Source organism: Solwaraspora sp. WMMB762, from assembly GCF_049179115.1.
Lineage (GTDB): Bacteria > Actinomycetota > Actinomycetes > Mycobacteriales > Micromonosporaceae > Micromonospora_E.
In genome coordinates this window covers 3,342,095-3,399,765 of record NZ_JBMHMD010000001.1, presented here as the reverse complement: position 1 = coordinate 3,399,765, position 57,671 = coordinate 3,342,095, and the positions used below count along the sequence as shown (strand labels likewise).

At 67.1% G+C, this 57,671-nt stretch carries 45 protein-coding genes, 1 tRNA gene and 2 pseudogenes (2 of these 48 running past the window's edge); 26 read left to right on the top strand and 22 right to left on the bottom strand.

The features are described 5' to 3' along the window. The 4 genes in view from ACN27J_RS15005 to ACN27J_RS14990 are tightly spaced (at most 49 nt apart) and all read right to left on the bottom strand, a layout consistent with a single transcriptional unit that may run on beyond the window. On the bottom strand, nt 1-451 hold the start of the coding sequence (locus ACN27J_RS15005) for a hypothetical protein (RefSeq protein WP_421366884.1). The gene continues 458 nt to the left of window position 1, outside the view; the window shows 451 of its 909 coding nt (coding positions 1-451); the start codon lies at nt 449-451; the stop codon falls past the left edge of the window. Between the two features lie 49 nt (nt 452-500). After that, entirely contained in the window at nt 501-2,495 is a 1,995-nt protein-coding gene (locus ACN27J_RS15000; protein ID WP_421366883.1) for a dynamin family protein, read from the bottom strand. Beyond that, entirely contained in the window at nt 2,492-4,255 is a 1,764-nt protein-coding gene (locus ACN27J_RS14995; protein ID WP_421366882.1) for a dynamin family protein, read from the bottom strand. The genes ACN27J_RS15000 and ACN27J_RS14995 overlap by 4 nt, the downstream gene beginning before the upstream one ends. Next, on the bottom strand, nt 4,255-6,132 hold the full coding sequence (locus tag ACN27J_RS14990; RefSeq protein ID WP_421366880.1) for a dynamin family protein: 1,878 nt from the start codon (nt 6,130-6,132) through the stop codon (nt 4,255-4,257). The genes ACN27J_RS14995 and ACN27J_RS14990 overlap by 1 nt, the downstream gene beginning before the upstream one ends. Before the next feature lie 505 nt (nt 6,133-6,637). On the opposite strand from ACN27J_RS14990, the gene ACN27J_RS14985 reads away from it, so the two are divergent. From ACN27J_RS14985 to ACN27J_RS14945, 9 genes are all read left to right on the top strand, one after another. Then, on the top strand, nt 6,638-7,267 hold the full coding sequence (locus ACN27J_RS14985; RefSeq protein WP_421366878.1) for a Crp/Fnr family transcriptional regulator: 630 nt from the start codon (nt 6,638-6,640) through the stop codon (nt 7,265-7,267). A gap of 141 nt (nt 7,268-7,408) precedes the next feature. Next, a tRNA-Gln gene (locus ACN27J_RS14980) sits at nt 7,409-7,480 on the top strand. A gap of 90 nt (nt 7,481-7,570) precedes the next feature. Further along, on the top strand, nt 7,571-9,121 hold the full coding sequence (gene glmU, locus ACN27J_RS14975) for a bifunctional UDP-N-acetylglucosamine diphosphorylase/glucosamine-1-phosphate N-acetyltransferase GlmU (RefSeq protein ID WP_421366876.1): 1,551 nt from the start codon (nt 7,571-7,573) through the stop codon (nt 9,119-9,121). Nucleotides 9,122-9,185: 64 nt separating this feature from the next. Beyond that, nucleotides 9,186-10,166, top strand: coding sequence for a ribose-phosphate diphosphokinase (locus ACN27J_RS14970; protein WP_278171466.1), 981 nt, complete (start codon nt 9,186-9,188; stop codon nt 10,164-10,166). A gap of 358 nt (nt 10,167-10,524) precedes the next feature. Beyond that, complete coding sequence (locus tag ACN27J_RS14965; RefSeq protein ID WP_421366874.1) at nt 10,525-11,151, top strand: 50S ribosomal protein L25/general stress protein Ctc; 627 nt, start codon at nt 10,525-10,527, stop codon at nt 11,149-11,151. A gap of 75 nt (nt 11,152-11,226) precedes the next feature. Further along, nucleotides 11,227-11,814: an aminoacyl-tRNA hydrolase gene (gene pth, locus ACN27J_RS14960; protein WP_421366872.1), complete on the top strand. Its 588-nt coding sequence runs from the start codon at nt 11,227-11,229 to the stop codon at nt 11,812-11,814. 114 nt (nt 11,815-11,928) lie between these two features. Further along, nucleotides 11,929-12,774 carry a 3'(2'),5'-bisphosphate nucleotidase CysQ gene (locus tag ACN27J_RS14955; protein WP_421366870.1) on the top strand — a complete coding sequence of 282 codons (846 nt, stop codon included), beginning with the start codon at nt 11,929-11,931 and terminating at the stop codon, nt 12,772-12,774. 84 nt (nt 12,775-12,858) lie between these two features. Next, nucleotides 12,859-13,770, top strand: a complete 912-nt coding sequence (cysD, locus tag ACN27J_RS14950; protein WP_421366868.1) for a sulfate adenylyltransferase subunit CysD — start codon at nt 12,859-12,861, stop codon at nt 13,768-13,770. Next, nucleotides 13,770-15,059, top strand: a complete 1,290-nt coding sequence (locus ACN27J_RS14945; RefSeq protein ID WP_421366866.1) for a sulfate adenylyltransferase subunit 1 — start codon at nt 13,770-13,772, stop codon at nt 15,057-15,059. Before cysD ends, ACN27J_RS14945 begins: the two co-directional genes overlap by 1 nt. A 57-nt stretch (nt 15,060-15,116) precedes the next feature. Here the strand turns inward: ACN27J_RS14945 and ACN27J_RS14940 are convergent, their stop codons facing one another. Both ACN27J_RS14940 and ACN27J_RS14935 read right to left on the bottom strand, forming a co-directional pair. Next, nucleotides 15,117-15,686 (bottom strand): hypothetical protein, encoded by a 570-nt coding sequence (locus ACN27J_RS14940; RefSeq protein WP_421366864.1) that lies wholly within the window; start codon nt 15,684-15,686, stop codon nt 15,117-15,119. Nucleotides 15,687-15,709: 23 nt separating this feature from the next. Then, the gene (locus ACN27J_RS14935) at nt 15,710-17,005 is read right to left on the bottom strand and encodes a galactokinase (protein ID WP_421366863.1); all 1,296 of its coding nucleotides are present in this window, start codon (nt 17,003-17,005) and stop codon (nt 15,710-15,712) included. Nucleotides 17,006-17,174: 169 nt separating this feature from the next. Here ACN27J_RS14935 and trpS point away from each other — a divergent pair, with 169 nt between their 5' ends. The 4 genes and pseudogenes from trpS (at nt 17,175) to ACN27J_RS14915 (ending at nt 20,222) form a co-directional block, all read left to right on the top strand. Further along, a complete protein-coding gene (gene trpS / locus ACN27J_RS14930; RefSeq protein WP_421366861.1) occupies nt 17,175-18,200 on the top strand; it encodes a tryptophan--tRNA ligase in 1,026 nt (341 codons plus the stop codon). Between the two features lie 2 nt (nt 18,201-18,202). Continuing rightward, on the top strand, nt 18,203-18,751 hold the full coding sequence (locus ACN27J_RS14925; RefSeq protein WP_421366859.1) for a 2'-5' RNA ligase family protein: 549 nt from the start codon (nt 18,203-18,205) through the stop codon (nt 18,749-18,751). A gap of 70 nt (nt 18,752-18,821) precedes the next feature. Continuing rightward, nucleotides 18,822-19,730, top strand: a pseudogene (locus tag ACN27J_RS14920) (YihY/virulence factor BrkB family protein); the annotation flags it as partial. A gap of 72 nt (nt 19,731-19,802) precedes the next feature. Next, entirely contained in the window at nt 19,803-20,222 is a 420-nt protein-coding gene (locus ACN27J_RS14915) for a hypothetical protein (protein ID WP_278174630.1), read from the top strand. A gap of 60 nt (nt 20,223-20,282) precedes the next feature. Here ACN27J_RS14915 and ACN27J_RS14910 read toward each other — a convergent pair whose 3' ends face one another. From ACN27J_RS14910 to ACN27J_RS14900, 3 genes are all read right to left on the bottom strand, one after another. Next, nucleotides 20,283-22,544 carry a S8 family serine peptidase gene (locus ACN27J_RS14910; protein ID WP_421366858.1) on the bottom strand — a complete coding sequence of 754 codons (2,262 nt, stop codon included), beginning with the start codon at nt 22,542-22,544 and terminating at the stop codon, nt 20,283-20,285. A gap of 323 nt (nt 22,545-22,867) precedes the next feature. After that, nucleotides 22,868-24,547 carry a glycoside hydrolase family 13 protein gene (locus ACN27J_RS14905; RefSeq protein WP_421372241.1) on the bottom strand — a complete coding sequence of 560 codons (1,680 nt, stop codon included), beginning with the start codon at nt 24,545-24,547 and terminating at the stop codon, nt 22,868-22,870. Between the two features lie 95 nt (nt 24,548-24,642). Next, nucleotides 24,643-25,698, bottom strand: a complete 1,056-nt coding sequence (locus tag ACN27J_RS14900) for a LacI family DNA-binding transcriptional regulator (protein WP_421366856.1) — start codon at nt 25,696-25,698, stop codon at nt 24,643-24,645. Between the two features lie 153 nt (nt 25,699-25,851). Here ACN27J_RS14900 and ACN27J_RS14895 point away from each other — a divergent pair, with 153 nt between their 5' ends. The 5 genes from ACN27J_RS14895 (at nt 25,852) to ACN27J_RS14875 (ending at nt 33,122) form a co-directional block, all read left to right on the top strand. Further along, nucleotides 25,852-27,108 carry a sugar ABC transporter substrate-binding protein gene (locus tag ACN27J_RS14895; protein WP_421366854.1) on the top strand — a complete coding sequence of 419 codons (1,257 nt, stop codon included), beginning with the start codon at nt 25,852-25,854 and terminating at the stop codon, nt 27,106-27,108. After that, nucleotides 27,108-28,697 carry an ABC transporter permease subunit gene (locus tag ACN27J_RS14890; RefSeq protein WP_421366853.1) on the top strand — a complete coding sequence of 530 codons (1,590 nt, stop codon included), beginning with the start codon at nt 27,108-27,110 and terminating at the stop codon, nt 28,695-28,697. The genes ACN27J_RS14895 and ACN27J_RS14890 overlap by 1 nt, the downstream gene beginning before the upstream one ends. Then, nucleotides 28,694-29,554 (top strand): sugar ABC transporter permease, encoded by an 861-nt coding sequence (locus ACN27J_RS14885; protein ID WP_421366852.1) that lies wholly within the window; start codon nt 28,694-28,696, stop codon nt 29,552-29,554. The genes ACN27J_RS14890 and ACN27J_RS14885 overlap by 4 nt, the downstream gene beginning before the upstream one ends. Nucleotides 29,555-29,557: 3 nt before the next feature. After that, the gene (locus ACN27J_RS14880) at nt 29,558-31,426 is read left to right on the top strand and encodes a glycoside hydrolase family 13 protein (RefSeq protein WP_421366851.1); all 1,869 of its coding nucleotides are present in this window, start codon (nt 29,558-29,560) and stop codon (nt 31,424-31,426) included. A gap of 511 nt (nt 31,427-31,937) precedes the next feature. Next, entirely contained in the window at nt 31,938-33,122 is a 1,185-nt protein-coding gene (locus ACN27J_RS14875) for a helix-turn-helix domain-containing protein (protein WP_421366850.1), read from the top strand. Nucleotides 33,123-33,562: 440 nt separating this feature from the next. Here ACN27J_RS14875 and ACN27J_RS14870 read toward each other — a convergent pair whose 3' ends face one another. From ACN27J_RS14870 to ACN27J_RS14860, 3 genes are all read right to left on the bottom strand, one after another. Continuing rightward, a complete protein-coding gene (locus ACN27J_RS14870) occupies nt 33,563-35,110 on the bottom strand; it encodes a hypothetical protein (protein ID WP_421366848.1) in 1,548 nt (515 codons plus the stop codon). A 1,220-nt stretch (nt 35,111-36,330) separates the two neighbouring features. Then, nucleotides 36,331-37,248, bottom strand: coding sequence for an aminoglycoside phosphotransferase family protein (locus ACN27J_RS14865; RefSeq protein WP_421366846.1), 918 nt, complete (start codon nt 37,246-37,248; stop codon nt 36,331-36,333). After that, nucleotides 37,248-38,603 (bottom strand): hypothetical protein, encoded by a 1,356-nt coding sequence (locus ACN27J_RS14860; protein WP_421372238.1) that lies wholly within the window; start codon nt 38,601-38,603, stop codon nt 37,248-37,250. The genes ACN27J_RS14865 and ACN27J_RS14860 overlap by 1 nt, the downstream gene beginning before the upstream one ends. Nucleotides 38,604-38,985: 382 nt before the next feature. Here ACN27J_RS14860 and ACN27J_RS14855 point away from each other — a divergent pair. Further along, nucleotides 38,986-39,171 (top strand): annotated as a pseudogene (locus tag ACN27J_RS14855) (alpha-amylase family glycosyl hydrolase); the annotation flags it as partial. 208 nt (nt 39,172-39,379) lie between these two features. Here ACN27J_RS14855 and ACN27J_RS14850 read toward each other — a convergent pair. Genes ACN27J_RS14850 through ACN27J_RS14840 form a run of 3 tightly spaced genes read right to left on the bottom strand, consistent with a single transcriptional unit; the run spans nt 39,380 to nt 43,234 of the window. Next, a complete protein-coding gene (locus ACN27J_RS14850) occupies nt 39,380-40,414 on the bottom strand; it encodes a hypothetical protein (RefSeq protein ID WP_421366845.1) in 1,035 nt (344 codons plus the stop codon). Between the two features lie 26 nt (nt 40,415-40,440). Continuing rightward, nucleotides 40,441-41,238, bottom strand: coding sequence for a hypothetical protein (locus tag ACN27J_RS14845; protein WP_421366844.1), 798 nt, complete (start codon nt 41,236-41,238; stop codon nt 40,441-40,443). Nucleotide 41,239: 1 nt separating this feature from the next. After that, nucleotides 41,240-43,234 (bottom strand): AAA family ATPase, encoded by a 1,995-nt coding sequence (locus tag ACN27J_RS14840; protein ID WP_421366843.1) that lies wholly within the window; start codon nt 43,232-43,234, stop codon nt 41,240-41,242. 508 nt (nt 43,235-43,742) lie between these two features. Between ACN27J_RS14840 and ACN27J_RS14835 the strand changes: the two genes are divergently transcribed. Then, nucleotides 43,743-45,086, top strand: a complete 1,344-nt coding sequence (locus ACN27J_RS14835) for a hypothetical protein (protein WP_421366842.1) — start codon at nt 43,743-43,745, stop codon at nt 45,084-45,086. A 412-nt stretch (nt 45,087-45,498) separates the two neighbouring features. Here the strand turns inward: ACN27J_RS14835 and ACN27J_RS14830 are convergent, their stop codons facing one another. From ACN27J_RS14830 to ACN27J_RS14820, 3 genes are all read right to left on the bottom strand, one after another. Continuing rightward, nucleotides 45,499-46,374 (bottom strand): phosphotransferase enzyme family protein, encoded by an 876-nt coding sequence (locus ACN27J_RS14830; RefSeq protein WP_421366841.1) that lies wholly within the window; start codon nt 46,372-46,374, stop codon nt 45,499-45,501. Then, nucleotides 46,371-46,889, bottom strand: a complete 519-nt coding sequence (locus ACN27J_RS14825; RefSeq protein WP_421366840.1) for a hypothetical protein — start codon at nt 46,887-46,889, stop codon at nt 46,371-46,373. Before ACN27J_RS14825 ends, ACN27J_RS14830 begins: the two co-directional genes overlap by 4 nt. Nucleotides 46,890-47,229: 340 nt before the next feature. Next, nucleotides 47,230-47,487 carry a hypothetical protein gene (locus ACN27J_RS14820; protein WP_421366839.1) on the bottom strand — a complete coding sequence of 86 codons (258 nt, stop codon included), beginning with the start codon at nt 47,485-47,487 and terminating at the stop codon, nt 47,230-47,232. A gap of 176 nt (nt 47,488-47,663) precedes the next feature. Between ACN27J_RS14820 and ACN27J_RS14815 the strand changes: the two genes are divergently transcribed. Beyond that, nucleotides 47,664-48,275, top strand: a complete 612-nt coding sequence (locus tag ACN27J_RS14815) for a DNA-binding response regulator (RefSeq protein ID WP_421366838.1) — start codon at nt 47,664-47,666, stop codon at nt 48,273-48,275. Here the strand turns inward: ACN27J_RS14815 and ACN27J_RS14810 are convergent, their stop codons facing one another. From ACN27J_RS14810 to ACN27J_RS14795, 4 genes are all read right to left on the bottom strand, one after another. Continuing rightward, nucleotides 48,276-51,893 carry a hypothetical protein gene (locus ACN27J_RS14810; protein ID WP_421366837.1) on the bottom strand — a complete coding sequence of 1,206 codons (3,618 nt, stop codon included), beginning with the start codon at nt 51,891-51,893 and terminating at the stop codon, nt 48,276-48,278. Then, nucleotides 51,890-52,786 (bottom strand): S-4TM family putative pore-forming effector, encoded by an 897-nt coding sequence (locus ACN27J_RS14805; RefSeq protein ID WP_421366836.1) that lies wholly within the window; start codon nt 52,784-52,786, stop codon nt 51,890-51,892. Before ACN27J_RS14805 ends, ACN27J_RS14810 begins: the two co-directional genes overlap by 4 nt. Before the next feature lie 104 nt (nt 52,787-52,890). Beyond that, nucleotides 52,891-53,439, bottom strand: a complete 549-nt coding sequence (locus ACN27J_RS14800; protein ID WP_421366834.1) for a 2'-5' RNA ligase family protein — start codon at nt 53,437-53,439, stop codon at nt 52,891-52,893. Nucleotides 53,440-53,579: 140 nt separating this feature from the next. Then, the gene (locus ACN27J_RS14795) at nt 53,580-54,911 is read right to left on the bottom strand and encodes a hypothetical protein (protein WP_421366833.1); all 1,332 of its coding nucleotides are present in this window, start codon (nt 54,909-54,911) and stop codon (nt 53,580-53,582) included. Between the two features lie 938 nt (nt 54,912-55,849). Here ACN27J_RS14795 and ACN27J_RS14790 point away from each other — a divergent pair. From ACN27J_RS14790 to ACN27J_RS14770, 5 genes are all read left to right on the top strand, one after another. Then, nucleotides 55,850-56,263, top strand: coding sequence for a DivIVA domain-containing protein (locus ACN27J_RS14790; protein WP_421366832.1), 414 nt, complete (start codon nt 55,850-55,852; stop codon nt 56,261-56,263). 34 nt (nt 56,264-56,297) lie between these two features. Further along, on the top strand, nt 56,298-56,555 hold the full coding sequence (locus ACN27J_RS14785; RefSeq protein ID WP_421366830.1) for a hypothetical protein: 258 nt from the start codon (nt 56,298-56,300) through the stop codon (nt 56,553-56,555). Further along, nucleotides 56,519-56,809, top strand: a complete 291-nt coding sequence (locus ACN27J_RS14780) for a flavin reductase (RefSeq protein ID WP_421366829.1) — start codon at nt 56,519-56,521, stop codon at nt 56,807-56,809. The genes ACN27J_RS14785 and ACN27J_RS14780 overlap by 37 nt, the downstream gene beginning before the upstream one ends. Continuing rightward, entirely contained in the window at nt 56,806-57,534 is a 729-nt protein-coding gene (locus ACN27J_RS14775; RefSeq protein WP_421366828.1) for a GOLPH3/VPS74 family protein, read from the top strand. Before ACN27J_RS14780 ends, ACN27J_RS14775 begins: the two co-directional genes overlap by 4 nt. A gap of 69 nt (nt 57,535-57,603) precedes the next feature. Beyond that, nucleotides 57,604-57,671 carry the 5' portion of a hypothetical protein gene (locus tag ACN27J_RS14770; protein ID WP_421366827.1) on the top strand. 781 nt of this gene lie beyond the right edge of the window, so only the first 68 of its 849 coding nucleotides appear in the window; the start codon lies at nt 57,604-57,606; its stop codon lies off the right edge, out of view.

Below are 57,671 nucleotides of genomic sequence, written 5' to 3'. Positions count from 1 at the left end.
ACAGGTCGTCCGGCACCGCCAACGCCAGATCCACCTGGCTCCGCTCGGCCAGTGCGGCCCGTACCTGAGCGGAGTTGATCAGACGGGCGGCGGCGACCACCGCCTGCCCCACCCAGCCATTGGACGAGTCCGCCACCACACCCTGGCAGATGGCGGTCCGTAACCTGATCCGGCCGAACATGCCCGGGTCACGATTGTTCTCGTACAGGGCGTGGCGCAGGCCGAGGATCAGAGTCGGCACCACCCGCGCCTCGTCGATACCGGGACGAAGTACGAGAATCTGGCCGTCCCCGCTGCGCTGGCGGGCCACTCCGGTCAGCCCGGCCCGCCGGCAGGCGTAGTCGATCATTCTGATGAGCCGGCCCTGGCCCTCCTCCTGCTCAGGGTTCGTCCGCCCGGTGTACAACTCGATGTCGGTGGCCACGCATATCCGGCGGACGTACTTCGCCATGTCGATCGGATCCTTTCGTCAGATGCGGCCCGGGACCCGGAGGTCCTGGTCACGGTCGGGTCGCGAAATCGGTGATGATTTCGATCACGTCGTCCTCGACGACCTTGAGCGTTTCCAGGTGCATGCTGAGCTTTAGCTTCGTCCCGGCAGTGTGCTGCTCGCCCTTGTCCCGCTCCTGCAGAGCCCGGTACGCCTCGTCGCGGACCTCGCGCAGCCGGGTACCCAGGCTTTCGTCGACGGCGGCCCGTACCACGGCCAACTGGGCCGCCACCTCGGCGGCCAGCGCGTCGGCCTGTTCTGCGGCGGTTTCCCTGATCTTCTCCGCCACTTTGGCCGTTATCATCTCGGTGAGCTTCTGATCGGCCCTCTTGGTCTTGATCAAGTTGGTGGCCAGCCCACTGCCCAGCAGAATGGCGAGAAACGCCAACGGCCCGGCACCGAGCATGAGCAGTCCCACCCCAAGCGCGATCTGTGGCAGCGCTGAGCGCAGCATTTCCCGGAAGCCGAAACGACCACCGATGACCGCTGCGCCGGGACTGATGACCCAGCCGATCGCCGTGGACAACACTCTCTCCAGCCCGGATGGTTGCTTGCCCGGGTCGGTGTCGACGCGGGCCTGCGGCGCGAAGCTGAGCTTGAGTGCGTCGACCTGGTCGGAGAAGCGACGCAGATTGTCGTCGACGTCCCGGTCCAGCGCCTCGGCCCGCTCGGTGAGGAGGGTAACCAGCTCGTTCTGCTGCCAGTGGGCGAAGTGCTCCTGCATCCGGGCGTCCAGCCGCTCCGACACCTCCTTGGCTGCTGCCTCCACCTGCTGCGGCAAGTCCCAAGGCCGCCAGCTGATCCGGTGCTGCCGGTCGATCTCGATGGCCCATTGCGAACACAGGTCGGCTGCCTCACGCAACCGCTGCCGTGCCTTGACGCGGACATCGTCGGTGGCCGCCGCGAGATGCTGCTCCACCAGCTTGATGATCAACTGTCGTTGCTGCTCCAACTGCCGCAGCGGCTCCTGGGCCCGCTCGTACGCCGCGCGGAGCTCCTCGACGTCGCGGTCGAGCATGATCAGCTGCCGGTGGATGCTCTCCCGAAGCTGGCTGGTGATGCCCTGCAGGTGCCGTGCCGGCGGCACCACCTTGAGCTTTGCCCGCTGGCTGCCGAGAAAGTGCGTCAGCTGCTGCTCGAACTGTGGTATCCCCGAGGCCGCGACCGCAGCGTGGTCGCCAGAGCGACGCCCGTACAGACCCGCGTGGGAGTCGACGAAGAACACCCGGTCGTCGCCGGCGTGCCACTGGGTGCCCAACAGCCGGCGTACCCGCTGTCGGACCTTGTCCTGCTCCTCCGGATCGAGAACTTGGTTGATCTTGTTGCATACGAAGAAGGTGTCCTCGTGGCCGAGTGCCCGCACATGCAAGTTGAGAAACTCGCGTTCACTCGCTGCCAGTGCCCGGGTCGCGTCCAGGATGAACACGACGGCGTCGGCCCGGGCCAGGTAACCGTGGGTCACTCGACTGCGCTGCGCATCCTCGTTGAGACCGGGCGAGTCGACCACCAGTACGCCGTTGCGTAGCAGCGGTAGCGGCCAGCTGATCTCCGCCAATCCCCAGGGGTTGGCCTTGTCCGGATTGGCCTCGTCAACGGTGACGTGCAGTTCCAGGTCGGCGACGGCAATGTCGACCGGATCGGCCGCGAGACCGGTCCGTGCGTCGCCGTCGATCCTGAACAGTCTGGCGTGCGGCTGTTCCCCCCAGCGCAGCACACTGAGCACGGCGGTGGTGGGGACGGCGTACGCGGGAAGGACGCGGTCGCCCAACATCGCGTTGATCGTGGTGCTTTTGCCCGTGTTGAACTCGCCGGCGATCAGAATGACGAAGTCGTCGTTGTCGATCTTTTCGCGCAGCTTGTCGAGGGCTTCGGCGGACGCCTGATTGTCGAGACCAGCCGCGACGCTCCTGGTCCGGCTGGTCAGCTCGGCCAGCCGGGTGCGGATCCCGACCACTTGGCCGATTCCCTCGGGCGTCGGGGTGTCGGTGGTCGGCGTCGATGTCATTTGTTTCCTCCCTGTGCGGCGGTTCCGGTGAGCTGGTCTGGTCTTGTCGCCGCCGTGACGGCGTTGGCGAGGCGGGTGGCCCGTTCGGCTACGAGTGACCAGTCGGGGCCGTCATCGTCGTCGTGCTGCACCGTCTCGAGCGCTGACAGACGCTCGGCGTACCAACTGCGGCGGACTTCGACGGTGGTCTCGACCAGATGGTCGTAGAGCTGTCGCAGGCGGGTGTCGACACTGTCCGCGAACTCCTGCACCACCCGGTCGACCAGGGTGCCGAGCCGCGCCTCGACGACCTGGCGTTGCTCCTCCACGTCCATCCGGAGCTTGATCTCGGTCAGCAGGGTGCCGGCGATGGAGGCGCCGATCATTGCTATCGGTCCGAGTCCGGGCACCAACAGCGCGCCAGCGAGGGCCACGGTCGACGGCCCGACCCGGTACGCGAGCTTGCGGAGCCGTAGCGGCGGCAGGTTGATCGGCTGAGCGGCGACGGGAGAAGCGGACGTCGTGGCGTAATCGACGACGAGCTCGATTTGATGGCCACCGAACCGGTGCAGGATCTCTGTCTCGAACCATCGCAGGTCCGAGATGACCTCACCCCGTACCCGGTTGTCCTGCTCGCCCGCGGTGATGGTGAGCTCGCGGTGCAGCCGTCGTGGCATGTCGCGATCCCACCAGATTCGCGGGTCACTGGCCCGACGCAGCTCGTGGCGCAATGTGTCGCTCAGGTGCGTCCGCCCGTCGTCGAGCTCGGCCCGGAACCGAGCGAGGACCGCCGCATGGCGGCGGCGGAGCTCCAGGCGGTACTCGTCGAACAACATCGACTCTTTGTCTAGATCGGACCGCGCCTGCGCCAGCCCGGCCCGGCGACGTTCGACGTCCAGTTTTCTGAGGCGGGCGGCCTCACCGGCGGTGTCGGCCAGCGTGTGCAGCACCCGGCCCAACTGGACGGCCGCGTGCGCCGCGCGGGCCCGGCGGCGATGCCCCGGTGCCGCAGCCGTGACCAGCCACTCCCGCACAGCCGCCGCCGGATCAGGGCTGCCGGGAGTGGCGAGGCACGCGACGTCGATGTTCGACGAGACGGCGGCGGTCTTGGTCCGGATCCGGTGCAGGACGCGGTCGTGCTCCTGCGGATCGACCAGGTCGAGCTTGCTGACCGCGATGAGGACGTGCGGTGCTCCGCCCGCTACCACCTGGTCGGTCAGCATCGCCATCTCGTCCAGGCTCAGCGGCGCGTTCGCGGCCACCACCATGATCACTGCGTCGGCCTCGGCGACGGTCCGCCGGACCAGGTCGGTAGGGCCGCTGCGGCGGTCGTTCCCACCCGGTGTGTCGACCAGCTCCATCTCGAGGCTGTCCAGCAGCGGATGCTCGATCGTCATCCGCACCGGCGGATCCAGCAGGTCGGTCGTCCGGAGCCGGCCCAGCGCGTCGGAGTCCAGTGCGAAGCGCTGGTACCCGTCCCTGCCCGGCACGCAGATGCTCTCCGGAGTGCCCGCACAGACCACCACCGTCTGCGCCAGGCTCGTCGCGACCGGCAGCAGCGGACGCCCGAGAACCTCGTTGACAAGGGTCGTCTTGCCTCGACCGAATTCACCTACCACTACGGCCCGGAATCCACCACGGGCCAACTGGAGACGGATCTCACCGACCCGCTCCTGCGGTCCGACCAGGTCGCTCTGCGTGGTGATTTCACCTGCCCGGGTCAGCCACAGCTCGATCTGGGCCGTGACGTCGGCGGGCTCGGGTAGCGATGATTCGTTCACTACTGACCTCCTTGGCTCGACGGCGCCACGACGAGGCTGGCGCGCCAGCGCTCCACGTCGCTGACCCGCCGGTAGATTTCTTCCCTGTTCGTCGAGAGTCGCTGTTGCTCCGCCTCGATCTCCGCGCGTTGCCGCTGCTGGCGTTCATGTATGGCCTGGACAGCCGAGACATACGTGTCGTGGTACCAGCGCAACCGGATGTCGAAGGTGACGCGGTAGCCCTCGGCCGCCGCCGAGGCCGCGTCGGCCAACTGCTCGGCAGCGGCGTCGAGGATGGCGTTGGCGTTGGCGGCAGCTCGGCCCGCCGCGTCGCGCTTGACGGAGGCCGCGTCCCGGCTCGCCCTGGCGGCGGCGAAGAATCCGATGGCCGCCCCGACGAAGGTCCCGACAACCGGTGCGAACAACGTGCCGATCGCCGCGCCGGACGCCGTACCGACGGCGAACACCCGCCGGTCCCGTTTCTCGTCCTCGGTCACCACCCGCACCGCGTCGGCGAAGGACCACGGGTTGATCAGGTCGAGATCGGTGATCGCGGCGGGCGTGACGGGCACCGCCAGGTGCGGGACGCCGGCAGCTCTGGAGAGGCGGGCGTACTCCTGGTCGAACGCGTCGTCGCAGGATGCGCAGGCGGCGGTGTAGCGCTCGCCCAGTTCGGCTTCGACAGTTGCCTGCGCCGCAGCGCCGAGCTCGTCCAGAACGGTCCGGACCAGCTGAGGAACGTCCTGCTGCAGGGTCGTCCGCAGGTCGCCGCAGTTGACCACGGCAGCGGTCACTTGGCCCTCCAACCCGGCACGTGCCTGAGTGACGAGCTGCTCGATGCCGTCGATCGCCGCCCGACGGCCGACAGCGAGCTCCACGCCGCCGCTCTGGCGCTGTCCGGAGAGGAAGGAACCCAGATCGGCGATCCGGGCGAGTTCGAGTTCCCGGTGCTGCTCCCGCAGTACGTCGGATCGGTGGTCCAGTCCGCCACCCAGGTCGACCAGGAGCCGTTCGGCCAGGCGCAGCGCGGTGTCCGCCACCGTGATCGGCCGGCTGTGTTCGACGGACCTTCGCAGCCAGTCTCGAGTGGCCGCGAATTGGTCGATCCAGTGCCGGCGTTCCGCATCGGTGGCACCGGAGAAGGCGCCCACCACGACGCCGGGCGCGCAGAGCACCACCTGCGGGTCGGTGATCGCGAGTTCCCGGGTCGCCCGTAGCCGCGCGGAGCGCAGGATCCGCTCATGTTCGACCGGGTCGATCTGATCGAGGTGGGTCAGCACCAGCACGCAACGTGCCAGCAGGCGGCTGTCCAACGTGGCCTTGAGGAAACGGATCAGGGTCTCGGGAAGGACCTTCGCGCCGTGACAGACGATGACGGCCGCGTCCGCCTCGGCGACGGCACGGGCGGTTACCTCGTCGTGGTGACCTTCGGCGTTGGTACCAGGCGTGTCGACCAGGACCAGGTCGCGGGGCAGGCCCGGTGCCGGGTGACCGACCTCCACTCGTCGGACCACTGGAGTCAGGCTTTCGTCGGTGGCCAGACGCGCCAGCGCCGAGGGCAGGTCCAACCCGTCGAGCTGAGCCAGCGGTGGCGCGTTTCCGGATCCGTCCCGGCCAGCTCCGCCTGACCACCACCAGGTGGTGCCGTCGGCCAGGAGTACCCGGAGGGACTTCGACGCGGTGGGGCGTACCACGACGGGCGCGACCGTCGTCGGTGACACCGACGCCGGCATCAGCCTGGTGCCGAGCAGCGCGTTGATGAAGGTGGTCTTGCCGCTGGAGAACTCGCCGATCACCGCCAGGTAGTAGGTGGGGTCGGCGAGCCGGTCGGTCAGCTGGGTGAGCTGGGTACGCCAGCCCGATCGGTAGACCTCTTCTGCGGGGGACTCGTCGATCATCCTGTTGACGAATCGCAGATGATCAGCGACCGACGGATGTCCTGGTGGGCTGATGGGCGGTGTCGTCGTGGACATTGGTGCGTCCTTTCCGGTCGTGTGGTCAACCGGGCTGGCGCGTGTCGCGCCACAGTTCCGTGCGATGATCCGACTGGCGGGGGTGCAAAGGTGACGGACGAGCCGGGGCCATTCGACCGGATGTCGGGCTCACCAGCTATTGGTAAGACTGAACTACCGGATCGGTGGAGCTTGTCGTGGATGAGGGCTGGAAGAATTCCCAATTGCGTTGGCATCCGGGCGTCTGCTGACGCGGGTCATGGCACGAGGCTAAGTGGCCCTGGGCGGGCACACCCCGTCGTCTGATGGGATTGCCCCGGTGTCATGGAGGTGCGGGATGTCGATCGGATCGGACGCTGGCCGTCCCTTGTCGGTCTCGGGCTGGTCACGTTGGCCGGCCGGCACGTTGCTGCATGCCTTGACGGACGACGATCGTGACAAGTTGTCGACAATGGGTACCCTGCGGGGGTACCGGCCGGGAAACACCCTGATTGTGGAGGGAGCGACCGACACGGACGTGATGGTGCTGCTCGCCGGCTACGCAAAGGTGATGGGCAACACGATCGACGGGCATACCGTGCTGTTGTCGATCAGGGTCGGCGGTGACCTGGTCGGCGAGGTTGCCGCTATCGATGGTCAACCCCGTTCGGCTACGGTTGTCGCTGCCACCGATCTCACCGCCCGGGTAATCAGTCAGCATCTATTTCTTTCCTTCATGGCCACCCGGCCGAATGCGGCGCATGCGATAAATCGGGCAATGGTCGGCAAGTTGCGGATGGCTACCCGGCGCCGGGTGGACGTCGGCGGAGTTCCGGTGCTCACCCGGCTGGCCCGGATGCTGGACTACCTCGCCACCAATCATGGGTTGGCGGTTGACGACGGGATCCGGATCGCCGTACCGCTGAGCCAGCCGGATCTCGCCGCGTTGGTCAACGCAGCCGAGCCGAGTCTGCACCGGGCGCTGGCGGTGCTGCGCCGGGACGGGGTGGTGCGTACCGGCTACCGGACAGTGGTCATCCGCGACCAGGCCCGGCTGGCCGCCATCGCATCGGACGCCGAGCCGCGCCCGGGCCGTCCGTGACGCCGCGCCCGGGCCGTTCGGGCTGCCTGCCCGGGTTGTCGAACTGATCGAGGTCTGCCCCGCCGCGATCGACGGCGCACGGCGAGAGACGCGGCGTAGGCTGAGTCGGCTGTGGCAGGTTAGGCTGTGCCGGTAGCCCGATCGGCCGTGGTGTAATTGGCAACACCTCGGGTTTTGGTCCCGATATTCTAGGTTCGAGTCCTAGCGGCCGAGCTTCCCGTGGCACTCAGCCTCGCCGTCGCGACACTGAGTGCCACCCGTGGTCAAGTCAGCCATGCCGCCGCCCTGACGGGAGCATTTCTCGTGATCCAGCCCCGGTCCCGTACCGTGGTCGTCCTCGCTGCCGGCGAAGGCAAGCGGATGAAATCGGCGCTACCCAAGGTGCTGCACCCGCTGCTCGGCCGGACCCTGGTCGGGCACGTCCTCGCCGCAGCCACGGCCGCCGCCGCCGAGCGCACCCTAGTCGTCGTCGGACACCGCGCCGAGCAGGTCACCGCCCACCTGTCGGAGATCGCCCCGGCGGCCGTACCGGTGCTGCAGGCCGAGCAGCACGGCACCGGGCACGCGGTCCGGCTGGCGATGGCGGCCGCGCCCGACGCCACCGGCACCGTCGTGGTGCTCAACGGCGACGTGCCGCTGCTGCGCCCAGAGACGGTGACCGAGCTGATCGAGGCGCACGAGTCGGCCGGGGCGGCCGCCACCGTACTGACCGCCGAGGTCGCCGACCCGACCGGTCTGGGCCGGATCGTCCGCGACCCGGCCGGCGGCCTGGAGCGCATCGTCGAGGAGCGCGACGCCAGCCCGGAGCAGCGCCGGATCCGCGAGATCAACGCCGGAATCTACGCCTTCGACGCGGCCGGACTGCGCGACGCGCTCGGCAAGATCACCACCGACAACGACCAGGGCGAGGAGTACCTGACCGACGCCGTCGGCCTGCTGGCCGCCGCCGGAGCGCCGGTCGGCGTGCACGTCGCCGCCGACGTGACCGAGACCCTGGGCTGCAACGACCGGGTGGAGCTGGCCCGGCTGCGCCGGCTGCTCGCCGACCGGGTCAACGAGGGCTGGATGCGCGCCGGGGTGAGCATCCTCGACCCGGCCACCACCTGGATCGACGTGACGGTGCACCTGGAACGCGACGCCGTCGTCGACCAGAACACCCAGCTGTACGGCACCAGCACGGTAGGTGCCGAGGCCACCGTCGGGCCGGACGTCACGCTGATCGACACCGCCGTCGGCGCGGGCGCGACCGTGCTGCGGTCGCACGCCGTGCAGGCCCGGATCGGTGCCGGCGCCAGCGTCGGCCCGTACGCCTATCTGCGCCCGGACGCCCAGCTCGACGAGCGGGCCAAGGTCGGCACCTTCGTCGAGGTGAAGAAGTCGCAGATCGGCGCGGGCGCCAAGGTGCCGCATCTGAGCTACGTCGGGGACGCCACGATCGGCGCCCGGGCCAACATCGGCGCGGCGACGATTTTCGTCAACTACGACGGGGTGCACAAGAGCCACACCACGGTGGGGGAGTCCGCCTTCGTCGGCTGCGACAGCAGCCTGATCGCCCCGGTCGAGATCGGCGCCGGCGCATATGTCGGGGCAGGCAGCGTGGTGAACCGGGACGTGCCGCCCGGCGCGCTCGCCGTCACCCGGGCCCAGCAGCGCACGGTCGACGGCTGGGTGCGGTCCCGCCGCCCGGGCACCGCCGCCGCGGCGGCCGCCGAACGCGCCACAGCCGGGTCGGCGGCCGGTGCCGGGAACGGGCCGGCCGACGCCGGGAACGGGCAGGTCGGGGCTGGTAACGGTGAAGCGGCCCACCATCACGGTGCCACTGACCCGGTTCCGGGAGATACTGCGACTGACTAGTCCAGCGGCGTACGGCCCAGCCAGGTCGGCGTCCGCAACCACCCTGACGGGAGCAGACGTCTCGATGGGCAGCATCGTCGCCGAGAACCGCAAGAGCCTGATGCTTTTCACCGGCCGGGGTTTCCCCGAGCTCGCCGAGGAGATCGGTGAAGTGCTCGGCATCGCACCCACCCCGGCCGACTCGTACGAGTTCTCCAACGGTGAGATCTTCGTCCGGTTCAAGGAGTCGGTCCGCGGCTCGGACGCGTTCGTCGTCCAGTCGGTCACCCACGGCGTCAACCGCTGGGTGATGGAGACCCTGATCATGATCGACGCACTGAAGCGTGGCTCGGCCAAACGGATCACCGTGGTGCTGCCGTTCTACCCGTACTCGCGTCAGGACAAGAAGCACCGCGGCCGGGAGCCCATCTCCGCCCGGCTGATCGCCGACCTGCTGCGCACCGCCGGCGCGGACCGGATCCTCACCGTCGATCTGCACACCGCGCAGATCCAGGGCTTCTTCGACGGCCCGGTCGACCACCTCTTCGCGATGGACATCCTGGCCGGCTACGTGGAGAGCCGGTTCGCCGGTCGGCCGATGACCGTGGTCGCCCCGGACTCCGGCCGGGTCCGGGTGGCCGAGCGCTGGACCGACCGGCTCGGCGGCTGCCCGCTGGCCTTCATCCACAAGACCCGGGACCCGCTCAAGCCGAACCAGGTGGTGGCGAACCGGGTGGTCGGCGACGTCGAGGGCCGGGTCTGCCTGATCGTCGACGACATGATCGACACCGGCGGGACGATCACCAAGGCGGCGGAGATTCTCTACGACGCCGGCGCGTCGGACATCGCGGTCGCGGCCACCCACGCGCTGCTGTCCGACCCGGCCACCGAACGGCTGAAGAACAGCCGGATCAGCGAGGTGGTGGTGACCAACACGCTGCCGCTGACGGCGGAGAAGCAGTTGGACAAGCTCACTGTGCTGTCCATCGCGCCGTTGCTGGCCCGGGCGATCCGCGAGGTCTTCGACGACGGCTCGGTGACGACGCTGTTCGGCGGGCTGAGCTGATTTCGGGCCCGGCTTGCGCCGGGCTGAGCCGCCTTGTCGGCCCGCGCTCGCGCGGGCTGAGCCGCCTTGTCGGCCCGCGCCCGCGCGGGCTGAGCCGCCCGCACAGGGGTACTGCCTGAACCAGTTCACCAGCCTCGGGTAGACTGGTGCGGTTGCCACGGCGAGGGTGCCCTGCGGGCCGCTGCTGACGAAGCGCTGCCGCCCGGAAGCACCGTGATCGACGCGGTGCTCCGGGCACTGCCCAGTTGGACGAGCGCCCAGCGTGCCCCTTCGCCCGGCACCGCCGACATCGCGTCCGTCTCCCCGGAGCCGGATCAGGTTCCCCCGCACGCACTGCCGAAACTCCAGGAGTACTCCCGTGTCCGAGGTAAAGATCAGCGCCGAGCCCCGCACCGAGTTCGGTAAGGGTGGTGCCCGCCGTACCCGCCGGGCCGGCAAGGTGCCCGCCGTGCTGTACGGCCACGGCGAGAAGCCCAAGCACATCGCGTTGCCCGCCCGTGAGTTCGCCGCCGCGATCCGGCACGGCGGCGCCAACCAGCTGTTCGCCATCGACATCACCGACGGCACCCAGGCGTTGGCGTTGACCAAGGCGATCCAGCGTGACCCGGTCAAGGACACCTTCGAGCACGTCGACCTGCTGCTGGTCCGCCGGGGCGAGAAGGTCACCGTGGACATCCCGGTGCAGTTGGTCGGCGAGCCGGCCAAGGGCACCCTGGTGATGCACGAGCACGACACGCTGTCGGTCAGCGCCGAGGCGACCCGGGTGCCGGAGTCGCTGGAGGTGTCGATCGAGGGTCTGGAGCCCGGCTCGCATGTCACCGCCGGCGACGTCCAGCTGCCGGGCGGGGTCGAGCTGACCGTCGACCCGGCGACCGTGCTCGTGGTGGTCTCCGCCGCGCCGAGCGCCGCCCAGCTCGGCGAGGAGACCGGCGAGGAGACGGCCGAGGAGTCCGTCGCCGAGGGCGCCGCCGAGCAGCCGGTCTGACCTGCCGTTCGACGATCCGGGCGTCCCGCTGCCGGCCCTGCCGCGGCGGTGACGCCTTGATCCGTTTCAGGAGGTGTGGTGGAGACGGCACCGTGGCTGGTCGTCGGGCTGGGCAACCCGGGCCGGGAGTACGCCCGTAACCGGCACAACGTCGGTTTCATGGTCGCGGACCTGCTCGCCGGTCGGCTGGCTGTGCGGTTGAGCCGGCACCGTCGGGCGGCGGCCGAGTCCGCCGAGGGTCGGCTCGGCCTGGGCGGGCCGAAGCTGGTGCTGGCGAAGCCGCTGACGTACATGAACCTCTCCGGCGGCCCGGTGGCCGCGTTGGCCAAGTTCTACAAGGTGCCGGTCGAGCAGATCGTCACGGTGCACGACGAGCTGGACATCGACTACGGTCGACTGCGGGTGAAGCAGGGCGGTGGAGAGGGCGGCCACAACGGGCTGCGCTCCATGTCCCGGTCGCTCGGCAGCAAGGAGTACCTGCGGGTCAGGTTCGGGATCGGGCGTCCGCCTGGTCGACAAGATCCAGCAGATTATGTTTTGTCAGATTTCTCGACAACTGAACGCAAGGAACTCGACTTTCTCGTCGATCGGGCCGCTGACCTGGTGGAAGCGGTGGTCGTCCGAGGGCTCGAGTGGGCCCAGAACGCGTACCACAGCACCTGAGAGGCGGCTGTGGCGTTACATCTGGGACAGCTGGATCGTGAACCGGGCAGAACACCGCCCGTGGATTCCGGGTGGACGGCCCGGTGTCCGCCGGGCAGGTACGAGAGGAGCCAGATGAGCACGCCGCCGGTAACCGATGCCGCATTCGCCCGATGGCTCGCCGGGCGCGCCGGCGAGTCGCTGCTCCAGGTCCGTGAGGAGCTGGGGTACGCCGACCCGACCGCGCTCAAGGCGGCCGGTGACAAGGTCTCCCACGACCTGCTCCGTACCGAACTGGCCCGCTGGCGGCCGGCGGACGCGGTGCTGTCGGAGGAGGACGACGGTGCCCGCCAGGCGCTGCCGGACCCGGACGCCGAGACCTCGACGGACGCCGGGCCGTCCCGGCTCACCGCCGACCGGGTGTGGATCATCGACCCGCTCGACGGCACCCGCGAGTTCTCCGAGGAGGGCCGCGCCGACTGGGCGGTGCACGTGGCGCTCTGGTCACGCAGCGGCTCCACCCCGCACCGGCTGGTCGCCGGCGCGGTGGGACTGCCCGCCCAGCACCGCACGATCAGCACCGAGCACCCGCCGCCGTACCCGCCGATGCCCGCGCCCGGCATGCCCGGTTCGGGGGCGATCCGGTTGGCCGCCAGCCGCAGCCGGCCACCGGCCTTCGTCACCGCGCTCGCCGAGCAGCTCGGTGCCGAGCTGGTGCCGATGGGCTCGGCCGGCGCCAAGATCGCCGCGGTGATCGCCGGCGACGCCGACGCCTACGTGCACGCCGGCGGCCAGTACGAGTGGGACTCGGCCGCGCCGGTCGCAGTGGCGACCGCCACCGGTCTGCACGCTTCCCGGATCGACGGATCCGCGCTGCAATACAACGAGGCCAACCCGCGGCTGCCAGATTTGGTGGTCTGCCGACGAGATCTTGCCAGCAAACTGCTCGCAGCGTTGCGGCAGCATCTGCAGGTATCCTGACCCCCTATCTCCAGCTTGCCAACCGGAAAGGTCTGGTATTCGGATGACCAAGCTTCGGATGACCCACAACCAGGGGTGGGTGTGATGACCAACGCGACCCCGTACCGCGTCTCCCACCTCGACGCGCTGGAGGCGGAGAGCATCTTCGTCATGCGCGAGGTCGTCGCCGAGCTGGAGCGGCCGGTGCTGCTCTTCTCCGGCGGCAAGGACTCGATCGTCATGCTGCGGCTGGCGCAGAAGGCGTTCGCCCCGGCCCGGATCCCGTTCCCGGTGATGCACGTCGACACCGGGCACAACTTCCAAGAGGTGCTCGACTACCGGGACCGCCGGGTCGACGAACTCGGCCTGCAACTGGTCGTCGCCAGCGTGCCGGAAGCCCTCGAATCGGGGCTGGTCCACGAGTCGCCGGACGGGATGCGCAACCGCATCCAGACCCCGGTGCTGCTGGCCGCGGTCGAGAAGTACCGGTTCGACGCCCTGTTCGGCGGGGCCCGCCGGGACGAGGAGAAGGCCCGGGCCAAGGAGCGGGTCTTCTCGTTCCGCGACGAGTTCGGTCAGTGGGATCCGAAGAATCAGCGCCCCGAGCTGTGGTCGCTGTACAACGGCCGGCACCACCCGGGCGAGTCGATCCGGGTCTTCCCGCTGTCCAACTGGACCGAGCTGGACGTGTGGCACTACATCGCCCGGGAGCGGATCGAGCTGCCGCCGATCTACTTCGCCCACGAGCGCGAGGTGATCGAGCGCGACGGCATGTTGTACGCCGTCAACGAGTTCATCCAGCCCCGCTCCGGCGAGACGCCGTTCATCGAGCAGGTGCGCTACCGCACCGTCGGCGACGCCTCCTGCACGGCGGCGGTCCGCTCCCCGGCGGACACCGTCGAGAAGGTGATCGACGAGGTCGCCGCAACCCGGATCACCGAGCGCGGGGCCACCCGGGGCGACGACCGGGTCAGTGAGGCCGCCATGGAGGACCGCAAGCGGGAGGGCTACTTCTGATGACGGTGACGGCTGACGCCCCCACCACCCGGGCCATGGACCTGCTGCGGTTCGCCACCGCCGGCAGCGTCGACGACGGCAAGTCGACCCTGATCGGTCGGCTGCTCTACGACACCAAGTCGCTCTTCACCGACCAGCTGGAAGCGGTCGAGGCGGTCAGCGCGGCCCGCGGCGACGAGTACACCAACCTGGCGCTGCTCACCGACGGCCTGCGCGCCGAACGGGAGCAGGGCATAACCATCGACGTGGCGTACCGCTACTTCGCCACCCCCCGGCGAAAGTTCATCATCGCCGACACCCCCGGGCACACCCAGTACACCCGCAACATGGTGACCGGTGCCTCCACCGCCGACCTGGCGCTGATCCTGGTCGACGCCCGCAAGGGTCTGGTCGAGCAGTCCCGCCGGCACGCGTTCCTCTGCTCCCTGCTGCGGGTGCCGCACCTGGTGCTCTGCGTCAACAAGATGGACCTGGTCGACTGGGACCAGTCGGTCTACGAGACGATCGCCGACGAGTTCACCACCTTCGCCGCAAAGCTGGAGGTGCCCGACCTGTCGGTCATCCCGATCTCGGCGTTGAACGGCGACAACATCGCCACCCGGTCGGAGCGCAGCCCCTGGTACGAAGGCCCGTCGCTGCTGCACCACCTGGAGCACGTGCACATCGCCTCCGACCGGAACCTGGTCGACGTGCGGTTCCCGGTGCAGTACGTGATCCGGCCACAGTCGACCATTGTCACCGACTACCGGGGCTACGCCGGCCAGGTCGCCTCCGGGGTGCTCAAGCCCGGCGACGAGGTGATGGTGCTGCCGTCCGGGCTGACCAGCACGATCGCCAGCATCGAGACCGCCGACGGCCCGGTCGACGAGGCGTTCCCGCCGATGTCGGTGACCGTACGGCTCACCGACGAGCTGGACATCTCCCGGGGCGACCTGATCTGCCGGCCGCACAACGCGCCCACCCCGGCCCAGGACGTCGAGGCGATGATCTGCTGGATGGACGAGACGCGGCCACTGCAGGTGGGCGGCAAATACGCCATCAAGCACACCACCCGCAGCGCCCGCGCCGTGGTCCGTGGCGTGCAGTACCGGCTGGACGTCAACACGTTGCACCGCGACGAGTCCGCCAGCCAGCTCGGCCTCAACGACATCGGTCGGGTCACCTTCCGGACCACGGTCCCGCTGCTCACCGACGAGTACCGGCGTAACCGGACCACCGGCGGTTTCATCCTGATCGACGAGTCGACGAACCGGACCGCCGCCGCCGGCATGATCATCGAAGCCGGCTGATCCTGGGCTGACGGGTCGGGTCCGCTGTCACTGGCGGGCCCGACCCTGCGGCTGAGCTCACCAGCGTCCGTAGACCGGGGCCCGGCCGGCGGCCAACGCGCCGAGCGCGGCCACGATCTGGGTGCTGCCGCAGTCCAGCAGCATGGTCGGCACCATCAGCCGGGCACCCGGCGGCACCGCCGGGTGCGGCGTCTGCGCGTCGATGAAGATCAGATCCTCGATCCCGGTACGGCGGACCTGCACCGCCGACACCGCGTCCCACGGCAGCCAGACCGGGTTGGCGCGGAAACTGCCGTTCGCCACCCAGACCCCGGTCCGGTCGGCGGCCAGCACCGGGCCACGGCCGGTGAACCGGCCGTGCCACATGGTCACCGTCGCGGCCAGCAACCCGCCGAGCAGCAGCACCGGCAGACCGGCCAGCGCCATCGTCGCCGAGCGGCCGACCGCCGCCTCCCTCGCGACCAGGTACGCCACCCCGCCGAGCAGCCCACCGGCCAGCAACCAGCAGACGGCGGCCAGCCCGCCGGCCCAGATCAGGAACCGGCGTCCGTCGATCCGGACCAGGAACGGGATGTCCTCTGCCGGCCGGTCGGTCATCTCCTGCACCACGGGCACCTCCGCCGCCACTGGTCTAATGTGTCGCGGCGAGGTTAGTGGATCCGTTCGGCTCCCGCGCAGGGCAGGGCGGTGAAGAACGTCGGTGGCGGGAAGCCGTGGTCGGCGTACGCGGCGCCCACTGTGGCCGCCACCCGGTCGGCGGCATCCGCATCGACCAGCGCCAACACGCAACCGCCAAAGCCACCGCCGGTCATCCGGGCCCCGTACGCGCCGCCGGCCAGCGCCGCGGTCACCGCGACGTCCACCTCCGGCACGGTGATCTCGAAGTCGTCGCGCATCGACGCGTGCGAGGCGGTCAGCAGCGGGCCGATCTCGCGGACCCGGCCGGACCGCAGCAGCGTCACCGTCTCGCGGACCCGGTGGTTCTCGGTGACGACGTGCCGGACCCGGCGTCGCGTCGGGTCGTCCGGCAGCCGGTCCAGCGCGGCCGGCAGACCGTCGACCGGCACGTCGCGAAGCGCGGGCACGCCGAGCAGCCCGGCCGCCCGTTCGCAGGCGGCCCGGCGGGCGGCGTACTCCCCGGAGACGTGTCGGTGCGGGGCCCGGGTGTCGACCACCAGGACGGCCAGCCCGGCGGCGGCCAGGTCGAACGGGACGTGGTCGACGTCGAGCGACCGGCAGTCGAGGAACAGCGCGTGCCCGGCCCGGCAGCGGATCGACGCCGACTGGTCCATGATCCCGCAGGGCACGCCGGCGTAGCCGTTCTCTGCCCGCTGGGCCAGCGCCGGCCGCCGGTCCACCGGCAGCCGGTCGGGGCCGATGCCACCGAGGTCGGCCAGGGCGGTCAGCACCGCGGCCTCCAGCGCCGCCGACGACGACAGGCCGGCGCCGAGCGGTACGTCGGACGCGATCGCCATCCGGGCGGCCGGTACGGGGTACCCGGCCTCGCGCAGCGCCCACACCACGCCGGCGACGTAGCCGCCCCAGCCGTCGACCGCGCCGGGCCGGTCCGCGTCGGCGGCGCTGAACGCGATCTCCTCGCCGGACTGCTCCGACCAGACGGTCCAGCCGGGCTCTGCCGGTCCGGCTGGCGCTGCCGGGCCGCCCTGCGCTGCCGGGCCGCCCTGCGCTGCCGGGCCGCCCTGCGCTGCCGGTCCGGCCTGCGCTGCGGGGCCGGCCGCGACGACGGTGCGGTGCGGCAGGGCGAACGGCAGCACGAAGCCGTCGTTGTAGTCGGTGTGCTCGCCGATCAGGTTGACCCGCCCGGGTGCCGCCCACGAACCGGCTGGCGGTACGCCGTACCGCTGCTGGAAGCCGTCGTGGGCGCGGCGGGTGACCGGCCCCGCGTCGCTGTCGCGTGGGCCGCCGGCGGCTACCGGGAGTGTCACGATCGGTGTCCCTTCACTCCGCCGGTCGTCCGGTGAAGATTTCACCACATCCGGCCAGGAATCAACAGTGGCGACGGGTAAATCCAACAGAGCCGAACATTGCCGACCGGCGGCGGCCGGTCGGATACCGGCGAGACATCGATCCACCGGTGCTGTCAGAATTGTCGACATGTCCGAGCCCGCCTCCCGCCCCCGGGTGCTCTCCGGCATCCAGCCCACCGCCGACTCGTTCCACCTCGGCAACTACCTCGGCGCGGTGCGCAACTGGGTGGCGATGCAGGACACCCACGACACCTTCTACTGCGTGGTCGACCTGCACGCGATCACCGCCGGCCACGACCCGCAGGTGCTGCGCCAGCGGACCCGGGTGGCCGCCGCCCAGCTGCTCGCCGCCGGCCTCGACCCGGGCCGGTGCACCCTGTTCGTCCAGTCCCAGGTGCCGCAGCACGCCCAGCTCGCCTGGGTGATGGGCTGCATCACCGGGTTCGGCGAGGCGAGCCGGATGACCCAGTTCAAGGACAAGTCCGCCAAGCAGGGCGCCGAGCGGGCCAGCGTCGGGCTGTTCACCTACCCGGTGCTGCAGGCCGCCGACATCCTGCTCTACCAGGCCGACGCGGTCCCGGTCGGCGAGGATCAGCGGCAGCACCTGGAGCTCACCCGGGACCTGGCGCAGCGGTTCAACACCCGGTTCGGCGCCACCTTCACCGTGCCGGCCCCGTACATCGTGCGGGACACCGCCAAGATCCTCGACCTGCAGGACCCGACCGCCAAGATGTCCAAGTCGTCGTCCTCCCCGGCCGGCATCATCGACCTGCTGGATGACCCGGCCAAATCGGCCAAGAAGATCCGCTCGGCGGTCACCGACACCGGCCGCGAGATCATCTACGATCCGGAGAGCAAGCCCGGCATCAGCAACCTGCTCACCATCTACGCCGCGCTCAGCGGCCGGACGCTCGACGAGCTGACCGCCGCGTACCAGGGCAAAGGCTACGGTGACCTGAAGAAGGACCTGGCGGAGGTGGTGGTGGAGTTCGTCCGGCCGATCCAGGAGCGCACCCGCGGCTACCTCGACGACCCGGTCCAGCTGGACAAGATCCTGGCGATCGGCGCGGGGAAGGCCGAGGCGGTGGCGGCCGCGACGCTCGCCGCCGTGTACGACCGGGTCGGTTTCCTGGCACCCGCGGGGACTGTCTGACAGTGTCCGTCATCGGCGCGCGCCCAGCTCCCGGTCAGGTGCGGATCGGCGTCGCCATCGACATCCCGCAGCCCTGGGGCGAGGAGCTGACCCGCCGCCGGGCCGAGGCCGGCGACCCGGCCGCCGAGTACGTGCCCGCGCACATCACCCTGCTCGGCCCGACCGACATTGTCGAAGGCCAGCTGGCCGAGGTGGAGGCGCACCTGGCGGCGGTGGCCGCCGCGCATCCGCCGTACCCGTTGCACCTGCGCGGGACCGGGACGTTCCGGCCGATCACCGAGGTGGTCTTCGTCGCGGTGGCGGCCGGGATCAGCGAGTGCGAGCTGCTCGCCTCGGCGATCGGCGCCGCCGACCAGCTCGTCCGGGAGAGCCGGTTCGCGTACCACCCGCACGTGACCGTCGCCCAGGACGTGCCGACCGACGCGATGGACAAGGTCTACGACGACCTCGCCAGCTTCGAGGCGCAGTTCGAGGTCGACTCGTTCACGCTCTTCTCGCACAGCGGTGAGGGGCGGTGGCGTCCGCGCCGGGATTTTCCACTCGGCGGCTGACCACCCGGCAGCGTCCCGGCGCACCGGGATGACGAGTGCACCGGGGTGACCGGTGCACCAGGATGACGGGGTGAACGTTTTCGGCCGGGCCTGGTCCGGCACCCAGCGGGCGCTGGACCGGTCCCGGCGGCGGTACCCGCGCCTGGACCACCTCTGGCGGGCGGTGGAACGCTACAACCAGGTGCTGGGCGGGCGGCTGGCCGCCGCGATCGCGTACTACGGGTTCTTCGCCGTCTTCGCCCTCGGCCTGGTCGCGTACTGGGTATTCGGTGCCCTGGTGGAGGCCAACGCCGAGGTCAGCGCGGCGGTCGCCGACTTCCTGCTGCAGAACCTGCCGTTTCTCGACCTGGCCCAGATCCAGCGCAACAGTGGCCAGGTCGGTGTCGTCGGCCTGGTGCTGCTCGCATTGACCGGCATCGGCTGGGTGGAGGCGATCCGCTCGTCGCAACGGTTCGTCTACCGGCTCGACCAGCAGCCCGGCTACTTCGGCGTACGGCAGGTCGTCGACCTGGCCGTGCTCGTCGGGGTGTTCCTGCTGATCGGTGTCTCGGTCGGTGCGGTAGACGCGCTGCGGTCGCTGCTCGGCTGGCTGCTCGGCGAGGATTCGGTGGCCGCGACCGTCGCCAGCGTGCTGCTCGCCTTCGTGATCAACCTGGTGCTCGCCTCGGCGCTGCTGGTCGCGGTGCCCCGGCTGCGGATGTCCGCCCGGCGGCTGGTCGCCCCGATCCTCGTGGTGGCGCTCGGCCTGACCGTGCTGAACACGGCCGGGCGGTTCTACGTCGGCCGGTTCGAGCGCAATCCGGCGTACACCGTGGTGGCCGGCGCGGTCGGTCTGCTGATCTACCTTTATCTGCTCAACCAGCTGCTGCTGTTCGGCGCGGCGCTGGCGGCGACCAGCCGGCACGGCCGGGTGGTCGATCTGGCGGCCCGGCGGAAGGTCGACCTGACCGCCCGGCGGACAGCCGGGCGGACGGCCGGGACGGCACCGCCAAAAGCAGTAAAAGCCGCAAAAGCCGTCGGCGGTCTCGGTCGTACGACGATGATCGGTCAGGTGGGGGCACTAGTCACGCTTGAGCTGCCGGACGACTCACCGGCGCACACGATGCCGTGGATCATCACCTTCGGTCCGCTCGGCGACCAGGACGGCGAGTGGGAACCGGTGGTGTGCGGGCCGTACGAACGGGCGCACGCGCTGGCCCTGGCCGAGACGGTGGTCGCCGACGAGGAGCTGATGGCGGTGGTCGAGCCGCTGCTCACCCTGGTCACCGTCGAGGAGATCCGCGGCGAGCTGGCCGCCGCTCAGGCCTCCGCCGACGAGGACGTCGCCGAGTACGACGACTTCGAGGACCTGGTCGGCGGCAACGACGCCGAACCGCAGGAGCGGCACGTCGAACCGTCGCCGCCGCCGTCACCGGACGAGGTACGCGCGGGCATGGCCCGGATCGCCAGCATCCTGACGACCCGGGCCTGACCGGTACGGCCGTAGCGCCCGTTGACCGGGCCGACGGCCGGGAAGCCGCCCGTGCTGACTTTACGGTCGCAGCGTCAGCCGCCAGCTGTCGATGTACGCCGGACCCGATTCGCCCCAGTAGTGGTCCTGGACCCGCAGCTTCCAGACGCCGTTCGGGTCGTCGTACCCGGACGCGTCGACGACGAAGGTCCGGAACATGTTGGGCAGACCCATGCCGTTGACGCCCTGCAGGGTGAACACCCGTCCGTCCGGGGCGACCAGTTCGTAGCTGAGGTCACGCGACCACGGGTGGACCACCCGTACGTCCACCCACGCGCTGCGCCGCGAGACAGGGTCGCAACCGCTCACCGTGATCGGGCTCTCGGCGGTCGCCCGGTCACCGATCGGCACGTCGGTGGTCGCCTGGCCGCCGCAGACCGGTAGGGGCAGATCCGCTCCGGCGAGGTTCAGCCGCCAGGAGTCGAAGAACCCGGAGCCGGTCGGGCCGGAGTCGTAGACCCGCAGGCGCCAGGTCCCGTCGGCCACCTTGTCGGACAGGTCGTACGTGAACGTGTGGTCGACGTTCGGGGCGGCTCCGTGACCGGTACGGGCCAGCAGGAAGTAGCGGGTGCCGTCGGGGGCGAACAGCTCCACCTGCAGGTCGGTGATGGCGGTGTGCTCGATGCGTACCGCGATGGTGCTGTTGGCGGCGGCGTTGCCCGCGCAGCCGGTGATGGTGATCGGGACGTCGACGAACCCGCCGAACAACGGCAGCGGGGTGTCGGTCTCGTTGGCACCGAGACAACCTGGCAGCGCCTCGACGGTGAGGACGAACCTGGCGATCCGGGTGGCGTGCGGGCCGGTGCCGACGATGTGCACCCGGTAGGTGCCGGCAGCGGTGACCGCCGTGGTGGCGATGGTCAGGGTGGTGCTGCCGGCCGAGCCGATGGTGGCCGGGTCGAAGGTGGCGGTCGCGCCGGACGGCAGCCCGGCGACGCTCAGGTCGACCGACTGTGCGGAGCCGGCGGTGACGGTCGCCGTGACAGTGGTGGTGACGCTGCCACCGGGCGCGACGGTGCCGCTGGTCGGGGCGACGGCCAGGGCGAAGTCGTGGGCGGGGACGGTGCCGTCGATGTGCAGCAGCCGGTTCGGGGAGCCGGCACCCGGGTCAGTCACGACGCCGGGGGTGGCGGCGTCGAGCAGCGCGGTGGTGACCTGGGCCGGGGTGTAGTCGGGGTGCTCGGCGAGGATCAGCGCTGCCGCACCGGCGACGTGTGGGGCGGCCATCGACGTGCCGCTGGCCGGGCGGGCGGCGCTGTCGCTGGTGATCCCGGCCGAGACGATGTCGGTGCCGGGGGCGAAGATGTCGACGCAGTCGCCGATGTTGGAGAACGGCGCGCGGGTGTCGTCGGGCCTGGTGGCGGCGACGGTGATCGCCTGCGGGGCGCGGCCGGGGGAGTAACCGCAGGCGTCGGCGCCGGTGTTGTTGCCGGCCGCGACGACGTAGGTGACGCCGTCGGCGACGGAGCGGGCCAGCGCCTGGTCCGTGGGAGCGTAGCCGAGCCCGCCGAGGCTCATGTTGGCCACGGCCGGCTCGCCCGGCTGGTGGTCGGCGGTCACCCAGTCGATGCCGGCGATCACGGTGGCGACGGTGCCGTTGCCGCCGCAGTTGAGCACCCGTACGGCGACCAGCTCCACGTTCTTGGCGACGCCGTACGTGGTGCCGCCGACCGTGCCCGCGACGTGTGTGCCGTGCCCGCTGCAGTCGGACGCGTCGTCGTCGTTGTCGATGGTGTCGCGCCCGGAACGCACCCGCCCGGTGAACTCGTCGTGCGACATCCGGATCCCGGTGTCGATGACGTAGACCCGTACGGACGACGCGACGCTCGGATAGGTGTACGTGTCGTCGAGTGGCAGGTTTCGCTGGTCGATCCGGTCCAGGCCCCAGGACGGCGTCGGAGCCTGAACGTCGGCGGCGGTCACCGTGTGGTTCTGGGTCACCGAGGCCACCCGCGGATCGGCGGCGAGCCGGCGGGCCTGGCGCGGCGACAGGTGGACCTCGAAGCCAGGTAGCGCGTGCCGGTAGACCCGGGCGACGTCGCCGCCGTACCGGTCGGCCAGGGAGCGCGCGGCGCGGTCGACCGCGTCGACCGCGCCGGCCGCCTCGGTGGCGTCGGCGGCGACCGCTGAGTCGGCCAGCACGACGATGTAGGAGTCCGCGACGGCGGTCGGGCCGCCGACGGCGTGCACCGTCGCCTCGGGCACGGCGGCCACCGCCGGGGCGGCCGGGACCAGTGCCAGCAGCGTCGTCGCCACCAACACACCTGTACGTTTCGATACCATCGGTTCTTCCTTCCCGGCTCACCGGACATCTCCTCAATAGGGGAGCATCGATGAATCGGGTTGGAAACCTTCCGGTAACGGACTTGAGGGTGTTGCCTGGCTTATCGGCACCACTGGCCGATGGACATCCGGCAATCTCGTCCAGACGCGGTGGTGCCCCGGGACCATTTCTGGTCCCGGGGCACCGTCACCACCTTCGCCCCCCACCACAAGGGGTCTTTGCCCAGCCGCCCGGCGGCGCTTCCGGCTCGACGAACGACCGGTGTTTCCTGCTTCGGGCCATACCCGGCGGCAGGCCGTCGTAAACCTGCCGTCCGAACCGGTCAGGCCGGCTGGAACCAGGCGGCGGCGTCGACCGGCAGCAGCTGGCGACCGGGCGGTCCGGCCAACGGCGCGCTGGTGATCAGCGGTACGCCGTACCCGTCGACCGCCACCGGCGCACCACTGAGGTTGACCACGCAGACCAGCGCGGCCGTGTCGTCGCCCGCGTCGCCCGCACCGGTCCTGCCGTCGGCGGTGCGGCGGAACGCCAGCACGCCCGGCCCGGACTCCAGCCAGGTCAGCCCGGTGCCGTCGCCGGCCGGGGCGTCCCGCAGCGCCGGGTGCTCGGCGCGGATGGCGAGGGCCCGCCGGTACAGCTGCAACGTCGACGACTTGTCGCCGGCCTGCGCCTGCGCGGTCAGCGGCGCCCAGCCGGCCGGGGCCGGCAGCCAGGATTCGACCGAGCCGGCCGGCCCGAAGCCGTACGGCGGGTCCTCGCCGCTCCACGGCAGCGGCACCCGGCAGCCGTCGCGGCTGCGCCCGGTACGGCCGAACGCCGGGTCCTGGCGCAGGTGGTCGGGCAGATCGAGGACCTCCGGCAGGCCCAACTCCTCACCCTGGTAGAGGTAGGTGCTGCCGGGCAGGGCGAACATCAGCAGTGCGGCGGCGCGGGCCCGGCGCAGCCCGACCTCGCCGTCGCCGTACCGGGTGACGTGCCGTTGTTTGTCGTGGTTGGACAGCACCCAGGTGGTCGGCGCGCCGACGATCGTCGCTTCGGCGAGCGCGCTGTCGATCACCTTGTGGAACGAGTCGGCCGACCAGGTGGCGTCGAGGAAGTCGAAGTTGAACGCTTGGTGCAACTCGTCCGGGCCGATGTAGCGGGCCAGCCGCTGCGGGGTCTCCGCCCAGGCTTCGGCGACCGCCATCCGCCCGCCCGGGTAGCTGTCCAGGATCGGCCGCCAGGCGCGGTAGATGTCGTGCACCTCGTCCTGGTCGAAGTACGGCAGCCGGCCCTTGCCGAGCAGCTCGATCTGCCGGCGGCCGGTGGTGGCCGAGGTCCAGCCGATGTCCGGCAGCCCGTCGGCCTTGATCATCCCGTGGGCGACGTCGATGCGGAACCCGTCGACGCCCCGGTCGAGCCAGAACCGCAGGATCTGCTCGAACTCGGCGCGGACCTCCGGGTGTCGCCAGTTGAGGTCGGGCTGCGCCGGGTCGAACAGGTGCAGGTACCACTGGCCGTCGGGCAGCCGGGTCCAGGCCGGCCCGCCGAAGATCGACTCCCAGTCGTTCGGCGGCTCGTCGCCGTTTTCGCCGCGGCCGTCGCGGAACATGTACCGCTCACGCTCCGCCGACCCGGGCGCGGCGGCGAGCGCCGCGACAAACCACGGGTGTACGTCGGAGGTGTGGTTCGGCACGATGTCGACGATGATCCGCAGGCCGAGCGCGTGCGCGTCGGTGATCATCTCGTCGAAGTCGGTGAGGTCGCCGAACATCGGGTCGACCTGGCGGTAGTCGGCGACGTCGTAGCCGCCGTCGACCATCGGGGAGCGGTAGAACGGGGTCAGCCAGAGCGCGTCGACGCCGAGGTCGCGCAGGTACGGCAGGCGGCTGCGGATGCCCTGCAGGTCACCGATGCCGTCGCCGTCGGAGTCGGCGAAGCTGCGCACGTACACCTGGTAGACGGCGGCGGTCCGCCACCAGTCGTCGCGGGCGGTGCGGGGCGCGGCCTGGGCAGGATCGATCGTCACGGGTTCCCCGTCCTGTCGGTGCGGTGCTGGCTCTGCTCCGAGCATGCCTGCCGGTTCTTGCAAGAGTCAAGCAACCCTTGCGCAAGCTCTCAGCTGGTGGGCGCTGCTGCGGCGGCGGCGAGGTGGGTGATCTGGGGGGCGATGCCGGTGGAGCCACGGGCGACCAGTTCGGGGCGGAACACGTACTCGGAGTTGGGGGCGGCGTGCCCGTTGATCTCGTCGACCAGGGCGCGGACCGCCGCCACCGCCATCGCGATCACCGGCTGGCGCAGCGTGGTCAGCGGCGGACCGGTGAACGCCATCAGCGGCGAGTCGTCGTAACCGACCACCGACACGTCCCCGGGCACCGACAGGCCACGCTGGCGGGCGGCCCGGATCGCGCCGAGTGCCATCAGGTCGGAGCCGCAGGTGATGCCGGTGACGCCCTTGTCCAGCAACCGGTTCGCCGCCGCCTTGCCACCCTCCACACCAAACAGTGACAGTGCGATCAGCTCGTCGATCTCGGCGTCGCTGGCACCGGCGAGGCGGCGCATCGCCGCCCGGAAGCCGGCCAGTTTGCGCTGCACCGGCAGGAACCGGTCCGGGCCGGTGATCAGCCCGATCCGCCGGTGGCCGAGGGAGACGAGATGTTCTACGGCCAGCTCGCCGGCTTCCCGGTCGTCGCAGGAGACAAACGGCGCTTCGATGCCTTCGGCGTACCCGTTGATCAGCACGATCGGCAGCGGCCGGGCGATCAGTTTGCGGTAGCGCTCGTGGTCGGCGGCGGTGTCGGCGTGCAGGCCGGAGACGAAGACGATGCCGGCGACCTGCCGGTCCAGCAGCATCTCCACGTACTCGTCCTCGGTGACGCCGCCGGGGGTCTGGGTGCAGAGCACCGGCGTGTAGCCGGACTGGGCGAGGGCGGACTCGATGGTCTGCGCGAACGCCGGGAAGATCGGGTTGTCCAGCTCCGGCACCACGAGGCCGACCAGGCCGGCGCTGCGTTTGCGCAGCCGGGCGGGGCGTTCGTAGCCGAGTACGTCGAGCGCGGTCAGCACCGCCTGGCGGGTTTCGGCTGCCACTCCGGGGCGGTCGTTGAGTACCCGGGACACCGTGGCCTCGCTGACGTCGGCCTGGCGGGCGATGTCGGACAGTCGTGCGCGCATGGCGTTCACGGTAGCGCACCGGCAAGTTCTTGCGACGGTGCCTGCAAGCCCTTCCATTACTTGCAACGCCTTGCTAACGTCCCGGCAACACAGGACAACGTCCGTGCCGCAAATCGGCACCGTACTGCAATAGCTTCCACGACAGGAGTCCCGATGCGCGTCCGTACCACGTCGGTGGCCGCCGGGCTGGCCGCCGCGCTCGCGCTGGCCGCCGCCGGCTGCGGCAGCAGCGACGGCGAACCCGCCACCACCGACAGCCCCGACGCCGCCGCCGGCGGCACCCTGGTCATCTGGGCCGACGACAAGCGCAGCGCCGCCCTCGCCCCGTTCGCCGAGAAGTTCGGCGCCGAGAACGGCGTCACCGTCGAGGTCCAGGCCATCAGCAAGGACCAGCAGACCACCTTCGTCACCGCGTCGCAGCAGGGCAGCGGCCCGGACGTGATGGTCGGCGCGCACGACTGGATCGGCAACCTGGTGCAGAACGGCGCCATCGAGCCGGTCCAGCTCACCGCCGACCAGACCGCCGGCTTCGCCGAGGTCGCCATCCAGGCCGTCACCTTCAACGGCCAGGTCTACGGCGTCCCGTACGCCATGGAGAACGTCGCCCTGATCCGCAACACCGCGCTCGCCCCCGACGCCCCCGCGACGATCGAAGAGCTCGTCGCCACCGGCCAGCAGCTCAAAGCCGACGGCAAGGTGTCGGAGATCCTCTGCCTGCAGGTCGGGCAGAACGGCGACGCCTACCACCTGTACCCGCTCTACACCTCGGCCGGCGGCAGCCTGTTCGGCACCACCGCCGAAGGCGACTACGACCCGGCGCAGCTCGGCGTCGGCACCCCGGAGTCGATCGCCGCGTTCGAGAAGATCGCCACGCTGGGCGAGAAGGGCAAAGGCGCGCTGAAGCGCTCCATTACCCCGGAGAACTCGATCGCCACCTTCACCAGCGGCAAGTGCGCCTTCCTGGTCTCCGGGCCGTGGGCGATCACCGACGCCAAGGGCGCTGACATCGCGTACGACATCAGCCCGGTCCCCGGCTTCGCCGATGGCGCCGAAGCGCAGCCGTTCGTCGGGGTGCAGACGTTCTACGTCGCCGCCAAGGGCAAGAACAAGGCCCTGGCGCAGGAGTTCGTCGCCAACTACACCACCCAGACCGACCTGGCCGTCGCCCTGTACGAGGCCGAGCCGCGCCCGCCGGCGCTGACCGCCGCCCTGGAGCAGGTCGCCGGGGCCGATCCGGATCTGGCGAAGTTCCAGCAGGCCGGGCAGGGCGGCGCGGTGCTGCCGGCGATCCCCGAGATGGCCGCCATCTGGGACCCGTTCGGCAAGGCCGAAGCCGCGATCGTCGGCGGTGCCGACGTGGCGAGCACCATCACCGCCGCCGGTCAGACGATCGCCGAACAGATCAAGTAATGCGCGACACCGGACCAACCGGAGCGGGGCCCGCCGAGCAGCGGGCCCCGCACCCGGTCACGGCCGGCGGTCTGCTGGCCAAGGCGCTGCTGCTCGGCCTGGTCGCGGCGATCGCGATCTGGGCGGCGTTCCCGCTGATCGACGCCGAGGCGTGGGTCGGACTCGGCATCCTGGTCGTCACGACCGCCGGCATCGGCTACCTCTACCTGGGTCGGCGACACGTGCCGGCGAAGTACCTGATCCCCGGCACCCTGTTCCTGATCGCCTTCCAGATCTTCCCGGTGCTCTACACCGCCTCCACCGCGTTCACCAACTTCGGCGACGGACACCGGGGCAGCAAAACTGAGGCGATCGCGGCCATCCAGGCCACGTCGGTGGTCCAGGTCCCAGGATCCATTGAGTACGCGATGACCGTCGCCACGGTCGGCGATGCTGCCACCGGTGACCTGGTGCTGCTGGTCGTCGACCCGGCCGACGGGGTCGTCTACGCCGGCGACGCCGACGGGTTGACCGAGCTGCCGGCCGGCGACGTCACCGTCACCGACGCCGGCAAGGTGACGTCGGCCGACGGGTTCACGCTGCTCAACGCCGGCCAGGCCAGTGCCCGCAGCCAGGAGATCACCGACCTGGCGGTGCCGACCGACGACGGGGCGATCCGCTCCATCGGGCTGTCGAGGGCGTACGAAGGGGTCGCGGTCCGGGCGTACGACGACGATTGTGACTGTGTCACCGACACCGTGACGGGCACGGTGTGGACGGCCGACGACGACGCCGGCTCGTTCGTCTCCGCCGACGGTGACCGGCTGCTACAGGGCTGGCGGGTCGGCGTCGGCCTGGACAACTTCACCCGCGTGCTGACCGACCGCAGCATCTCCGGGCCGTTCCTCGGCACCCTGGTCTGGAACTTCGCCTTCGCGATCGGCTCCACCGGCGGCACCTTCGTCCTCGGGCTGCTCTGCGCCCTGGCGCTGCACTCCGACCGGGTCCGTGGCCGCAACCTCTACCGGGTGCTGCTGATCCTGCCGTACGCGATGCCGTCGTTCGCGATGCTGCTGGTCTGGCGGGACATGTTCAACACCGACTTCGGGCTGATCAACCAGTTCTTCGGGTTGACTGTGGACTGGTTTGGGCAGGACTGGTCGGCCCGGCTGGCGGTGATCGGCGTACAGCTGTGGCTCGGGTACCCGTACATGTTCCTGGTCGCCACCGGCGCGTTGCAGGCCATCCCGAAGGAGCTGACCGAGGCCAGCTCGATCGACGGCGCGAACCCGTGGCAGGCGTTCCGCCGGGTGACGCTGCCGCTGCTGCTGGTGGCGTTGACGCCGCTGCTGATCGCCTCGTTCGCGTTCAACTTCAACAACTTCAACGCGATCTATCTGACGACCGAGGGTGGGCCGTTCCCGGCGGACAACCCGAGCGTCGGCGCGACGGACCTGCTGATCACCTACACGTACCGGTTGGCGTTCGGTGCGGCCGGCGCCCAGTACGGCTTCGCCGCCGCCATCTCGATCTTCATCTTCACGATCGTCGCGGTGATCTCCGCGGTCAGCTTCCGGCGCACCCGGCAACAGGAAGAGGTGTACGCGTGAACCGGCGTACGTTGACCCGTTGGCTGGGTCGGGTCGGCTGGCGGCACCTGGTGGCGCTGCTGGCCGTGGCGTTCTCGCTGTTCCCGATCGTGTTCGTGCTGTCGGCGGCGGTGAACCCGCTGGGCACCCTGTCGTCGACCGACCTGTTCCCGACCGGGGCGTCGGGCAACAACTTCCGGCGGCTGTTCGCCGACACGTCGTTCGGTCGCTGGTTCGGCAACTCGCTGCTGATCGCCGGGCTGGCGTCGTTCGCGTCGGTGTTCCTGTCGTCGCTGGCGGCGTACGCCTTCTCCCGGATGCGGTTCCGGGGCCGGCGGGTCGGTCTGCTGTCGCTGCTGCTGATCCAGATGTTTCCGCAGTTCCTGGCGATCGTCGCGATCTTCCTGATCTTCTCGACGATCACCGACCTGTGGCCGACGATCGGGTTCAACACCCCGTGGGGGCTGATGCTGCTCTACCTCGGTGGCGCGCTCGGGGTGAACACCTGGCTGATGAAAGGCTTCTTCGACACCCTGCCGAGGGAGTTGGACGAGTCGGCCACCATGGACGGAGCGTCGCACGCCCAGGTGTTCTTCCGGATCATGCTGCCGCTGGTGGCGCCGATCCTGGCGGTCACCGGGCTGCTGGCGTTCATCAACACCATCAACGAGTTCCTGATCGCCAACGTCTTCCTGACCAACCCGGAGGCGAAGACGCTGGCGGTCGGCATGTACGGCCTGGTGGCGGGGGAGCGGAACAACAACTTCGGGATCTTCGCCGCCGGCACCCTGCTGACGGCGGTCCCGACGGTGCTGGTGTTCCAGCTGCTCAGCCGCTACATCGTTTCCGGTCTCACCTCCGGGTCTGTGAAGGGTTAGCTTGTGGGTCAGCTGTTCGAGGCGCATCACGACGGATCGTCGTTGTATGCGCCGGGTGCCGCCGCCGGGGTAAACCTGGGTGATCGGGTGTCGGTCTTCGTCCGGGTGCCGGCGGGTGCGCGGCCGGTCGACAAGCTGTGGGTACGCTCCACAGCCGACGGTGAGCCGCGCTTCTCCGAGGCGGTGGTCGACCGGCAGGACTCGAACGGGGACGTGTGGTGGCGGGGCGAGGTGGAGGCCCGCAACCCGGTTACGCCGTACCGTTTCCTGCTGGCCGGCGGCTCTGCTGCTGGCGGCGGGGGTGGGCGGCGCTGGTTGACCGGGGTCGGCGAGGTCGACCACGACGTGCCGGACGCCACCGACTTCCGGCTCGTCACCCACGATGCGCCGCCGGCCTGGGCCGCCGACGCGGTGATCTACCAGATCTTCCCGGACCGGTTCGCCCGGTCGGCTGCTGCTGACGGGCGGGAGCTGCCGGAGTGGGCGATCCGGTGTGACTGGGACACCCCGGTCGTCGGGCGCGGGCCGGAGACTCCGGCCCAGTTCTACGGCGGCGACCTGGACGGCATCCGGGAGCGGCTCGACCACCTGGAGCGGCTCGGCGTCAACACCGTCTACCTGACGCCGATCTTCCCGGCCCGGTCCAATCACCGGTACGACGCCGCCGCGTTCGACCACGTCGACCCACTGCTCGGCGGGGACGAAGCCCTGGCGCGGCTGTCGGCGGCGGTGCACGCTCGCGGGTGGCGGCTGCTCGGCGACATCACCAGCAACCACACCGGCGACGCCCACCCGTGGTTCACCGCAGCCGTGTCGGACGTAACGTCGCCGGAGCGGGAGCTGTACTACTTCGGCGACGACGGCGATTATGAGTCGTGGCTGGGCGTGAAGTCGCTGCCGAAACTCAACTGGGGCAGCGCTGAGCTGCGGCGACGTTTCGTCGATGGGCCAGCGTCGGTGGCGCGGCGGTGGCTGCTGCCGCCGTACGGGTTGGACGGTTGGCGGATCGACGTGGCCAACATGACCGGCCGGCGCGGTGCCGACGCGCTCACCCTGGAGGTGGCAGCGTTGCTGCGGCGGGCGGTCGCCGACACCAGGCCGGACGGGCTGATCGTCGCCGAGCACGGGCACGACTTCACCCGTGACCTGGACGCCGATGGTTGGCACGGCACGATGAACTATGCCGGCTTCACCCGGCCGGTGTGGAGCTGGCTGCGGTCATCATCGTTGGGGTTGCCGGACTTCCTCGGCGTACCGGGTGGGGTGCCGGCCCGGTCCGGGCCGGCGGCGTTGGCGACGATGCGCGCCTTCGGGGCGCTGGTGTCGTGGCGGTCGTTGGTGCATTCGTGGCAGCTGCTCGGCTCGCATGACTCGGCCCGGATCCGGACGGTGGTCGGGGACGCGGCCCGGCAGGAGGTGGCGGCTGGGTTGCAGTTCACGTTGCCGGGGACGCCGATGGTGTTCGCCGGGGACGAGCTGGGGTTGCGGGGGGAGAACGGGGAGGGTTCGCGGACGCCGATGCCGTGGGATCGGCCTGACTCGTGGGACGAGGCGACGTTCGGGGTGTACCGGGCGTTGGTGGCGTTGCGTCGGGAGGTGCCGGAGCTGCGGCACGGCGGCCTTCGTTGGGTGTACGCCGATGACGACGCCCTGGTCTACCTGCGGGAGTCGCCGTCCGGGTCGGTGTTGGCGTTGGCCCGCCGCGCGTCGGGCGCTCCGGTGCGGTTGTCCGGCCTGGTGGCCCCGCCGGACGCTGCTGCTCCGGCACTGGTCAACCTGTACGGCGGCGCACCACCGCTACGCCCGGCCGCCGACGGCACCCTGACCCTGCCTGCAGACGGCCCCACCTTCCAACTCTGGCGCCTGCCCTGACGCGCTGGCCTGCCGCAGCAGGACCACGAGCTGTCCGCCAGCCACGTCTACACGCGGGCCCGAGGCGGCTGGTGTAGACCTCAGCACGTCACAATGCGGCAACGCCTACCCGTCGTCGCGCGGCGACTCATGCAAGGCAGCCCTTGTAGTCAATTGGATGGGCTAAGTATGCAGATCGCGGCGGATGTGCTCAGTTGACCGCAACTAGCCCAGCGCTGTGAGTTCGAGTGCTACAGCGCATAATCTAGGAACACCACCCACAGGATCGGCCGAGGTCGAACGGAACACGCACGGTGTCAAACAGCATGCAGCCGGACGGGGATGCCCCGCTCCAAGAGACGTTGCCCGGCCTGGGAGCCGACCGCAGCACGGAACCGTTAGGCTCCACAGCCCAAGTAGCGTTCGATCCGCCGAATGTGTTCGAGGTCAGGTGGGTGAACGGTCGGCCCGTGGGAGTGCGTCGGAGCGAAGTGCAGCTGGGTTCGTCAGGGCCTGCTGCTAGAACAGCATCATGAGCGAACAGCCTGAGCCTTCGCGACACAAGGAGGTCAGTACGGTCGCGCAGCAGATGCTGGCGCTTGGAGAGTCAGGCCGTTACGAGTTCAAGCGTGACGTCGAAGCTGTGACGGTGGGTCTGCTCGCCGCGCTCGCGAACTGGGTCGCCGCCGACTCGGCTCGTGAGGTTGCGCACCTTCTCATCGGTGTCGATGAAGTGGAGGACGAGGCCACGGGTCTTGTATGTGGGCGACCGTTCGGATTGCCCAAGGGACTCGACAAGGCCGTGTCCCGTATCCAAGACGTGGCGAGCAAGACCCGGCCCATCCCAGTCGATGTCTTCATCGTGGAGGAAGGCGTCAACGAAGCGACGCCGTTCGTCCGAGTAGAGGTGCGCCCGACGATGCCACCGCACTTCGATGACCAGGGCCGTCGGCAGACTCGGCAGGGCCGGTCCACACGGGCGCTGACCGACGAGGAGTTGTTGCGCATCTACCTAGACCGTGAGGCAGGCAGCTTCGCTACGCGTTTCCGGCAAGTCAGTGAAGAACTACGTTCGGCTGTCGGCGCGGTGGGTAGTCAAGTCGACCAGATCGCGGAGGGAATCGAGAAGAACGTCGCCGCACCGATCTTGGCGCTCACCAGCATCACCCACGACGCCGCTGACGCCGCAGAGTCCGCATCATCTTCCGCTGATTCCGCTGCCTCTTCAGCCGACACCGTGTCCTACGAAGTCGAGCATGTGCAGCGCCTCGTTCGCGAGCTTCAGGAAATCGTCGAAGACGTCCGTGACGACTCCACCCAGAACCTGGCATACCGAGTCATAGGGCTACGGCGGAAGGTATGGTGGAGCTTCACCCTCGACACCTGGGAGCATCAGTCCAAGCGGGCAAACGACTTGGAGACTCGACTCCGCGACCTTCTCTCCGGCGATGTCTCCCTCGATGCCGACCGCAACACCTGGGAACTGCGGGTCTGGCAAGACTTACTCAAAGACCGTCGCGCGCAGCGCGGCGAGCGAGGCACGCAGAAGTGGTGGGATGCAGCGATCCGCGACGTCATCTCGTTCATGGAGAGCCCCGCGTACGCTGCGCCCGATCTCCCGGACCTCCGCAGTGCTCTCAAAGCTGACCTCGATCACGAGATCGATCATCCCGAGAGTGTGACGAACGTGTTCCGGGGGCTGTTGGAAGACTCCTGAGTGCCTCGCCTGAAACAGCCGCTGGCTGCGGCGAGCACGCGAGCTTGGCTACCTCGATCCCTACTGAGCGCGCCAACCAAAGCGCTTGGAGCCCGAGCCCCGATCCGACCACGATGACTACGCCCGGCGCCTCGAAGCCGAGATCTCGGGGAAAGTGCTGGCGAACCTCGCAACGACCGCAGCCAGCCCTCTACGAGACAAGGCACCGCAGCGCGCTGCGGAGGCGTCGAATCGTCGCCACAGGGAGCGACTTCGCCGTCCCAGCCCTCGGGGACGAGGTCGCGCCGACGCGGTCACTCGTGGAAGGCAACGCGAGGTCGAACTCCTGCGCACTCAACCAGCGGCATGAGAGTGCGCCGGGTCCGCCCATGGCCGTGTGACCGCCCTATGGGCCAACCGGCAACCGGCGATGCCCGGGCGTTAGCTTCTCGGCGGCGAGGTTAGTCGGGCAGATGGCGTCCCACGTGGCCAATCACAAGTAGCTTATTGACGTCATCTATGTGCCAGTATATGCGTAGGCACTGGTCCGGACTGGTCGCCTGGTCGACCTTAAGATGTGGTTCGAGCGTAACAGTATTTCCCTCATAGGGTACGCGATAACTGTTCCTAGTCGCTCTGGCAGACGCTGCAGGGTTGCGTGCGCTGTACTCATATCCACGGCTTGCGAAATAATCGCCAAACCCGGCACCCAGGGCTCCTGACTGCCACGCATCAGCTGCATCACATATGGCCATTAGTGAATCAAAGAGCCGGCGTGGGTTTCTGTATGTAAGAAAACCACTAACGGACCTGTCGGCATTAGGTAGGAAGATGACACGAGGTCCGGATCTTTCCTTTGCCTCCTCATATGCTTCAAGCACCGTGACGGACGTCCAGTCGATCTCGCCGGAGTCGGAAGGCTGCCCATATAGCCTAGCGAGGTTGCTGAACTCTTGCCTTACCGCTACGAGTTCACTGTTCGCCTGTTCGTAGTTCTGCTGAGCGTCTCCTAGCTCCGCATTGAGCAGCTCGTTGTCACGTTTGAGGGTATCCAGTTCACGTTCTACTTCCTGGACGTACTCCGTAACCCATGCTGGCAGCTCCTCACCGCTGTCCGCCAATCGTTGGCGGCGCTGTTGTCTAGCTCTCAGCGTAGCTGGATGTTCTGGTGCGCTTAACGCTGCCTGACTCCCGAGCCACCGGTTCAGCTGAGCTACGAGAGAGTCTGGCTGCTCTTGCAGTACGCGTGCAGGCCAGTAGCGATACTTGCGAGGATTATCGCCTGGCTCAAACCCGGGCCAGTACAACCGCACGCCTCCGTGCCAGACCGACAAATCGCGGCCCACAAGATCGCTGAAGGCGAGTGCTGCCAGGTGGGTCTCAAGAACTGCAACATGTGCAATGCCAGCGAGTTGTCTAGCGAGCTCATCCGACTCAGCGAGAGGTTTGCCTGTTGGCGGATAGGTCGTAACCACAACCACCGGTAGACGCCGTCTTTTATCTCGGAGAAGGTCCACAAGGTCGCGAGCCTCGTTTGCCAGAAATCTAATCGGTTCCGGTTGAAGCACCTGCCCCGCGTCCACGCACTCAAATTCCCTGGCTAGCGTGCGGACGATTGTAGGACTCCTGAATTCGTATTGAGGCTGCCGAAACAGAAACTCGCTTCCCGACCGCTCTAAGCCGATCCGCACGGTGAAGCGAAGAGCGCGTTCCCCCACCCTGCTCAGGGCCGCTTGAGTGCGCCACTGGAGAGTCTGGTCGCGCTCCGAATTCCGACGCCAGTCGCAGGCCCAGCCATCGCCGGCGCCGTCGGAGTCCTCTTCGATGCGCTCAACATCGACGATGCTGTCTGCGCTTTCCGATTGGCCGTCCTTCGACAAGTCGCTCGCGGAGACTCCGCTGCCCCGCGCTACCCACTCTCGCACAAGAGCCTCTGCTCGAATGAACGCTTCGACCGCTGGCGTCGGTCCAGTAAGAAGATCGAGCTGGCAGGCGTAGATCTCTCGCACGGGGAGACCATACCACCGAAGCCTTCCGTAGACTTGCTCGGCTGCGACTTCTACTGGCCCCCGCCTACATGATTGCGGGGCGTGAACGGGTCGCCGCATGGTTGCAGTCAGGAGGATCCGAAACGCAATATATTGGAGTCGATTGCCTGAATCGTCGGCATCTTCACATCGGCAGAACAGTGCAACGTAGTGGACGCGCGCCCTCTCGTCGGGGACGAGATCGGGTTGCGGGGGGAGAACGGGGAGGGTTCGCGTACGCCGTTGCCGTGGGATGGCCGGGTTCGTGGGATGGGGCGACGTTGGGGGTGTATCGGGCGTTGGTGGCGTTGCGTCGGGAGGTGTCGGAGCTGCGGCACGGCGGGCTGCGTTGGGTGTACGTCGATGACGACGCCCTGGTCTATCTGCGGGAGTCGCCGTCCGGGTCTGTGTTGGCGTTGGGCCGGCGGGCGTCGGGTGCTCCGGTGCGCCCGTCCGGTCTGGTGGCCTCCGCCGGACGCTGCTGCACCGGCACTGGACAACCTGTACGGCGGCGCACCACCACTACGCCCGGAGGCCGACGGCGGTCAGGGATTCAAGCGGCACGCCGGTAGCCTGCCCGCACGAGGCGCACGCTGCCCACCCATCACCGACTCAAGGGCAGTGTGAGCGAGCGTAAAGGCCGCCTCGACGTCTAACGAGCCGAACGGAGGAGACGGCATGTGTCGGACATGGTAGCCTTGATCACGGAGCCGGTCGGTTGAACCCGGTGCTGAGTCACTGGGCCGTGGTGCTGATTTTCCTTAGTTTGGCTTGCATCTCAACTCTTGTCTCAGTGTCAGTAATGGCAATGAGTCCTGAGAGCAAGGTGAGCCGGATGGTAGCAACGCTTGTCACCGTTGTTATGTCTGTCGAAGCAGGTCTGATGACCAACTTGGCAGCGTCAGCACTGGGTTGAGTCGATCGTCTCCACCCCAGTATAATCTACGCGATTGCCTTGGGTCTTACGGCTCCAGTCACACCCGCGAAGCTGGCGCAGGCAGTCAGGCGGGGGTACCGAGTTCCCTTCCGCCTAGAACAGTTGCCGAAGCTCTATGTGCGCTGGGGGTGCGGGCGGCCCCTGCCTCCGCGCAGCCGTAGCGACCGGGCATTCTGCTCCAATTCCTACCGACGACGCGCTTACCGTCGTGCTCGGCGAGGCGCTTCCCAATTGAAGTGAACATAACCAACATGCGTGTATAGCTTTAGGTAAGTCGACGGCCCAGGTCGGCGAAGGGGCTCCAGCGTACGGTGTCGTCTTTGTCGCGGGCGGAGGTCAGGCGGACGGCGAACTCGTCGGCTATGCCGGGAGTGCTGGCGAGCAGCGGGACGGCGGCGGCGATCATCTTCAGTTCGCGGGCTTCTCGGAGGGTCGGCCAGGCGGGGTCGGTTGTGACGTCGTAGCCGTACGCCGAAGTGAGGGCCTGGTGTGCGCCGGCCCGGCCGAAGCGGATCTCGCCGACGGCGACGGCGGCCAGGTCGACCTGCCATGGGCCGATGCAGGTCGGGTCGAAGTCGCAGAGGACTACGCGGCCGTCGGCTTCGCGGAGCAGGTTGCCGACGTGCGCGTCGGCGTGGACCAGGCCGCGAGCCTGGGCGTTCAGATCCGCGATGCGTGGTGCGAGCCGGTCGCACCATTCCAGCAAGAAGTCTCGGTCGTCGGCGTTCAGCGCTTCCGCGTCGGTGAGACGGGTACGGACGTCGCCGACCGGGTCCCACTCGGGCAGCGGGAACTGTGGCAAGCCCAGGGAGTGGAACTCGCGGAGTACCTGACCAAGTTCCTCGACGGTCGGCGGTCGCGGCGTGGGAGCGACGAGCCACCACACGGTTGCGGAGAGGCCGTCGGCCCGTACCGGTTGCTCGATGTCGGGGGCGAGGCGGATGGTGGGGGCGTTGACCGCTGCGAACCAAGTTGCCAGGCGGGCGACCTTCAGCGCTCGGTCGTGCAGGGCGTGGGATCGGGCGATGCGGATGACGAGGCCGGCTGAGGGGAGTGCGTACACGGCGTTGTTGGTCATCCGTAGCTGTTGGGCGTCGCCGGCAGCGACGCCGAGTCGGGCGGCGATCTGGTGCATCGCTGCTCTCATCGCCTGCTCGGTGAACCGTCCGGCCGATCCGGTCATCAGCTGCCTACGCCTACCGCAGCTACGGTGAGGGAGAAGTCGGCGACGGTGGACAGGCGTTCGTGGCGCTTGAGGTCCCGTGGCAGGTTGTGGATGCGGTCCAGGATGCGGGGCGAGCTGAGCTGCCGGGCTTGTTCGATGACGCGGGCGCCGACGGTGACTGCCTGCTCGGGTTCGTCGGCCAGGAACAGTGAGCTGCACAGGCTGACGCCGTTGAGCGCGCTGCTGCGGACGTTCTGCGACCCGAAGGTGTCGATCGCTTGAGCGACGGTGCGGGTGGCGGCCTCGCCGTACCGGTTGCTGTTGTCCTTGCGGGCGAGGTCGCGGTAGACCCGCCCGTACTGGGCGAGGAGTTCGCCGCGGTCGTAGAAGCGCATCCAGTCTGGCTCGTTGTCCGGGTTGATGCGGTCGAACTCGTCCGTGGCTGCTTCAAGGGCGCGTGTTGCCGACGGCCCGTCGCCGAGGGCGGCCAGGGAGGCGGCCTCGGCTCCGTGGAGCATTGCGCTGACAGCCGGCGTGACCCGCCGGCCTACCTCGTCGCGGGCTAGCCGAAGCGTCTCCAGCGCATCCTTGTTGTGCCGCAGGTGCTGGAACTGGCGGGCCTGGCAGTAGCGCACCCGTGCAGTAAGCAGTACGTCGTTGGCGGCGACGGCCAGCCGCTCGGCCAAGAGGAAGTGCCGCTGCGCGTCGAGATGCAGGCAGGCGTCAAACGCGGTCCAGCCAGCCAGTTGGCGCGCTGCCGCTACCGACCGCAGCAGCCGTGGGCCGAGCGTCGTTGGGTGCGGCTGGTCCAGCAGGGCTGATGCGGAGTCGGCCAGCTGCGCGACATCGCGGTGGAGCGCGCCGCCGCCGCGCTCGTAGTCGATGGACCGGTAGAGGGCAATCACGGCGTCGAGCCGGTCAACGTCACCGTGGCCGAGTCGACGCGAACCGTCCTCAGCGGAGCCTCCGAGTAGACCGGCCGAGGCGGCGACCGCCGCGATTCCCCGGAGCAGGGCGCGGCGGTTCGCATCCGGTTCTCCGGCCGACGGGTGATCTGGCAGCTGCTCGGGTCGCATATCGTCCTCCGGGAGTCCGCCGGTCGGGTCGGTCTCCGGTCCCGCCGGTCGCGGGTAGGCCCTTTGGACCAGGGCGACTGTGGTCCTCAGCTCGCGTGCTGGGCGGAATCCGAGTTCGTCGTCGGTGTCGGCGTTGAGGGCGATGCGCAGGGCGGTGCGGTAGTCCTCGGCGGGGTAGCGGATCTTGCCGTTTTCGAGTTTGCCCAGGTAGTTGGCGGTGAAGGCGCTGTGGGCTGCTTGTCCGGGGTCGGGGTAGAGGATCTTGTTGACTGCGTCGGCGAGTTGCCGGCGGGTCAGGCCCAGGCGTTCGCGTGCTGCGGTGAGCGGATGGTTCTGCATGACACCCCCGAAGTGTGGCGCACGATCGATGCGTGGTGGCGCGAACTGCCTGTGGCGGTAATCGATTTTGGACAGTATCCCACCTGGTGAATGCCGCCTTCAACCATCTGCGTCGAGCAATTCCTGACCCTGCCAGGGAATACGTCAACGACGGAATGTCAAGAGGGGAGGCAGGGGATGGTTCCCGCAACGGGAAGCATCCCTTCCAGTGGTGCGGGAGCGCGGCCAGTCACCGCTGGAAGCCGGCGCGACCGACGGCGGCAGGCTCCGCAGAAGCCACGTCCACCGAGCCGCAGGGTGTGCCGGCCCGGCCCGGTCGGGGCCGGCGGCGTTGGCGACGATGCGGGCGTTCGGGGCGTTGGTGTCGTGGCGGTCGTTGATGCATTCGTGGCAGCTGCTCGGGTCGCATGATTCGGCCCGGATCCGCACGGTGGTCGGGGACGCGGCCCGGCAGGAGGTGGCGGCCGGGTTGCAGTTCAACCTGCCGGGGACGCCGATGGTGTACGCGGGGGATGAGTTGGGGTTGCGGGGGGAGAACGGGGAGGGTTCGCGGACGCCGATGCCGTGGGATCGGCCGGGTTCGTGGGACGGTGTGACGTTCGGGGTGTATCGGGCGTTGGTGGCGTTGCGTCGGGAGGTGTCGGAGCTGCGGCACGGCGGGCTGCGTTGGGTGTACGTCGATGACGACGCCCTGGTCTATCTGCGGGAGTCGCCGTCCGGGTCGGTGCTGGACGCTAGTCGATTACGGGCTCCAAGAAGCATCGGAATGGACGCCCAACATCAGGCCGCGCTAGCAGTTCTGGCTGATATACAACGTCTTCGAACTGAAAGTGAAGACCTTCGTCGCGCGTTACGGACTCGGTCGTCACTTTAACGTTGTGACGCAGTGCGTCAAACACGAAGATGTAACCCATTACCGGCATGTTTGGTGTGGCACCACGCCTGCGATCCAGGTAATCACAGACTTGAGCTAGTCCCTCACGTGCCCGCTTGTGATCATAAGACGTACCCCACTCCGTGGCATCTTCTGCCGCAGAACGTCCCATCCATTTGACTTCGATGATGGCTCCGCTGCGCATATCCAACCAATTGACTTCTATGTCTACTGGTTTGCTCTCGTCTTGACGCTGCTCTTGGCGCACCACGGCACCCTCAAGTGCATAATGCAAAGCAAGATGAAGTGACCGTCGAAGGTGTTGCTCTGGTTTCGGCAGGAAACCTATACGCTTTGCATCCCGCCAGCTCTTTGCGATATGCGCGCAGTAATCGGGCCGCCGAGTCAGCTTGACGTATCGAGTGAGGCACGCTTCTAGACGCAAGTAGGTCGGAACTCCCAACGAGCACGGCCAGCCGATATCAGGAACAGTCCAGCTATTGCCGTCTAGGAACAGTTCTTCTTTCCCTCGCCCTCCATGCACATATCGATAGAAAAGGCCGGACGATTTCAGAGGATCGAAACCTTCCTCAATTCCCGGCCAAAATTTTAGTCGGCCATCGGGCGTGGAGCTAAGAGTCATCCCGTCTATCTTGTAACCTGCGAGTTCGCTTGGATCGTCCACAAGCATTCCGCCTGGGCGCTCAAGAATTTGGCTGTCGGCGAGGGGAAGATGCAAAAGTAGCCCTTGAGTCATCATTTCAAAGGGCACATGCTGCCAGACCTGCTTCGCCCGCTCCAACAATTCAAGAAGAGCATCGACTCCGCCGTCACCTCGGAGGTGCTCGATGGCCGCTAAATAGCTGAGCTGAGTCAGCTTCTTCATCCGCTCCACGGCTCGACTGTGGTCGAATTCCCTAGTCATGGATGCTTTTCCGCCTCTTCCGTTCGATCTGAGGGGTTGAGATCGCCCCGAGCGCTTTCCTCTAAGTAGCCGACATATACCGTGGCTGGCACACTTAGATGATGTGCATCTCGGCCAAGTGCATCCTTGAGGGCCTCGAACTGGTCGTATAGAGGTCGAGATGAGATGGCTACCAAGAGTTTTCGTGGCCCGACCGTCTTCGCTGCCTGCCAAAGTTGGGGCTCGTGGACCAATGAGTTGACAACGGCGGGAACAGAATAGATCAGAGAGGTTGATTTAGCGGCTTCCAAATACTTTTCGCGTCGGCGCATCGTCTCAAGCGAAGAAAGGAACTTCTGCTCTTTCTTCCCGGCGTCGGTCAGCTCAAGACGTATGGGTGAGTGGGAACCGACCGTCGCCTCAGTTGGGCTGTCCGTAGATGGCGGGGCCGTATCGTACGATCGTGTGAGCAGGCCCATCGACAAGAGAGTTTCTAAAGTCAACGAAATGGTGGAACTGAACGGGACTGCGGGAGGAACCGCACTGAATGAATATCCCCACGAGGAGGCTGGATGTCCATCATAGACGTTAAGCAGGCAGCTCAAGTACGCGAAGGTGTGGATTTCAAACTCGCTGGGCTTCTCCACACTCTCCAAGAGGCCAACTAGAGTGAGTGCATCGAAGATTGCACCGGATGTCTCCACGAGCATGTCTAGAGGAGGGTTGTAGTCTGCCGCGAAATCATCATCATCTTCATCTTCGGAGGAGCCGCCGAACTCATTATCAACAGGAAATTCGCCGCTCTTTTCGCTCATTTTATTCACCGCTTTGCTTGGTATTTCTTAGTTCGCTTTCAATTAGGTCGTAGGCTTCTTCGAAAAGTGCTTCCTCTTGGACTTGAACGTCGCTAAGAGTCGTCCATTCCGTCATTCGAACAAGTTGCATACCCTTGGCTCTGCACCGTCTCGCTAGCCGCCGGAGTAGCTGGGACGTGTTCACGTTGGCAGTCATAATTAACTGGTTGTTGCCCGACGCATATGCACTAAGCATGTCACCGGCGCGTGCCTCGTAAGCAATGTCTAGAGCCCCCTCGGGTGTGTCGACGTAAATCGTCGCTGATTGTCCCGGGGCGGTCATGAACTGCGCCAGCGACATCCGTAGTGCAATGTCCAGAAAGAATCTTTGACTCTCGGAGAGTTGGGTCGCTTCTCGACGATATGACGTGTCTACGGTTAACGCAAGATGCACATTTCCAAGTGGGCCCGACCCTTGGTCAAGCTGGATGTTGAGTGGTAGTCCTATGAACCCCTCGGCGAGGTCGCGAAAGAGAGGAACGAACTCAAGCTCCGCCTCACGCCATGCCGCCAGTAGCTGATTTCGTATGGGCTCGTAGGCTGCGAGCGCCTGGTCTCTGCGCTGCAGTTGTTCGTCTTTCCGAACCAGGGCTGCCTCGATCGCGGTGCGAAGCGACGCCATCTGCGCCTGTGTCTCTTCTTGGCGACCGCTATCTAGAGAGCTGGGATCAAGCGAATGCTCAGCCTCAACGGTGGATATCTCGCGCTGAGTCTTGGTGAGCTCTGCTTGAGCCACCTCCAACTCTTTAGACAAACGTTCTACCCTTTTTTGGCCGGCACTAGCATGTGTAGTTGCCGCCATGAGAGCTTGGTCGATCCGTGTGAGCAGGGCAGCTGAGCTCTCTGAGGGTTCAGGCGGGGGCAGCTGGCTTTCACACAGCGGGCAGGCGTTGTTGGCTAGTGCTTGGGTAACGCGTTCCGGTCCGGACTCATGCTGCGTGCCGCAAACCCTGCAGCGGTGGTCAGCAAGAGTCTGGCTGATGATCGGGTGCAGTCGGGTAAAGGCGCGCGTATCGAACCGGCTCCGGAAAGCTTCTTCGTATTCATGTCGCAGTCTTAGTTGAGTTGCAGTCGCAGCAGAGAGTTCAAGCCGCGCATCTTCGAGTTCTTTCTGCAGTCGATTCCGCTCAACGTTTGCTTCTCTGCGAGCCGTGATCAACTCTTGATACCTGCTTAATACCGCTGCGCTGGCGCCCTCATCTGAGCCGGCCAGTGCCGCAGCGAATTTTTTAAGTTGCTGCCGAGTTGACGTTGCCTGGTATTGTGCATTACGTGCAAGGGATCCTGCAGCGTTGGCTGCCTTGCGCAAATCGGCAGCCCTTTTCGCGAGCGATGAATCCAAGCCAAGCGCTAGATAAAGAACTTGCTCGCTAGCCCGCGCGTCCCAGAATAGAAGGTGACGGCGCTCGTCGAACGTCAACAGGTAATGGTTCAAGAATACAAACTGTGCGAAGGTTTGTAAGCTGCAATCTTTTGTTAAGGAGCTGACATACAGGTCGTGACGATCCTCGTCGTCGAGTTCGGGGTCGTGTTTAACGATTACGTTCCCGGCTAGATCTTGGACCTCGAAGTAGCGGAGTGCATAAGGTTCGAAGAATCCCCGACTGATGACGTACCGGCTCTCGGCAAGTTTGAAGTGCAGCGTGACGGCAGCGTTTTTCCTGTCCAGCTCTCCTATTCGGCCGGCGAAGTAGTTCTGGCCATAAGCGACGCCGTCCCGATAGTACTTCTGCATTTCCGTCAAGCTGGGCCTGGGTGGCGCGACTGTCCCTGTAAACCCAAATCCCAAAGCCGACAAGAAACTTGACTTTCCCAAACCGTTGGCGCCGGCGAGACAGAAGACCCCCGTGTTCACGCGGACATCGACTATCGGTTGAAGGCGGTAGAGGCTAAATGAGTGGATCCGGATCCGCTCTAGGTGTGGCGTGTTGATCCGACGCCTGTGGCCCGACGACACACTGCCCCCTGCACTTAAGAGTCATCATCAGTTGCCGTAGGGTATCGGTGGATGCCTCCTGCGGGAAGCCTGTCTCTCGGAGCTAGACCGGGGCGATCTGAGGCGTCCTGTCGCAGGTTGAGGGTCACCTGGTCTAGATGCCCAGGTAGCAGCGGGTGTCATACCCGTGGCGTCGGACTGTCGGGCTGGACCGATACCATCACGGCCTCGGCTCGTGTGTCTGATGCCCGACTGCGTCCGGCTCAGCGGAGGGTGGGGAGGTGCCCGGCACGGCGGCGATCCGCCACAGCGACTGCCGCTGTGGGGTTCCAAGTAGGAGTGGGTCTGCGTGTGTCGGCTTTGAAGAGGGAGCGGAGTTGACAGTGCTTTGCAGGCGTATATGTGGCAGTGAAGGGCTCTTGCCCTCCGATTCATCGGCTGCATGGCACATCTTCGTGAGCGGGAGTGTTACTGTCGTTGAGGCCCGCGTTGATTTCGTTGAGTCTCCTACCTGGCAGAGCAGGTCGTTGTGACTCACGCGGACGTACTTGATGCGCATTACCGAGACCTCGAGGACGGCATCAACATTAGTGACACGGGAGATTACGGAACTCTCGTAACTCCTAATGGCAATAGTTCCCAGCCGGTCCATCGCTGGTTCCACTTCAAAGAGGCATTTTCTCACCGCTTGCTGGAAAGGGTGGTGAAGGATGAAGGATTAGCAACGCGAGCGAAAGGCCTTCGGGTTTTTGATCCTTTCACTGGCTCTGCTACAACGGCCGTGTCGCTGGCGCAAGGTACGCAAGGTGATGTGTTCACTTCGGCTCGGTTTTACGGAGTCGAGTGTAATCCATTCCTGCATACTCTCGGCTCCGCCAAGATGGCAGCCTTGTTGAGACCGCCAGAGGGTTTTATCGAATTTGCCAAGGCAGTCGTAGCTGCGACCGCTAGCCAAAGCCTTGAGCGTTCCGCAGGGATTGGGCTTTCTACTTTCACCAAGGAGGCTTACTTCCCCGCTGCAAACGTCAAGCAACTACTGCAGTTGCGTTTAGCGTGCCGCCAGCTCTCAGAGTCAGTCGACCCTACGACACAGCTCTTAGCGGCGACATGCTTGGCGAGTTCAGTGGAGCCGGCCAGTAGGCTGCGTCGTGATGGTAGAACTCTCAGGTTTTCTCCCGGCAAGGTGCCGCTAGACCCAGCGGCAGTTTTTCTGGCGACCGCGCAACGAATCGAAGAAGATCTTCCGTCTGGGCCGGTGGACATGCAGGCGGAGATTACACTAGCCGATGTTCGCGACGGCTTGGTAGGTGCTTCTTTCGCCGGCATTGACCTTGCTCTTTTTTCGCCTCCTTATCCAAACAACATCGACTACACGGAGGTCTATAAACTAGAACTTTGGGCTCTGGGTCTAGTGGGATCAAGCAGCGACTTTGCTGCTCAGCGGCGCCGCACTTTGAGGAGTCACGGTAGCCTTAAATGGGTTGACGAATATGCATACAAGGCGCAGCCTTTCGCGGCTGAGGTCGACAAGATTCTCGATCCCATCTTGGAGGCGATTCCGGATAGTGATCGATACACAAAATACCGCAGGCAGCTTGTCATGGGCTACGTGGACGATATGCTTCGAGTGATATCGGAGGTTCACGAAGTGTTGCGACCAGGTGGTGTTATGGCCTGTGTTGTGGGAAATTCACTTCACGGCAAGCCTGGTGAGCAAGTTCTGATCGCCGCAGATTTGCTCATCGCCCAAATGGCAGTTCTTGTTGGGCTTGAAGTGACTCATATTGAGGTAGCGAGGCGCCCTAAGAGGCGGATTGCTCACTCTGAGTACCTCCGGGAAAGCGTTGTGTTTGCTCGGAAGAAGGCTATTTGAGTCTCGGTCGATACTCGCCTGCTGTACCTGCTCCGGCGCTGGCGGAGTAGCCGAATGTCTGCCTTTGGCACGAACAGCGCCTTGCGCATTTTGACGTAATCCACCTGCGGCCACCGCGACCCGCTCCTCTGGCCCATACGCCGACGCCGTCACCTGGCGCGAGCCAAAACCAGCACTACGTCGACAGGCCCTTACCGAGCCGTTACTACGATCCTCGGCTGGACTACTAGTTGATCGCCGCCCACCGGATCACCGCCTCCGACACCGCCAGGTGGCGTTCGTAGCCGCGAGCCAGCCGCCGACAAGCCGTCAACAAAGGCCGATCGGGTCGGCCGCGCGGCGAGGTACCACCAGGTTGAGCTGGTCCTTCTCCGTGCGACCGGGTACATCCTCTGGTCGAGGAAGGTTCGAATCACGGGACCGGCTCCCAGCCCCATGGACGGTTGCCGTGCTCGCCTCGGATGCAGGCGAGGCGGTAGTGGGCCTGGTCGCGTAAGGCTGGGTTGTTTTGCGCGAGTTGGGCAGCGAACGTGACCTTGCGCAGCTCTCGGGCGTCGCGGAGGACCGAGCACTCGGGCCAGTCGGTGACGTCGTAGCCGTAGTGACGACAGAACTTGGTCCAGCCTGGCGCGTACTCGGCGCTGAAGGTCAGGTGGTCGACGGCGACGGAGACGAGGTCCCACTCGGGTGGGCCGAAGGCGAATCGTTCGAGGTCGAGCACGACTGGTCCGGCGTCGGTGTCGACGATGTTGCCGGCCCAGGCATCGCCGTGCACGGCACCGTAGGGGAGGCCGGGAGGAAGCTCGCGGTAGCTGGCCTGCAAGCCGTGCAGGTGATCGAGCAGCCAGGCGCGGTCATCGGCTGCGAACACGGTCGCCTCGGCGATGCGCTGTTCCAGGCGTACGAACGGTGCCAGCGGCGGCAGTTCGAGACTTGCCGGGGGCCGCAGGCGGTGTAGCTGTTGCAGCACCTGGGCTAGCTGGCCGATGCTGCCTTCCCGATGTGGCGGCAGTTCGTGCCAGAAGGTGACGGCTCGCCCGTCGACCGCGACTGGTTGCGGCAGCTCCTCGATCGCGCGGACCGCCGGTATCCCGGATTCGTTGAGCCAGCGGGACACCCGTACTTCCTTGCCTGCGGTGGCGAGCTGCCCGTCGCGGCTGACGCGGGCGACAACGCCGCCGGGCAGGCGGTAGATGACGTTCTCCGCAGACCGGATCAGCTCAGCGCCGGTCACGTCGACCCCGACCTGCCGGCAGGCGAGCAGCAGCGTTTCCTGCGGGTCCGTCATGCGACGGCTCCGACCGTCTCCCGGATCCGGGCGCGCAGCTCCTGCACTTCTGTGAGCTTGCCGTGTGGCCCGGCCATCCGGTGCAACTCCCGCAGGTCGTCGGCGGCGCGCAGCGACCGGACCGGCCCGGCGTCGTCGAGGGCCAGGTTGCCGATCGTCACAGCCTCCAGCGGGTCACCTTGCACCATCGTGAGGGACGCCAGCTTGATCCGGGAAATCGCCCTGGACCGCAGGTACGCCGGGAGGTGGTGCTCCACCGAGTAGGCGAACCGGTCGGCCGACTCCGTAACGAGTCTGGTGTGCAGGGCCACGTCGAACAGCGCGTGGGCGGTGTCGCCGTGGTGCTGGGCGCCGTCGTAGAAGCACATCCACGGCGGATCCTCCGCCGGCGCGGCGTGCGCGAAGGCTTCGTCGGCGGCACCGACGGCGGCCAGCGCCTCCTGGGCTCTGCCCGGCCCGAGTTCAGCGACCTGTGGGCCGAGCAACGACATCAACGGGATGGAGTCGGATGTCAACGAGGCAGCGACAGGATTCAGCCCTGTTGCCGAGGGTTGGTATCGATTCGATCGAGCGGCGAGCATGCCTTTCGTTCGCGTGCCGATATCTCACGCGGCGGAGTCCGAGTTCGTCGTCAGTGTCGGCGCTGAGGACGGTGCGCAGAGAGGTGCGGTAGTCCTGGGCGGGTAGCGGATCTTGCCGTTTCGAGTTTGCCCAGGTAGTTGCCGGCGAAGGCGCTGTGGGGTGCCGGTCCGGGGTCGGGGTGAAGTACCCAATCCAAAGGTACGCGATCGGTGAAGATGTTTGGTTGCGAAGCATTGATGAGCTGAAAATAGCTCTGCGTCCCACCGTCCGTTGCTATCGATTGAACCGCCACAGCGAGAACTTGCGTCGACGGTTGGCGAGGACGCGACGCACCATGGCCTTGGTGATGTCATGTCGGTGCCGGCCATAGTAGATCTCGACGTACACTTCGTCGGCGGTGGCCTTCGGGTGCTCGTCGGCAACCTTGAGGATGTATCGGGTCTTGGCGTCGTCGAGGTTGGGATCAGCCGGCGGGGTACGGCGGGTGAGGGGACGAGTGATGCGCCGACCCGATTTGTCAAAGTAGACCATGAGGGGCCCTCCAAGCGCCGTCGGATGACTCGACACTAGGGACGCGTAGGGTTGCAGCTCTATGACTGATCGTGCGTAGTCATGACCCTCGGGTGGCAGGGTGCTGCCCAGTTCTTGGTCTTTGGCCACCGCTGCGGCTGGTAGCCGCCGGCCGATAAGGGAGGTGTGCGGTCACGGTGACCGTCCATCTCGCGGTCCTTGACCCCTTGCCGGTATTCCGGTGTGGAGTCGCCGCGGCGTTGTCGAGTGCAGGGCACCTCGTTGAGGAACCTGTCGATGCCGTGGCCTGGTTGCGCGAACGGCCGGGCGGGATGGTGCTGCTCACTCTGCACTCTGCCGAGGACCTGGACCGGCTGACCGAGCTGTGCCGCATGCGGCCCCGACCGTTGGTCGTTGCGCTGCCCTCTGATGACGTTCCCTCGCTAGGCGCACGGGCGGTGCGGGCTGGCGCCCGGTCGGTAGTGGCACGAGCGGCAACCGTGCCGGCGTTGCAGCGGGCGGTCGCTGCGACCCTCGATGGCGAGGTCGTCATGCCGGCAGATGTGGCCGACCTGCTGGTGGCAGGCATGGACGATCGGCCGCCGCGCCGTCCGGCTCCCTCCCCGAATCAGGTCGCCTGGTTGCGACAGCTATCCGGTGGCCGGACCGTAGCTCGACTGGCTTCAGACGCAGGCTACTCAGAGCGCGCGATGTATCGGCTGCTCCAAGCGCTGTACCACCAGATCGGCGTCAGAACCCGACTCGAGGCAATCGTGCTTGCGCACGAAGAGGGTTGGTTCGACGACTAGCTAACCTGCGCGGCGCGGCCGCGTGCACGCCAGCCCCGTGAGGACAGGCCCAAGGCGAGGATTGCCATCGGCCAGGATCTCGACCATAAATCTCAATCGGTCATCCAACCCGGGCGTTCGCTCCGCCGGGTCCGGCCGTGCCTGGCGGAACGCCTCCAGCGCTTTGCCTGGTTCAGCGTCGCCAATGAGGACCAGGTAGCACTGAGCAATCCCGCTGAAATCCCATGCAGCAAGATCGCTACTGTCGGTTTCGACGCGCCTTTTTGTTTCGTCGCGCAATTGCTGAAAGAGATCCCTTGCGGTGGCTGGGAGACCGCTGCGGTGTGCGATTATTCCCCGCAGTGCAAGCTCCACAGTTTCCTGGCCAGCCACACGGTATCGACTGGATTCCTCGATCGCCTTCCTGGCGCCAGCAAGATCGTCGAGGTGTACCAAGGTGAGGGCGAGGGTAGCAAGCGACCGCCGTAGGTTGATCGGCTGTCGGTGGATGCGTGCAACGTCGACGGCTTGCTCTGCTGCCAATCGAGCCTCGACGTACCGATCTTGGTATAGGTGCAGGTCCGCCGTCGTAATTAGAAGTTCCGCTCGCGCTGCAGGATCAGGATAAGTGGAAATAAGCTCCTCACACCTAGCTAGCATCGTCAGTGCGTCCGGAATCTGGTTGAGCTCGGCATACCAGCGCGTCAATCGAAATGCTGCGTCTAGCGCTACTCTTGGTTCGGCTTTTCCTGCAGCAACGTAAGCTTCGAGTGCGTCCGTAACCGCACGGCGATAATTGCCCTGGCGCTGCCGGCAGTCCGCTAGACCAGTCAGCGCGGCGGCTCGGTCGCCGTCATCGTCGTCGTCCTCGTCGGCCAGACCTAGCGCTCGTCCGTAGTGCTCCTCGGCTTCCGTGAGATAGTCGTGTTCCCAAAACATCTGGCCCATGCCGATATAGATTCGGCGCAACGCTTGGCGATCCTGGTTCTCCTTGGCGATTGTGATAGCGACCGCGTAGGCGGCCCGAGCAGCGGGGAAGTCATTCCTGTAGGAGTAAATGTCGCCCAGCGCGGCGACATTCATCATCTCGCCCTCCCTGTCATCACCAAGGCGACCACGTACCGCCTCTCGCTGGGTGCTCAATTCGGTGCCGCTGCCGCTTCCCCAAAATTGCACCAGTTCGTGCATGGATTCGATAAGGCTGAGCGCCGCTCCGTGCATGCCTGCCCGGAGCCATACGTCGACCCGTGCGAAGCGCATCTCCAGATCGGCCATACTGTGTACATCGTCGTCGTCCTTCTGCATGGACTGGAGGACCTTGGCTGCTTTGAGCAGGAGGCCGAGTTGGGTTGGGGACTCTCCCTTATGCGGGTAGTGGTCGCCTCGGTCTAGGCGCCCGATAATCGCTCCAATCTCAGACTTCCTTAGATACCTGCGGCCGTCTCGTCGCTCCAAGACGAGGCGGGCCGACACGAGCGCCTGCAGCGCATTTTCGATCTTTGCTGCGGGTACGTACTGCGCAATGACCCTGATGACAGCGTCGATGGTAACCGGGATGCCGAGCGCGGCCAGAGCCTCTGCAGCCCGCTGCTGCTCGGCCGGAAGGTGATCGACGAATCGGCGCACCAAGCGCTGGTGCACCTCGCCTGCTGGTACTGAGGCCAGCCATGGTCCGACCTCGCGGGCATCTAAACCTGGCGGATCGATGCTGAGGATTGCATGGAGAAGTTCGGCGAATCGTGGGTTTCCGGCGAGGCGACCATGGATCCGTCGTAGATCGTTGTCCGGTAGCGAAACTAAGCCGTACCTATTGTTCGGATCAAGGGCGGCGAAGTACTCACCCAATGATGGTGGTTCTAACCCTTCCAGGCTGATCCGGCACGCCGTCTCCGTCCACGCCACGTTTGTCGTTACCTCGGGCACGTACTGCGTTATAAATACAACCTTGACGAGTGGGTAGAGTCGGCCATGAATGGACTCCAGTGCAAGGTCAAGCTCGGAATCGCGGAGGACGTTACCCTCCTTAAGTAGATTCTCCGCAGAATCCAACACGATTACCGGGCGGACACCAACTGCACTGCTGAGACCGTCCATTGCAATCTCGAGGCGTGCTCGCGCGGTAGGACCTGCTATCTGGTCCAATCCTGGTGGCTCGATGTCCTTAACTAGAGTGGGCACCCCTAGGTCACCGTATGGGGTGGCGTCGTGCCAGCGTAGCGGTGAGCCCTCATTCTCCGGATCTGCCCAGCCCAGTTCGGTGAGCACCTCACGCACCAACGCGGTCTTGCCAATCCCAGCTGGGCCGCTGACCACGATGACCGAGGTGACGTCATCCTCTAGAGCCGCGCGAAGGCGGCTCCGTTGCCCCGACCTGTTGACGAAGACGGACTTGCCCCGTGTCGAGTGTCTCGCCGTCTGCGCCGCAGTCGTTTCAGCTGCTTTGAGGCTTATGCCCGCGTCGAAGGGCATAGAAGGGTGAGCCTGCGGGTCTCCCGGACCGAGTAGTACTCGGGTGAGCCGGCTTGCGAGCCGCGAGCACCAGCGGCGGGCGGATGGCGGTCCGGACGTGTACGCGCTGTGTAGCATCGCCTGCGCAAGGAGGGATACCTTCAGCTGACGGTGCCAATGCTCCGGATTCCAGCCTTTTTCAACGACAAAGTCAAGTGTCGGCTTGCGCAGTGCATCGATTATCTTCCGTAAATTCCCCGGCATTTCGTCGTGGAGGCGGGAGTCGCCGTGGTCTCTTTCGAGGTAGGTTAGGAACGCTTGGCGGGTGCGAGGGGAGGAGACGCCGATCTCGCGCCAGCAAAGCGAGATCAGGAGGGCAGCGAGGTCCCGGCTGAGCGGAGCCCGTGCCTCGTAGGTAGTTAAGTCAATCAACCGGAAGTCAGCCGGTCGGACAGTCTTGTCATGCAGGGGTACGAGGATGTTGTCCCCGTGAAGGTCACCGTGTGTTCGGCCGACGAGATAGTGGACTCGAGCCTGAGTTGCGGGTGAGTCCTCGGAGAAAAGCCGCCACGGGTTCGGCAGCGGCTCACTCTCGCCCGGCAGTTCCAGAAAAGCGGGGACAAGCAAGTCGTGTTGTAGCGCCCATTCGCGAAGCCAGCCTCCCGCCTTGAAGCTCCCGCCTAGTTCAGACTCGAGTAGCGTGGCCACCGTCGATTGACTGTGGTTGTAATCGCGACCAGACCAGCCTTCAAGAATCTCCCTCCATACCACCTCGCAGGCCTCCGAGAGTTGGTCAAGCTCCACCCTTCCTAAAGGGATTCCGTCAGCGAGTGATTGGCCAATAACGAAGGCGTTTTGTGGGCATCGAATTACAGGAAATGCAACCTCGGTGAGGTGTCGCTCGCGGAAAATCTTAGGTGAATCCTGTAGGGCCGAGTGGTGCCGCCGACTTTCTCGCTGATGGTCATCCGGTGCCGGTGGGCAGTATTTCATGACACACCATCGTGGATCGGGACTTCCGTTGGCGTTGACCAGAATAGCTTTTGCTAGCCGGGCTCCGGTGTAGCCGCGAGGGACGACCTCAACGCTCCCGGCGTCGATCTCAAGGCCGTTATCCAGTAGTGATTCTATGATCTCAGACGCCACGGCTTGGTCTTTGAATGCGTAGGTCAGTTCCTGCAGTATTGTCATGCCTGGGGAAACCGCGCTTCCAGTTCCTGCATCTTGACCTGAAAATCGAACTTGTCCTGATCGTGGTAGCGCCGGAAGTACCACTCTGGCAGGCGTGGCTGGAGCCGCCGCATGTGATAGAGCGCATCTTGCACCTGTCGGGCAAAGAATTTGACCGCAGCGGGTGTGTCGATCGCCGGAGACGAAGGCTCGTCGATGACCTGGCGCACCAGCCCGAGTACGCGCAGGCGCTCTCTTGTACTCGCCATCTGTGTGCGATACATCTCAAGGCATAGCAGTAGCAGACCGAGTGAGGGTACGAACCACCCGACGACCAGCCCGCTCACCGTTGCGCCGGTTGCGAGTGTAAAGAGTATGCCTGCTGCAGACCAAAGCGCTAACGCGCTGAGCATCATCTGGGCGAAGCGGAGCCGGATCCGGGATCCCCAGGCCAGGTTTTGTTCCAAGCAGAAGAGTACGACGTAGGGGGCTCGGGCGCGTGCTACGAGGTAGTAGCTCCGCAAGCGATCCTCGCTGCCACGGAAGCGCCGGCTGATTCGGCTCACCTCTTCTTGGCTGATGCGATTCCCAACCGCAACTTGGTTCCATGGCAAACTCAGCAGATCGGTGTCAAACATCTCCTGGATCGTCGCGGCGATCCGTAGATGCCGCTCAGCCCAGGGCCTCACAACTCCTGCGTAGACCGCAGCCCAGAGCGCGCCGGCGAGGGCGACTGCGGCGCTATACCGTGAGTCCAGCCCTGTAAGCAGGCCGGCAACGGCCAAAGTGATGGAGACGCCGAAGCTCAGTGCCTGCGCGCGCTGGTTGTAGAAGTGAGCCACGGCGACGGCCTTGAGCAGGCGCAGGGCTGCTGCGCTGTCCTGTCTGTCGGCAATATGGTGGATGGTTGCCAATGGGCCTCCTGCGCGTACGTAGACGCTATGAGTGTGACACGCTTGGTATCTCTGGCGATACAGTCGGCTTGTCGCCGTGGCTTCGGGATCAGGCCTCTACGTAACTACTGGAACGGGACTTCAGCCTGCTTGGATGCGATATAGCGGTGGCCGCTGCGGTACAACTCGACTAGGTCGATCGATCGGATGACTGTCGCGACCGGACTGAGGCGTCGAAGGCTGGCTACCCGCTGGACAAGGGGCCGCGCGTCGGCTGGGGTGTTGTGGTACGCGATGCTGACGTGTGGGACGAACCTGCTTGCCCGTTCGGGTAGGGCTGTCGGGCCGCGTACCTTGGCGATGGACTCTCGGATGAGATCACGGAGCCTGCTGACCGGCTCAGGTGGACCGACACTGAAGCGGACTGCTCCGGGCGACCCGGCAAGCGGGCCGATCTCGACAGGGATCGCGGGGAGATCGGCGCAGCGTCTACGTACGTCGTTGACCACTGCTGCGGCCACGTCGGGTGAAACTTCGTCGGTGAAGGCGAGTCGCTGCATCGTGATGTGCAGGCTCGTTGTCGGGACCAGGTCGATATTGGGTAGGTCGCGCAGCTGCTCCTGGCAGCGGGTCGCGAGGTCGGCAAGCGCCGGGACGTGCCCGAGCATCACCATCCAGTGGTAGGAGCGCCGGCCAGGCGTCCACCCCGGGCGGTCCCAGTGGTTGACCATCCGTTGGACCTGTTGGAACTGCGCCCACTCCTGGTCGGCCCAGGGGCGTTCGCGGTCGTGGGCCGGCGCTTCGGGCTGGGCCGTCATCGGTTCCCTCGGCCTTCGCCGAGCCACGTGTGCACCTCGTCAACGAACGACTCGGCGCAGGGTCCGTCGAACTTCTCCCTGACCATCGTGGCGAGGTCGCGGGTGCGCTGACGTATCGACTCGATCTGGTTGTCCTGACAGGCTCGCATGGCTTGGCGGGCGACGTCGGTGGCCTGTTCGACGTCGGGTCTGTCCCCGCCTGCCAGTGCGGTCGCCAGGTCCAGCCGGACCAGGGCCTGGCTCCACACGGAAGGTGACGTGTCGACGATCGTGACCGCGTGGCCTGCTAGGTGGAGAACCTGCTCGGTGCGTCCCAGCGCCAGGTACGCCGTCGCCGCGTTCGATGCCACCCGTGCCTCGCTGTAGAGGCCGAACGAGACACACGAACTCATGCCGGGCTCGGGTGACAGGTCCGGAAGCACCTCGTAGGCGGTGCCGATTGCCTGTTCTGCCTCCTGCTTCTGGCCGAGCTTCGCGTGCGCTCGTGCCTCGCCGTTGACGGCGAGGCGTACGGCCTGTGGTCCGCGGCCGGCGAACCGGCGGCCGTCCACGGCGTAGGCGAGCGCCTTGCGGTACTGGCCGTCGTAGAACTCGGCGAAGCTCTGCGTGCCCCGTACCCATGCCTTGAGTTCCCGGTCCTCCGTGTAGTCGGCGAGCTGGAACGCCTCGATGCCGTAGGCCCGCGCCGAGCTGAACCGGCCGAGATTGACCGACATGTAGCTGAGCAGCCCGGAGAGCTGCCCAGCGATGGCGAGCAGCCGTGCGCTGTACCGGGGCTGCATCCGGAGCGGGATGAGGCTCTGCACCCAGCGTCGTTGCCGCACCACGTCGGCGGCCAGCGTGAGCGGCCCTTCCTCCTCATAGCGTGCGACGACATCCGAAACGTAGAGATCCAGAGTGTCCAGCAAGGCGTGGTTGACGCTCGCGTCGTTGTTCTCGCGAATCCGGGCCAGGATGACCGAGGGCTGCTCGACCAGCCCTTCGGCACTACCGACGCTACGGGCAGCGGGCACAACTCTCCTGTTGCCGGAGACGGCGCTGATCTCCGATTCGACAACAGCAGCATCCTGCCGTACTACCGCGCGTGGGTTGCGGAATCCGAGTTCGTCGTCGGTGTCGGCGTTGAGGGCGATGCGCAGGGCGGTGCGGTAGTCGTCGGCGGGGTAGCGGATCTTGCCGTTTTCGAGTTTGCCCAGGTAGTTGGCGGTGAAGGCACTGTGGGCTGCTTGTCCGGGGTCGGGGTAGAGGATCTTGTTGACTGCCTCGGCGAGTTGCCGGCGGGTCAGGCCCAGGCGTTCGCGTGCTGCGGTGAGCGGATGGTTCTGCATGACACCCCCGAAGTGTGGCGCACGATCTGATGCGTGATGCGGCGAACTGCCTGTGGCGGTAATCGATTTTGGACAGTATCCCACCTGGTGAATGCCGCCTTCAACCATCTGCGTCGAGCAATTCCTGACCCTGCCAGGGAATACGCCAACGAGGAATTGTCAAGAGGGGAGGCAGGGGATGGTTCCCGCAACGGGAAGCATCCCTTCCAGTAGTGCGGGAGCGTCGCCCCGTCCCGGCCGGGACGCCTACCGCCGCCGGTCAGTCATCGGCCACGGTGTGTGCGGGGTTCGGCACAGACGCCGTACCGCTGACGTTGCCGGACCCCGACGCGGCCTGCCGCCGCCGGAAGCCCCCGTGACCGGCGGCGGCAGGCCCCGCGAAAGCCCAGGCCCACCGGCCAACACAGTGGACGTACCAGGAAAGGGGTTGTGATGCTGGACGCGGTGCGTGCCGCCCCGGTTGCCCGACGACGAGGTCCCGGTCGTGCCGGAGGATGCGCTGCCGGATGTCGGCCATGATGCGCCGGTAGTGCGGCTCGAACTGACGTGCGGGCATGCCGAAATCGTGCCCCAGCTCGGTCTTGCGGGAGACCTGCCGGGGTGGCGTCGATCCCGTGGAGCGGCGCTCAGCTGCTGCTTCGACGGTCGGCGCTACCTCGGCGAACCCCATCGACGCCCCGGCCGACCGGTGCAGCGGCACCGTCGGCCACTGCACGTAACCCAGAAGGAATCCCGACCTCCGGCGTTCGGCGGAACGTGAGCCGCCGGACGCCCGTACCAGCGGCCCCGTGGGCGTACCGCCGTTTGTGGCTGCGTGTGCAGGGCGGGTGGCCCGACCTCCGCGCCCTCCGTTCGGGGTCGGGCCGCCCATCCCAGGCTTCCCCACCGAACCGCGATGTAGCGGCGATCCCGTGACCTTCGAAAGGGCGGTCCCACCCGTGCGCAGACTTCTCGACCTTGTCCTGTTCCCCCGGCGTACCCGGCGGCAGGCCCGGCTGCTCGCCAGCCTCGCCAACCAGACCCGGCCGCCCGCCCGGCCTCCCGCCGCTGCTGCTGGCGGCGGGTCGCGTCCGCCGGCCCGGCACGGTGCCAACGCCGGCACCCACCTCTACTACGGCGCCAGTGTGGTGCGGCCGTCGATCAGCCCCGGGCTGGTCCGCGACCGGCGGTTCCCGGTCCGCACCCGGCGCGGTTGCGACCCGACCGAGGTACGCGCCTTCCTGTACCTGGTCGCCGACGAGTTGACGGCCGTGCGGGCCGAGTTGGCGGCCACCCGGGACGAGAACGTGCGGATCAAGCAGGCGTTGCGGGACTGGCAGTCGCAGCAGTTCCAGGCCCGGACGGTCGGCTGAACACTGTGGACGATGCAGGGAGAGGGGTTCGTTGATGCTGGATGTGGTGCTCGCCGCCACCATCGCGGTGCTGGTCGGCGCGGTGGTCGGGTTCAGTTTGTGTCGGCATCGGCACCGCTGGTGTCCCGGCTGCGGCCGTACCCTGACCTGCCCGGCATGTCCGACCGGCGGGCTGCTGCCCGCGCAGGTCGAGGCGGCCGGGCGTCGGTGGGCGCCGCAGCCGGCGCGGACCGTGACCCTGCGGCGGACCTGGGTGTGGCCCGGCCGGTCCCGGCGGCGGGCCGGGCGGTGACCGCGCGGGTGGTGGCCGTGGTGGGCCGGGTCGGGCATGTGGCGTGGCGTCCGTCGTGGCGGTGCCGGGCCTGCCGCCGGCCGTGGCCGTGCGAGCCGGCCCGCGCGGAGCTGATGGCGAGCTTCGACCGGATCGGCCGCTGCATGTACGTCGCCGAGCTTGCCGCCGAAGCCGCCCGTGACCTGCCCGGCCTGACCCCTGCGCAGACGTACGCGCGGTTCATCGCCTGGGCGCGGCGGCGGGAGCCGGCATGACGGTCTACCGCACCCAGGCCACCACGCCCGCCGCCGCTGTAGCTTCCGGTGGTGGGGTGCCGGTGCCGGCTGCGGCGGTACGGGGCCGGTCGCCGCTGCTGGCGGACGAGTTCTTCCTGTTGGCGCATGATGATGTGACGGGTCGGCCGCGTCTGCCGGCCGGGCCGCTCGGGTACGGTCTGGCCGCCGCCCTGCTGGCCGACCTGGTGGACGCGGGCGCGGTGCGGGTGCACGATGGCCGGTTGTGGCTAGCCGCTCGGCACGTACCGGTGGACGCGCTCGGCGGCTGGGTCCTGCGCTGGCTGGACGCGGAGCCGAGGCACCGGCGGGTGGGGACGTGGTTGGCGTTGCTGGCGCCGCGGGCCCACGGCCAGGTCGCGCGGCGGCTGACCGCGGCGGGCGTGGTCCGGCCCCGGACGGTACGCCGCCGGCTGCTGACCACCGCCGTGGTCCATGTGCCGGCGGACATGAACCGGGCCGCCTGGGCCTGGGCCCGTCTGACCGTACGCCTACAGCGCCGCGAGCCGTTGCCGGCGTTTGAAGCGCGGCTGGGCGGGCTGTGTCTGGTGACCGGGCTGGACGACTTCGTGCTCACCGGCCTGCCGGCGTCGGCCCGCCGGCATCTGCACCGGGAGACCGCAGCCCGGTTGCCGGCCGAGATCGCCGAACTGTTCACCATTGCCCGCCACCGCCTCAACGGCGCCGCCCACCGCCGCCGCCACTGACCATCCCCACCACATCCCCTTGACAAGCGGGCTCGACGCTCGGCGGCAGGAGTTTGACATCCTGGCGCCATGGCTGACCGGGAGCGGTTCCTGAGGTTCGACCACGAGCATCGAGATGGGCTGCACGTCTACGTCGC

Excerpts from the sequence above, each read along its gene's own strand:
- ACN27J_RS15000 (WP_421366883.1), bottom strand. The coding sequence starts at position 2,495 with ATGACATCGACGCCGACCACCGACACCCCGACGCCCGAGGGAATCGGC.
- ACN27J_RS14990 (WP_421366880.1), bottom strand. The coding sequence starts at position 6,132 with ATGATCGACGAGTCCCCCGCAGAAGAGGTCTACCGATCGGGCTGGCGT.
- ACN27J_RS14985 (WP_421366878.1), top strand. The coding sequence starts at position 6,638 with ATGGGTACCCTGCGGGGGTACCGGCCGGGAAACACCCTGATTGTGGAG.
- ACN27J_RS14890 (WP_421366853.1), top strand. The coding sequence starts at position 27,108 with ATGCGCGACACCGGACCAACCGGAGCGGGGCCCGCCGAGCAGCGGGCC.
- ACN27J_RS14910 (WP_421366858.1), bottom strand. The coding sequence starts at position 22,544 with ATGGTATCGAAACGTACAGGTGTGTTGGTGGCGACGACGCTGCTGGCA.
- ACN27J_RS14800 (WP_421366834.1), bottom strand. The coding sequence starts at position 53,439 with ATGGTGATGCTCGGGCACGTCCCGGCGCTTGCCGACCTCGCGACCCGC.
- ACN27J_RS14875 (WP_421366850.1), top strand. The coding sequence starts at position 31,938 with ATGAGCGAACAGCCTGAGCCTTCGCGACACAAGGAGGTCAGTACGGTC.
- ACN27J_RS14830 (WP_421366841.1), bottom strand. The coding sequence starts at position 46,374 with ATGACGGACCCGCAGGAAACGCTGCTGCTCGCCTGCCGGCAGGTCGGG.
- ACN27J_RS14945 (WP_421366866.1), top strand. The coding sequence starts at position 13,770 with ATGACGGTGACGGCTGACGCCCCCACCACCCGGGCCATGGACCTGCTG.
- ACN27J_RS14970 (WP_278171466.1), top strand. The coding sequence starts at position 9,186 with ATGGGCAGCATCGTCGCCGAGAACCGCAAGAGCCTGATGCTTTTCACC.
- ACN27J_RS14900 (WP_421366856.1), bottom strand. The coding sequence starts at position 25,698 with ATGCGCGCACGACTGTCCGACATCGCCCGCCAGGCCGACGTCAGCGAG.
- ACN27J_RS14775 (WP_421366828.1), top strand. The coding sequence starts at position 56,806 with ATGACGGTCTACCGCACCCAGGCCACCACGCCCGCCGCCGCTGTAGCT.
- ACN27J_RS14865 (WP_421366846.1), bottom strand. The coding sequence starts at position 37,248 with ATGACCGGATCGGCCGGACGGTTCACCGAGCAGGCGATGAGAGCAGCG.
- ACN27J_RS14845 (WP_421366844.1), bottom strand. The coding sequence starts at position 41,238 with ATGAGCGAAAAGAGCGGCGAATTTCCTGTTGATAATGAGTTCGGCGGC.
- cysD (WP_421366868.1), top strand. The coding sequence starts at position 12,859 with ATGACCAACGCGACCCCGTACCGCGTCTCCCACCTCGACGCGCTGGAG.
- ACN27J_RS14955 (WP_421366870.1), top strand. The coding sequence starts at position 11,929 with ATGAGCACGCCGCCGGTAACCGATGCCGCATTCGCCCGATGGCTCGCC.
- trpS (WP_421366861.1), top strand. The coding sequence starts at position 17,175 with ATGTCCGAGCCCGCCTCCCGCCCCCGGGTGCTCTCCGGCATCCAGCCC.
- ACN27J_RS14820 (WP_421366839.1), bottom strand. The coding sequence starts at position 47,487 with ATGGTCTACTTTGACAAATCGGGTCGGCGCATCACTCGTCCCCTCACC.
- ACN27J_RS14785 (WP_421366830.1), top strand. The coding sequence starts at position 56,298 with ATGCTGGATGTGGTGCTCGCCGCCACCATCGCGGTGCTGGTCGGCGCG.
- ACN27J_RS14795 (WP_421366833.1), bottom strand. The coding sequence starts at position 54,911 with ATGCAGAACCATCCGCTCACCGCAGCACGCGAACGCCTGGGCCTGACC.
- ACN27J_RS14895 (WP_421366854.1), top strand. The coding sequence starts at position 25,852 with ATGCGCGTCCGTACCACGTCGGTGGCCGCCGGGCTGGCCGCCGCGCTC.
- ACN27J_RS14810 (WP_421366837.1), bottom strand. The coding sequence starts at position 51,893 with ATGACAATACTGCAGGAACTGACCTACGCATTCAAAGACCAAGCCGTG.